This is a genomic window from Faecalispora jeddahensis (assembly GCF_000577335.1).
GTDB classification, from domain to species: domain Bacteria; phylum Bacillota; class Clostridia; order Oscillospirales; family Acutalibacteraceae; genus Faecalispora; species Faecalispora jeddahensis.
This window is the reverse complement of the sequence record NZ_CBYL010000010.1, coordinates 1-57,671: the sequence shown is the minus strand read 5'-3', so window position 1 is coordinate 57,671 and position 57,671 is coordinate 1. Positions and strand designations below refer to the sequence as shown.

The following is a 57,671-nucleotide window of genomic DNA, read 5'->3' as shown; positions in this document are numbered from 1 at the left end:
TTTCACATACTGAAAAGCGGAGCGCGCCTGCCCGACCGCTCGGCCGGCGGCAGGGCACACCCGGTTTTGATGCTTATACATGATCATCCAGCGTTTGGAGCATTTCGCCGCTGTACTTCGGCTTCTTTTTCTTCTTTTCGGGCCGGACTTTCTTGCCTTTCAGCGCTTTGGCCTTGGCGTACACCTTGGAAAGATCCTCGCTGAAGTTTTTGCTCAGGTTCTCAAGCGCCTGCTGGTCGTTGATCCCGTTGAGCAGAACAATGGTAATGATCGAACGAACGTCCATATCGCCGTTCTTGTACATATCATTGAGAACATTGCACAGCTTTTTAAAAGGCTCGCTGTCCGGATGGGCTTTGGCGAGCTGCTCTACGCGGCCTACCACATGCTCGCGCGTAAAAGTAACGCTGCGCACGGCTTCGTAGGTTCCCTTCTCCTGCGCAAGCTCGGCGCGCAGCTCCGGGAAAATACCGGCCAGACGGTTGAAGAGGAACTGAGGATCAGTCGCCGCGTCCTCGTCCTTTTTCTTTTTCTTTTTCTGCTGGCGTACCAGCGCCTTGCGGTCGCTGCCGCCCAGTGTTTCCGCAAAATCCTCCGCAATGCTCGACGCATAGGCCGCACTGTCGGATTCGGGGTCAAACGCCCATGTGGAAAGCTTCTTCCACTGGTTGTCCGGCTTGCCGTCGGCTACCCCACAGGTGCGCAGATGAAACAGCCCTGCTTTGCGCTCATACAGCACACTGTATGCTGCATCCTCACCGAGATATATCGCAGCTTGTCCCTGTTCCTCCCGCACGTCCCCCTTTCTTTCGAATCCTTGCTCCAAAAGAACGGAACGCACCTTTTCGGCAATCAGGTCAAATGCTTTTTGTTCCAACTATCATCACTCCTGCTTATGATTCGCCCGGGCGCAGCCCGTGGATGGTTCTGCTTTGAAAATACATAGTTTAGTATACACTACTTTTCACAGATTGTCACTAGGGCATGTCTGTAAATTTCAGCGGGGATGCCAAACGCCGTTTTATCCGGGCGGATAGACGGAGCAGACCATACGTGATATGATAAATGATAATAAAACAGGAAATACCGCAGCACCGAAAACAGCCCGGAAGCCGCGCTGTAAAATGTGCGGTTCTGAAGGCCTGTGTTAGTTCCACATAACAAGCATCTGCAGAAAGTGAGGAAACTACATGAAAGAGCATATTTATTATCATTGGAAAAAAATATTGGGTGATGTTCTGATCGCCCTGCTGCTACTGCTGGCCACTAAAATACCGGATTTGGTGTTTGACCGGATGTTTTCTTACCCCAGCAGCGATATGGCCGTGATTTTTGCGGCCCAATATTTTTTAATCTGCCTCAGCTGGTTTGCTTTGCTCGCCTTTACCGCGTCGCGCATCCCCAAAATTCTGAGCGGCGAATACCGGGAATAAGCCGCTCCCGAATCCCGCGAATTTCGCATTGCGCCCGCACCCCACTTGTGCTATGATATATATTTGAAATATTGTATCTTACCGCAGTGCATGAACCGCGCTTCCGCCGGCGTATCATAATACCATACGCACCTATTCGGAGCGCCACGCGATTTTGCAAGGATACGGAGGGAATATCATGTCAAAAACAACTGTCGCCGTTCTGTTTGGCGGCTGCTCTACCGAGCATGAGGTCTCGCGTGTTTCGGCGGCCTCTGTGATTCAAAATATCCCGCAGGACAAATATGACGTCGTTCCAGTCGGAATTACCAGGGAAGGCCGATGGCTGCTGTTTTCCGGCGAGACTGCCGAGCTGCCCGACGGAAGCTGGGAACAAAATCCCGCAAACCGCCCCGCTTTCATTTCGCCCGACCGCACGGTTCACGGCATTCTGGCCCAGACCGAAACCGGCCTTGAAACCATCCCCGTGGATGTGGTGTTCCCGGTGCTGCACGGCAAAAACGGCGAGGATGGCACGCTGCAGGGTCTGCTGCAGATGGCGGGCATTCCGTTTGTCGGCTGCTCGTCGCTCGTTTCTGCGGTATGCATGGATAAGGCGATCACCAACAGCCTGCTTGAAACCGCCGGAATCCCCCAGGCGCATTACCTGTGGTTCTTTACCGATAACTACCTCACCGGCGCGGAGAAGATCCGGGGGAAGATCGAAGCGCGTCTTGGTTACCCCGTATTCGTAAAGCCCGCGAACTCCGGTTCTTCCGTTGGTGTCAGCAAGGTCACCCGCCCCGAAGATCTGGACGCCGCCATTCAGCGCGCGGCCCGCGAGGATATCAAGGTCGTCGTGGAGGAGGCCATCGTCGGGCAGGAGGTGGAGTGCGCCGTTCTGGGCCTTTCGCGGCCCGAAGCCTCGATCGTGGGTGAAATCGCCTCCGGCGCGGAATTCTATGATTATGACGACAAATATAAAAACGGTGCGGCAAAGCTGTTCATCCCAGCCCACATTCCGGAGGAAACCGCCGAAGAGGTGCGAGAAAACGCGCTGCGGGCTTACCGCATGCTCGGCTGCAGCGGTCTTGCGCGCGTAGACTTTTTCGTTCGCAAGAGTGACGGCGCCGTTCTGCTCAACGAGCTGAACACCCTGCCGGGCTTCACCAGCATCAGCATGTACCCGAAGCTCTGGGAGGCCTCCGGCCTTTCTTACCCCGAGCTGCTGGACCGCCTGATTCAGCTGGCGTTTGAGAAAGTGTATTTCTAACCGCGGTACTTCCGGTTTGCCGGAGGATACCGGAAGGAGAGGACGTTCCATGAGGGAAAATTATTGGATTAATATCGTCGGCCGGCAGAAGATTGACGATGACGTGGGTGAAGTAACGCTCACAACGCTCGGCTCTTACGTGACCAAGGGCGATACCCGCTTTATCGTCTATAAGGAATACGACCCGGACCGCAACAATGCGGCCACCACCTCTGTGCTGAAGGTAGACGGCGGCAATACCGTTACCCTGATGCGCGGCGGCGGAAACACCCGGCTGATCCTCGAAAAGGGGAAGCGCCACCAGTGTCAGTACGATACCGGCTTTGGCGCGCTGCTGGTCGGTGTGTTCACCAGCGAAGTGGATTCCCGCCTTCATGACAAGGGCGGCGAGCTGGCCGTGAATTATACGCTGGACATCAATGCGGATTTGTCCAGCATCAATGAAATCCTGATAACCATCAAGGAGGCAGAACAGAAAGATGTCGAAACTAGTACAGCAAGCCACTGATGAGCTGAGAGAAGCCATTCTGAACGCCGTGGGGCGCGCGGTTGCCGCAGAAGAACTGCCCGCAGAACCGATGCCCGCCTTTACGCTCGAAATCCCGGCCGACCGCGCCCACGGGGACTGGTCCGCCAACGCCGCGCTGGTCTCGGCCCGCGCGTTCCGTCTGCCCCCGCGCAAAATTGCCGAGCTGATCACAAAGCACCTGGTGCTTGACGGCACCTATTTCGACCGCTTTGAAATCGCCGGCCCGGGCTTTCTGAATTTCTTCTTCTCTTCCCGCTTTTATGTGGATGTGCTGAAGGACGTTACCGCGCTGGGCAGCGACTACGGCCGCAGCGATTACGGCAAGCGCAAGCGTGTGATGGTGGAATTTGTTTCCGCCAACCCCACCGGCCCCATGCACATGGGCAACGCCCGCGGCGGCGCGCTCGGCGACTGCCTTGCCGCTGTTCTGGACATGGCGGGCTTTGAGGTATGGCGCGAGTTCTACGTCAACGACGCCGGCAATCAGATTGAAAAATTCGGTTCCTCTCTTTCCGCACGGTACCAGCAGCTCTTTTTGGGCGAGGATGCCGTGGAATTCCCCGAAGACGGCTATCAGGGCGAGGATATTAAGGATAACGCGAAGTTATACGCAGATGCGTTCGGCGACAAGCTGATGCAGTGCGATGAAGAAACCCGCCGCAGCGAGCTGGTGGAATATGTACTGCCCCGCAACATTCAGAAGATGCAGGATGACCTGAAAAAATACCGGATCGAATATGACCAGTGGTTTTTGGAAAGCACGCTGCACAACAATGGCGAGCTGAAGGAAGCGCTCGATCTGCTGACCCAGCGCGGCTTCACGTATGAAAAGGATGGCGCACTGTGGTACCGCGCCACCGATTTCGGCGCGGAGAAGGATGAGGTGCTCGTCCGTCAGAACGGCAACCCCACCTATTTTGCGGCGGACATCGCGTACCACCGCAACAAGATTGAAAAGCGCGGCTACGACCTGTGCATCGACGTATGGGGCGCCGACCATCACGGTCATGTGGCCCGTTTGAAAGGTGCTCTCGACGCCATCGGCCTTTCGGGCAAGCAGCTCGACGTTGTGCTGATGCAGCTCGTCAAGCTCACCCGCGACGGTCAGGTCGTTCGCATGAGCAAGCGCACCGGCAAGGCGATTCAGCTGGCCGACCTGCTCGACGAGGTACCCGTAGACGCGGCGCGCTTCCTGTTTAATATGCGCGAGCCGAATTCGCAGATGGAATTCGATCTCGATCTGGCCGTGCAGCAGGATTCCCAGAATCCCGTATACTATGTGCAGTACGCCAACGCCAGAATCTGCAGCATCCTGCGGAATCTGGAGGGCGACGGCATCGCCCCGCGCGCCTGCACCGACAGCGAGCTGGCCCTGCTGACCGCACCCGAGGAGCTGGAGCTGATCCGGCATCTGTCGTCGTTCACGGAAGAGATCGTGCAGGCGGCCAAGGATTACGATCCGGCGCGCATCAACCGCTATGTGATCACACTGGCGACGCTGTTCCACAAATTCTACAACACCTGCCGCGTGCGCGGCGAGGAGGAAAGCCTGACGGCAGCACGTCTGGCTCTCTGCACGGCGGTTTCCACCGTGATTCGCAATGTGCTTTCCATGTTCAAAATTTCAGCGCCTGAATCGATGTAACGCTGAAAAACAAATATCTATTTTAAATTTTATTTTTATGGTGCGCTTTTTACCATAAAAGTTCGGATCAATTTCAGGAGGATGTCATCATGAATGTTCCTTGGAGGCTGCCCTTCCTTTTGGGCGGCCCTGCCGCGGAAGATTTTCACGTTTCTTCCGCCGGCGACGATCTGAGTGCAGAGCAATGGCTGCTTCAGAACGGTGAGCTTCTGCGGAAAAAGCAGGAGGAGTGGCTTGCTGCCGGAATCGGCGGTCTGTGTGCTCCCACCGCCTTTTCTCACGCCTTTTGCCCCGACCACCGCGAAGCTTTGCGCGAGCAGGTGCGCCTGCTGAACGCGGGGCTTCTGGAGATCACCCGCAGCGCCGCACAGCGTTTCGGGGTTCCGGTAGGCGCCCGGGTCGGCAGCAGCGGGCTGTTTGTGCCCCCTTATGGGCAGGCGGACTTTGATGACATTTACAACGGCTACCGCGATCAGATCCGCGTGTTGGAGCAAAGCGGCGCGGAGTTTGTGCTGATCGAGAACCAGTCCTCCATGGCAGATATGCGGGCGGCGGTACTCGCTTCGCGCACCTCCGATTTCCCGGTCTTTGTCACGCTTTCGGTGGACGAAAGCGGCAAAACGCTCACCGGCGGCTCACTTTTACCCGCCGTGATCACCCTGCAGGCCATGGGTGTGGAGGCCATCGGTCTCGGTGGCTCGATGTCTCCGCTCGAGATGCTCCCGCTGCTGAAGGAGGTAATGCCTCACGCATCGGTTCCGCTGTGCGCGATTCCCTCTTCCGACGGTCTCTCGCCAGAGGAGTTTGCAGACCAGGCACGGGCCCTACTGCGCGCCGGCGTTCCGGTGCTTGGCATCGGCGGTGACCAGACCCCCGAACATTGGCGCGCGCTGCACCAATGCGCGCAGGAGCCGTTTTCTTTTGAATCGGATTACGCCGACGCGGACTGCTACGCGTCTGCAACGGAGACCGAAGCCTTTTTCCTTGGCAGTGACATCACCCTGAGCGAACCGATCGAATGCTCCATCGCTCTGGAGGAGGATTTGATCGATCTGGACGACGAGCAGGTGAACGCCGCACTAATCGAACTGAACACGCTGGACGACGTGATGCTGCTCTCTCAATTCGGCTCTGTCACCCGCCTGCCACTGGCCGTGCACACAGACAGCCGCACAATTTTGGAGGCGGCTTTGCGCTACGTACAGGGGCGGCTGATCGTAGACACCAACTGTCAGATCGACCTGGAGCTGATTGAACGCACCGCCGCCAAATACGGCGCAATTGTATATTGATCAAAAGAGGCCGCGAAGAAAATCTTCGCGGCCTCTATCATTTGAAAAGGATGAACTTGTTCTTTGCTTTCTCAGGCGAACCGTACCGGATTCGGCCGGTTCTGATCCGTCATCGAACCTTTGGCGAAAATCAGCCGATGAACTCCTGAGTCCAATAGCTGCCATCAGAAACGTAGCCCACACCGATCTCGGTATAAGAGCTGTTCAGAATGTTGGCTTTGTGTCCGGGAGAATTCATCCAGCCTTCCATGACGGCTTCAGGAGTACGGTAGCCCATGGCGATGTTCTCGCCCGCGGTGCGGTAGGTAATCCCGAACTGCTTCATCATGTCAAACGGAGAACCGTAGGTGGGGCTGGTGTGTGAGAAGTAGTTTTTATCGTGCATATCCTGAGATTTTGCTCTTGCAACCTCAGACAGTTTCAGGTTCATGGTCAGGGGCTTCAGGCCTACCTTGGCACGCTCCTGATTGACCAGCTCAACAACGCGCTCCTCATAGGTCAGCGTGTCGGAGGGCTTTGCGGAAGAAACCGCGCTGGAGCTCGACTGGCTGGAGGAAGGTGTACTAGAGGCAGGTGTGCTGGAAGAGGGCTTGCTGGAAGCCGGAGTGCTCGAAGAAGGCGTGCTGGATGTGGACTGGCTGCTGGAAGAATCAGCAGGCTTGCTGGAGGACGGCTTGCTGCTGGAAGAAGAGCCGGAGTTGCCGCAGTTCTTCTGAGAAGTCAGGCTGTCGGGCACCGAAACACCGCAGCGCTCCAGCAGCTGACGGAAGCAGTTGGGCACGTTGACCGTGCTGCCGGCAGTAGTGGTTTTTGCAGCTTCTGCCTGCTTGCAGGAGACCTTATCCAAAACAGCGGAGAGATCCGGAATCGTGGAGGATGTCGGGCAGGTGCTGGTGGTCTGTGCCTTCACCGCAGTGTTGCTGCAGTTAGAGGAACCGGAGGAAGCCTTGGCCGCTGCGGTAGTCTTGGCGGCTGCGGTGCTTACTGTGGTCTGCGGGCAGGATGTGCTCTTTCCGGCAGATGCGAGCGCCTGGCTGACCGCCTTTTCTACTGCACTGGAAGGTGTGCTTGTATTCTTTGTAACCGTGCTGGTGGGGCAGGATTTTACTCCACCCGAGGTCGGTACGGCTTGCTGCTGGTAAGCAACCGCGGATACTGTAGCGGTGGAACCAATTGCAACCGCTAATACGGCGACGTATAACTTACGTAGTTTCATACTATGTACCTCCTTGAAAAAGCTTGTAATAAGTTGTCATAATTGTAACACTTTTGTAACTCATTGCAAGCTGTAAATTCTTCCAGCTTTCTTTCCGGAATTGCGCAGGCCCAAAAACAGCGCCCAAAAAGCGGCGTCAGGTGACCTGTATTTTACGGAATTTTATTTTGAAAAAACTGCCTGAAAGTGCCCCCAGAGCCAGCGAACCGGTGTTTTGGCTTGTAAATAATGTTAAAAGCTGTATCTTCTGGCATTTCGCTTTTCTCGGCCGTTTCTTTCCGCTATAATGAAAGAATCAACCGTAGGAGGGACTTTCGTTCATGCAGGAACCTTATTTTATATTTGATCTGGATTCAACCGTCACTCAGGAAGAACTGCTGCCGCTATTGGCACGGCAGATCGGAATGGAAGAAAAATCGACTGAGATTACCGAGCAGGCCAGACGCGGCCTGCTCCCCTTTGAAGAAAGCTTTCGGCTGCAGGTTGAACTGCTGCGCCAAATCCCTGTGGAGGACGCCCAAAAGATCGCCGGAGAGCTCGCTCTGAATGATCGCCTGGTGGCCTGGATCCGCTCTCATCGCGAACGCTGCTTTCTGGCAACAGAAAACCCTGACGTATGGACACAAACGCTGCTGCAGCGTCTTCAAATGGAAGGCCGCTGCTTTTCTTCCAAAACCATCACGAGAAACGGATACATAGACCGGATTTCCTATTATCTGAACAAAAAAGAGATTGTCGGCCATTTCCCCACTCCTCTTGTGGCCGTCGGCGACGGCGCCAGCGACGCCGAAATGCTGCATCTGGCCAGCGTAGGGATTGGCTTTGGCGGATCGCGTCCGATTGCGCCCGCCGCGCGCGACAACGCCGATTACTGTGTTTTTGACGAACAGCAGCTCTGCGCTCTGCTCGATCATTTGGCCTGCCCGCAGCCGATTGCGTCCGCAGCGGCTCCATCTTTTCTGCGGCCTTAAAAATTACGTGCGTTTTTGAAGTAAAATAAAAGAGTAGTAAGAAAACAGAGCCGTGTAGAAGAGGTAATTCTACACGGCTCTGTCCATTTTTTATGGTATCAACAGACCGACGGCCGTTATAGTCCGCACTGATAGATCCTTGCGCTTTCTCCCCAAGGATGGTACCCCTGCGCAATGTACTCAAACCCGTAATGCTCATAGTAGCCTACATGATCGGTGCAAAGATATAAATGCTTGTACCCCAATTCTGCGGCATCCGTTTTGATTTGCTCAATCAGCAAAGAGCCATAGGAATGACCGCGGTACTCTTCCTCAATATACAAGGCACATAACCATGGATACAGATCCATCCTGCTGATAAAATCATTTGGAATCATTCCCGCACAGCCAATCAGCTTTTCCCCATCATAGAGCAAATACCATTGTGGTAAGGGGGATTCTGAATTGAGACAGTTCAGAATGCAATCTTCATATACCATTTTGCTCTCTTCGCTTGCCCAATTCTTTTGAAAATAGGCGATGGCTGTCTGCGCATAATTCGACTCTTTTCTCACCGAAAGAATCGTCATATTGTTCTCCTTAAAATGCTTTTCGTTCTGGTTTTATTCGCTCTGTTCCTGCCCGGCCTTGGCTTTGTCCTGCTGCTCCTGCAGCTGGCGGCGGATTGCCTCGCGCTCGCGGGTCAGCTCGTGCAAAAGCTCCCCAAACGCCCAGGTGCGGTTTGTTTCGGTGACCACCGCCTTCATCGCCTGATTCCGCGGGTCGACCGAATGCAGGCGGTTGAGCACCTGATCCAGCCGGTTAGAGGTAAAGCCCGAAAACACCATCGCGCTGCGCTCGGGAACCTCTCCATCGTAGCTTTTCCCCTCAGGCGACGCAGACGCAAGTGCGCCGACGGTCTCGCCCAGCTGCTCCTGCGCCACATGCCGACAGGGAATCCCTGCCCGGGAAAATGCCTCAATCGCACTTTTCCCCAACTCTGTATCTTCTGTCAGGCGGTACAGTAAGACCACCTCTTGTGCTACTCTTGCTTTCATACTTCCTGTTTCGGCGCGGCAGGCGCGCCACTCCTTTCAGCCTGATTCGATTTCGGCCCCTGCTTTCTCTTCTGCAAATGATAAGAGATCCGGAGCAGGAGCGCATCCGGTATCGCCCGCACCAATACCTTCGCAGCTTTCATTGTACTGCCGGGTATGATCACCGGCTGGCGGGAGAACATCTGCTGAATCGCGATCATCGCCACGCGCTGGCTCGACATGCTGCGAACGCTGAAGTGCACATCCGCTACCTGGTCAAACTCCGTGTTCACCGGGCCGGGGCAGAGCGCCCCGATATACACATGGCTTCCCCGGCGGCGCAGCTCTTCCCCTATGGCCTGCGTCAGCCGCAGCACATACGCTTTGGACGCGTAATAGGAGGAAAGCAGCGGACCGGGCAAAAACGCCGCAGTCGACGCCACATTGAGGATATATCCCGAATCCCGATCGAGAAAATCGCGCAGGAACAGCTTTGTCAGGATATGCACCGCGCGAACATTGACATCCAGCAGTTCCAGCTCTCGATGCAGATCTGTTTCTACAAAGGAGCCAAAAAGGCCAAAGCCGGCATTGTTGATCAGAATATCAATATTCTCCCCTTTGGTCTGCTCGTACAGATCAAAGCAGGCTTGTTCCTGTCCCAAATCGGCACAGATGATCTTTACCTGTGAAGGAAGCTGATGCTGCAGCTCCTCCAACCGCTCTCTGCGGCGGGCTACCAGAATCAGATCATACCCCCGGCGGCTCAGAATTCTGGCCATATCGCGGCCGATTCCCGAGCTGGCGCCTGTAATCAACGCTTTCATCATTTCCACTCCTTCCGTCTTGGCGGGCGAATTGAATCATTTTCATTATATCATAAATTTGGAGCTAACTTCATAAAACACCACTCAAATAACCGGAATCACAAAGCGGATGATTTAATGTTCTCTCAGCCGCCCGGAGCTTCGCTTCGGCTTTGCGGTGTGATTTATTATATCATAAAATATAAAACATACTGATAATAATTCCACCCAGGTGCTCGGTACCAGCAAAACGATGATTCCACACTCTCTCAGCCGCTCAAAATTTTGTTTTCGGCCTGTGGTGTGAAATTATTATATCATAAATCATCAAGCAATCCTGCGAAACTTCTATCTAAATTCTTGCAGTCACTTAGCCAATGGTTCCGTGCCCCATTTGGCATAGAAAACCTTGCTTTTGCTTATATTATAAAGACACCATTATGAAAACGCTTTCCTTCGCGACAGGAAAGCTGTTTTCGCTATCGGCCGTCCCCGCAAAGCACATACAGGCTCAGCCTGCTGAGGTTATTATATAGCATATTTTTGCGTGCGCCAACCATTTTTATTGGAATACTTTTTTTAAAATCTTTTCACGGTTTTTTATTCCTTTCCAGCCTAAGGAGAAAAGAAAGAATTCAATTCCGAAAGAGATAAAATCAAAACCACGCGACCACGCGTTGAACGCGTGGTTTGCACAAGCCCTGAAAGGGCATAGTACTGGCACGCGTCTCAAGACGCACCGAAATACTGTCAATCGCATTACACGCCCTACGGCCCGTGAACGGGTAATATTCGTAAGCCTTAGGTTCTACGACAGTAAATGGAATTGTCAGTTTCTCCGCTTCGCTCCGAAAGAACGAAAACCGCTATAAGCGTTTCATTCCACCAGCAGAGCTGGTGGTTTTATGCGCTGAAGCTACAAAAAGAGCCGGATTTCAAATGAAATCCGGCTCTTTGATTCTATTGTACTAAAACGAATCCTGCTTAATTCTTTTTAACAAACGCATGCTGAATCGCCTTGATGATTTCCACTGCTACCAGCGGTACAAAGGCCAAACCGATCACGATCGACCACGCCTGCATATGCATAAAGTCTACATTGAAAACGTCGTTGAGGGACGGTACCAGCAGAACCACCAGCATCAAAGCCAGAGACGCCAGGAACGCACCATTCATGTACTTGTTGGTAAAGAAACCAACCTTGAACAGAGAATGGCTGGAACGGATGTTGAACGCGTGGATCAGCTGAGAGATTGCCAGTACGGCAAACGCCATGCTCTCGCCCAGTACGATATCGATTCCCTGTGCGTTCGGGGTGATCGGGGTGATAACGCGGCTGCCGAGATAGTATGCAACCAGCGTGATCGTACCGATAATCAAGCCCTGAACGATCGCCATAGCGCCTACACCGTGGGCAAAAATGCTCTCGGACTTGGAGCGCGGCTTACGGTTCATAACGTCGAACTCAACAGGCTCCATGCCCAGCGCAAGCGCCGGCAGGCTATCTGTTACGAGGTTGATCCACAGCAGCTGAACGGGCATCAGCGGGGATTCCTTCCACAGCAGCATCGCGACAAATACGGTCACGACCTCGCCAAGGTTACACGACAGCAGGAAGTGAACCGCTTTGCGGATATTGTCATAAATACCGCGGCCTTCTTTGACGGCCGTAACGATCGTAGAGAAGTTATCGTCAGTCAGGGTCATGGCGGCAGCGCCCTTCGCTACGTCGGTGCCGGTAATACCCATTGCGCAGCCGATATCCGCCGCTTTCAGGGCAGGGGCATCGTTTACGCCGTCGCCGGTCATGGCAACAACCTGGTCTTCATTCTGCCACGCCTTTACGATGCGGATCTTATCCGACGGAGTAACGCGGGCGTAGACCTTGTAATGCTTGATATTCTCGGACAGCTCTTCGTCGCTCATCGCCTGCAGCTGTGCGCCGGTGATGGCCTGATCGCCCTCGCGCAGGATTCCCAGATCCTTCGCAATCGCGGAAGCCGTCGCTACATGGTCGCCGGTGATCATGATTGTCTGGATGCCGGCGTCGTAGCACTCGGCGATGGAGGACTTTACTTCCTGTCTGGGCGGATCGATCATACCGACCAGGCCGACGAGGGACAAATCCTTTTCCAACTCTTCGGCAGTGTACTGCCGGGGCTCTTCATCGATCACCTTGCTGCCGATTGCCAGAACGCGCAGCGCTCCCTGTGCCATCTGTTCGTTGGCGTGGGTCGCCGCCTCAATATCGCCGGAGGTGCAGCGGCCGAACAGAATATCCGGAGCGCCCTTGACGATAACAATGATCTTGCCGTCGGTTTTTACGACGGTCGTCATCAGTTTACGGTCAGAGTCAAACGGAACCTCGCCGATTCTGGGTGCAGAGCAATCCAGTTCTGCGCGGTGAATATCGTTGCGCATGGCGCAGGCTACGATAGCGGTTTCGGTCGGGTCGCCCAGATGTTTCTCCGTGCCATCCTCCTCAATGCGCACAATACCATCTGTGCACAGAGTACCAAGGCGCAGCAGAGAAAGGGTCTCTTCAGAAAGATCGCCGTCCAGCGGAACAACGCCCTGCTTTTCGGTATACGCCTTCACCAGAGTCATACGGTTCTGGGTCAGGGTACCTGTTTTATCGGAGCAAATGACCGAGGTGCAGCCCAGGGTTTCAACCGCGGGCAGCTGACGGACAATCGCGTTTTTCTCAACCATGCGCTGCACGCCGAGAGCGAGCACGATGGTAACGATCGCCGGCAGACCTTCAGGGATTGCCGCAACGGCCAGCGAAACAGCCGTCATAAACATTTCAAGAATTCCGGCTACCGCATCTTCGCCGTCCAGCGGGCCGACAACGTCAACCAGACCGACAACGAATACGATCGCACAGATCACCAGAGTGAGGATACCAAGGTATTTACCAAGCTGTGCCAGCTTCTGCTGCAGCGGGGTCATGCCTTTCTCTTCTTCGTCCAGCAGAGCGGCGATCTTGCCCATTTCGGTTTCCATACCGGTGCCGATGACAAGCGCCTTCGCCGTACCATAAGAAACCGCGCAGCCGGAATGTACCATATTAAAGCGGTCGCCCAGAGGAGCGTCCTCTTTTATGTCGTCTGTCGCTGCTTTATCTGCGGGAACAGATTCACCGGTAAGAGCTGCTTCATCACACTTGAGGCTGGAGCTGCGGATCAAACGGCAGTCAGCGGGAACAAAGTCACCTGCCTCCAGTTCGATCACGTCGCCGGGAACCAGATGAGCAGAAGGAATGGACTGCATCTTACCATCACGGAGCACCTTAGCATTGGGGGCCGTCATGTTTTTCAGCGCTTCCAGAGCAGCTTCCGCCTTACTCTCCTGAACGACACCCATCACGCCGTTGAGCACGACGATCAGTACGATAACGATAGGCTCGATCCACTCAGCCTCGTGGCCGTTCATTGTGTTGTAAATACTCAAAACAACAGAGATGAGCGCCGCGATCATCAGGATGATAATCATAACATCCTTCATCTGATCCATAAAACGCTGGAAGAAAGTACGGGGCGGCTTTTCGTTCAGCTTATTTAGACCATATTTCTGCAGGCGGGAATCCGCTTCCGCAGTGGTCAGACCAAGCTTGAAGTCCGTTTTCAGGGTTTCCTGAATTTTTTCTAGAGCTTCAGCGTGCCAATTCATTCCTAGATGTCAACCTCCAATAATTTTGATTTTGACCGCAGTCAATCAGGTCAGCCGGTTCGTGCCTTCCCGGTAATTGCAGGACAGCATTACCCTTCCGTCAAAAAAAGCGGCCGTCTTTGTTTGAAAAATAACAGCGTTCTTCCCCCCGAAAAAAGTGTCAAATCAAACAAAAAGACGGGAGCGCCAGGCAGCAATCCCGAAAAAAAATGTGGCTGGAGCCCATATTGCACAGTCATTCCCCACAATATGAATCCAATTCCTGTTACAAAATCTATTATCTCTCATTAGACATTATTTGTCCAGTGCTTTTTTAAAAATTTCGTTCCATTTTTGAATTTTTTTCCCCTGCGTCCCGCATTTTTGAATCTTTCACCGTCTTTAAAGCATAAAAAGACGCACCGCAGATCGAAAAGAGGGGCTTTTCCGGTGCTTTTCCGAGGTAAACCGACACAAAAAAGAGATTTATTAGCAATACTTTGTTTAAAAAAAGACGTTCTAATGTTACTATTATAGTAGAGAAATTCGTTTCTGTCTAGAATTTTTATGCAAATACCAATTGGACATGTGTTTTTTTAATGTTCTTTTATCCAATCATTCACAAATCAACCGTTCATTTCACAAGGTCAGCTTCTCCTCTTTTCGCCTGCGCTGTGATTCCCCAAAAGAAAATGGAGAAAATTTCCGGGTGGGAAAATCCGATTCTTGCAAAGCGTCTTTTATCCCTATATAATAAGCGAAAGCAAAGCTTCGGACGTCTGAAAGAGCATGAAATCATCCGTCCGATTGATTCCGAAATCCGGCTGGAATTTTCATAAATTTGTCGGATCATTTATGATATAATAACCTCACACCGCAAAGCCGAAGCGAAACTTCGGGCGGCTGAGAGCGCATTGAATCATCAGCTTAGTACTTATGAGAGCTTAGACAGCATTTTCAGAAGCTTGTCTTATCATTTATGATATAATAACCTCACGGCATTAGCGAAAGCAAAGCTTTCGATGCCTGAGAGAGCATTGAATCATCAGTTTGGTGGTTTCAGAATCTGCGGTTTACGTGTTTGTCAGCTTGCTTGATGTTTCATGATATAATGAAAATACGATTTCTTTCAAAGCAGCCATCCTTTCCCGGCTAAGCCCGGGAAAACGAAACACCGTTTATTGTTAAGCGGCTTACAACAGCCTTGCGCAGAAAGGAACTTAACTATGCGCCAATGGAATATTGGAATTCTCGGTACCGGCGGCATCGCTGAAAAAATGGCCCTGACCCTGAGCCGTATGCCGGAGGTCCGCCTGCTCGCGGCGGCGGCGCGGGACGAGGAACGGGCCCGCGCGTTTGCACAGCGGCACGGCGTGCCGAAAGCCTACGGCTCTTATCTTGCTCTGGCCCAGGACCCGGACATCGACCTGATCTACATCGCCACCCCGAACAACTGCCACCGGGAACACGCCCTGCTTTGTCTGGAACACGGGAAGCATGTGCTGTGCGAAAAGCCCTTCACCATCAATGAGAGCGAAGCTCTGGAGGTATTCGCCAAGGCGACGGAGAAGAAACTCCTTGTCACCGAGGCGCTCTGGACGCGGTATATGCCGCTTTCCCTACAGCTTTGCGAATTGCTCCGGGACGGCGCCATCGGCGAGCCGTTTTTAATGCAGGCCAGCATGAGCGCGCTGGCACCCCTCCCCCGGCTGAAAGACCCTGCCCTTGGCGGCGGCGCGCTGCTCGACATCGGCGTATATCTGCTCACGATGGACGCGCTGGTATTCGGCACCGAGGTGGAAAGCGTTTCGACCAGCGTCATCCGTTCTGCCGACGGGATCGACATTCAAAACTGCCTGTCCCTGATTCATCCCGGGCAGAAGCTCGCGGTACTCAGCGGCACCATGCTGGCCGTCAGCGACCGCAGGGCGTATGTATACGGCAGCAAGGGCTTTCTGATCATCGACAACCTGAACAACCCCGAGCAGATCGAGGTGTTTGACGAAAAGCGCTGCTCTGTCGGCATTTACCGCCGCCCCGAGCAGATCAGCGGTATGGAATATGAAGTGCGCTCGTGCCTAAACGCCATTGAGCACGGACAGACTGAGTGCCCTGAAATGCCCCACGCGGAAACGCTCCGCATTTTGCGCCTGATGGATTCCATCCGGGCCGACTGGGGAATTTGCTACCCCTGCGAGCGGTAAAGCCGATCCACACCGTATTTTCTCATGTCTTTTTCCGCTTTTTTTCTTGACATCCTGCTGATGAGAGGGGTATAATAGCCGTATTCTAAATGCAAGTGAATTTCATTTGCGATTGATTTCAGCAGGAGGTACTTCATGAAAAAAAGGATGCTGGGGTTCGTAAGCGCAGCGCTTTGCGCCGCGCTGCTGGCTGGTTGTGCCAGCGGTACGGGCTCTGTAAGCTCTGCGGTTGAAAGCGCACCCGGTGCGGAAGAAGGCCAAAAGCTTTCGGTCTACACCAGCTTTTACACCATGCAGGATTTCGCCGAAAAAATCGGCGGAGATAAAGTGACAGTGACAAATCTGGTTCCCCCGGGGACGGAGCCGCACGACTGGGAGCCCCAGCCAAACGACATTGTCGGACTGGAAAATGCAAATATTTTTATTTATAACGGTGCGGGAATGGAGCATTGGGCGGACAGCGTGCTGGACTCCCTGCAGAATGACAAGCTTGTTGCGGTAGAGGCTTCTTCCGGGATTTCTCTGCTTGAGGGAGCGAGCGAGCATGAGGACGAGGAAAGTCCTGCCGGCGAAAGCGCCGAAGAGGAGGAATCCTCCACCGACCCGCACGTATGGCTCAGCCCGCTGAACGCAAAGAAAGAGATGGAGAACATCAAAAATGCGTTCGTGCAGGCCGACCCCGCCAATCAGGAAACCTACGAGGCGAACTACAGTAAATATTCGGCACAAGCTGATGAGCTGGACAGCCAGTTCCGCAAAATGACGGGTGAGCTGAAAAATAAGGATCTGATCGTTGCTCACCAGGCTTTCGGCTACCTTTGCAAGGAATACGGTCTGAATCAGGTCGCGATCGAAGGGCTTTCCGCCGATTCCGAGCCGGATGCCGCCAGAATGGCGGAGATCATCGAGTTCGCCAAGGAACACAAAATCACCACCATCTTTTTTGAAGAGCTGGTAAACCCGAAGGTGGCGCAGACCATCGCAAAAGCGACCGGCGCCAAAACCGCCGTGCTGGACCCCGTAGAGGGGCTCAGCGATGAAAACAAGGCCAAGGGGCTGGATTATTTCTCGATCATGGAGAAAAACCTCGAGGCGATCCGCGAGGCAAACGGCGGCTGATTTACCGCCGGGTCCGGCAGGAAGCCAATAGAAAAGAGCGAACAGAATGGACACGATTCTTGAAGTCAAACATCTCAGCTTTGCCTACGGCTCGCAGCCGATTCTATCCGATGTCAGCTTTTCATTGAAGCGCGGCGATTTCGCGGCGATCATCGGCGTAAACGGCGCGGGCAAGAGCACGCTGATGAAGCTGCTGTTAGCCGAGCTTTCTCCCCAGCAGGGGGAAATCACGCTGTTCGGACAGGCGCTTTCGCACTTCCGCGACTGGCCGAAGATCGGCTATGTACCGCAGAACGGTGCGGCGGCCAGCGAGAATTTCCCCGCCACCGCGGAGGAAATCGTGCGCGCGAACCTGTATTCCCAAACCGGGTTTCTGCGCCTTGGCGGAAAGCGCCAGCGCGAGCAGACCCGCCAGGCGCTGGAATCGGTGAATATGCTGCCGTACGCAAAGCGGATGCTCAGCGAGCTTTCGGGCGGGCAGCAACAACGGGTAATGCTGGCCAGAGTGCTGGCGGCAAGCCCGCGGATGATGCTTCTGGATGAGCCGACCACCGGGGTGGATGCCCAGACCGTGCAGTCTCTGTATGAGCTGCTGGGGAGTCTGAACCGCGAAACCGGCCTGACCATTATTATGATTACGCACGACATTGCCGGAGCGATGGATACCGTCAGCCGGGTGCTCTGCCTGGAGGACGGCTCTTTGGTCGAACTGAATCACGCCCAGCTGCTGGACGAGATGAAGCATCGGCACAAGCACCCCATTCCCCCAAAACAAACCAATCGAACGTATTCTGTTTAAGCGGCAACATGCCGCTCTTCCCGCTCTGGCCAGCTTGTCCGGTCAGGGCGGGCATCCTGCGTTTTTGAGACTTCCCCACTGAAAGGAATGGTTTTGGTGTCCATTTTGGACTATGAGTTTATGCAGCGGGCCTTTCTGGTCGGCATCCTGCTGGCGGCCACTGTCCCCTGCATCGGCATTGTTGTGGTGTTAAAGCGTCTTTCAATGATGGGCGACGCGCTGTCCCATACCAGCCTCGCTGGTGTTGCAGCCGGTCTGGTGCTGGGGATCAACCCGATCCTGGGCGCGGTTGCGGCGTGCATCGCCGCCGCGCTGAGCATTGAGGCCATCCGCAAAAAAATCCCCAAATACTCCGAGCTTTCCATCGCCATCATCCTGTCGGCCGGGGTCGGGCTGGCCGGTGTTTTATCGAGCTTTGTCAAAAGCGCCGCAAACTTCAACAGCTTTTTGTTCGGCAGCATCGTCGCCATCAGCGACTTTGAGCTGATCCTCGTCTGCTGCATCAGCGCGGCGGTGCTGGTATGCTTTCTGGTGCTGTACCGGGAGCTGTTTTTGATCACCCTGGATGAGCGCACCGCACGGCTGGCCGGTGTTCCGGTAAAGACCGTCAACTTTATTTTTACAATTCTGACCGCCGTTACCGTCTCGGTAGCGGCCCGCACTGTCGGTGCGCTGATCATCTCTTCCCTCATGGTAATCCCCGTCACCTGCGCGATGCAGATCGCCAGAAGCTACCGCAAAACGGTGCTTTGGTCGATCGTGTTTGCACTGCTGTTCACCGTTTCGGGCTTGTTTCTGTCGTACTATGCCCGGCTGCGGCCCGGCGCGACGATCGTTCTGATCGGCGTTGTCGTGCTGGTGGTCATTCTGCTCGCAAAAAGTCTGTTTGGAGCCAGGGGGCGCGCCGGCGCGTGACCCCACATAAGGAGAATCCAATGAAAACTGACATTTACATCATTTCCGGCTTTTTGGGTGCCGGAAAAACCACACTGATCGACCGTTTGCTGCGGGAGGTATTCGACCCGCGGGAAACCGTGGTGATTGAGAACGACTTTGGCGAGGTCAGCCTCGACACCTCGCTGATCCGCTCCGGCGGCTTTGCCGTCAAGGAGCTGAGCGCCGGGTGCATCTGCTGCAGCCTGACCGGCGATTTTCAGGCGGCGATTCTGGAGGTGCTGCGGGAATTTTCCCCAAAGCAGATTCTCATTGAGCCGTCCGGCGTCGGGAAGCTATCCGACATTGAGAGCGCCTGCCGCTCCGCAAAAATCGCGGATATGGCACAGATACGGCGCAAGATCACCGTGGCGGACGTTGTGCGCTGCCGCATGTACTTAGACAATTTTGGGGAATTTTATGAGGATCAGATCCGGCATGCGGACGCGATCCTGCTCAGCCGCACCGAACAGAACCCCGATAAGGTCAGCCGCGCCAAAACGCTTTTGACTGCTATGGCCCCCAAGGCGCAGCTTTTCGCCGGAGCCTGGAAATCCCTTGACCTCTCCGCGCTGCTTGGCGGCTCTGCCGCACACGCAGCGGATTGCCATGAAGAAGACTGCCACCACGACCATCCTCACGAGCATCACCACCACGACGGGGAATGCGACCATGACCATTCGGCCCATGAGGCCTTCGATACCGTTACGCTTTCTCTCTCCCGCACGGTCACCCGGCAGGAGCTGGAGGCGGCATTCCGCGCCGCCGAAGCAGACAGACCGGGCAGTATCCTGCGCGCCAAGGGCGTTGTCAGCACGCCGAAGGGCCCTGCCACGGTACAGTACCTGCCCGGCGAACTGAATCTGACTCCGTGTACTTTGCAGCCCGGCTCCCTGTGTCTGATCGGCAGCAACCTGCACGAACAGGAGCTCAAAAGGATCTTCGGGAAGGAGTGATCGCGTGGCAATTCCCGTTTATGTACTTACAGGCTTTCTGGAGTCCGGTAAAACGACCCTACTGAATCATCTCTTCCAGCAGGAACCGAAAATGCGCCGCCTGATCGTTCAGTTTGAGTCGGGGGTCGAGGAAATCTCGAACAAGACCGGCTGCGACGTGATGATCGTGCCCAAGCGCGTGCTGGAGGACTCCCCGGAAAAGGCCGCCATGAGCATCGGCCATTACGTAGCGGAAACCCCACCGGAGGAAATCTGGGTGGAATGGAACGGCGTAACGCCGCTTACGGAGCTGTACGCGCTGTTTTCGCATCCGAAGCTTTCCGGCTGCCGGATCCAACGAATGATCCATCTGGCAGACGCGCAAACACTCGACCAGCTATTGGGCCGAACCGGCTCCGCTTTGCCCGAACAGATTGCCGCGTGCGATTTTGCAGTGCTGCGGGGCGCTTTTACAGATGCCGAATTCCGCAAGGCGCGGCGGCTCCTGCGCGAGATCAACCCCGGCGTGCGCGTTGTAGACGACGATTCCCGTGAAGAAATTCTGGCGCGGGCTACCCGCAGAAAAACAAACCCCGCCGCGGTGTTTGCAATGTCGATTCTCGTCTTTGCCACACTGTATCTTTGCGCGGAGGCGATGTTCCAGCTGTCGCAGACCCGTGTCAACACGGTGATCAACATCTTTCTCGGCATCATGCTGCAGGCCATCCCCTTTCTGCTGATCGGCGTGCTGATTTCTTCGGCAATTCAAGTGCTGATCCCGCAGCAGGCCATTGAACGGCTCTTCCCGAAAAATCTGGCGGGCGGGATGCTGGTCGCCATTCTGGCGGGCTTCTGCCTGCCGGTGTGCGACTGCGCTTCCATCCCGATCTTCCGCAGTCTGGTGCGAAAGGGCGTACCGCTGCCCGCGGCAGTGACCTTTATGACCGCCACCCCGGTGATCAACCCCGTGGTAATGCTCTCGACCTATGCGGCCTTTAACGGAAACCTTTCGGTCATGCTGGGCCGGGTGGGCATGGGGATTCTCTCGGCGGTGCTGATCGGCTGCTGGTTCGCGCTGCGCCCCGGCAAGCTGCCCGCCCTTTCCGCCGGATACGACCGCATCATGTGCTCGTGCGGCTGCTACGGCGGGGCCGGGGACGCCTCCACCGCGGGAGAGAAGGTTTCGCTCTTGCTGCGGCATTCGCAGGCCGAGTTCTTCAGCGTGGCAAAATACCTGACCGTCGGCGCGTTTCTCGCCGCGATCTTCCAGGTGGCGGTAACGAATTCGCTGCTGCTGCAGACCCCTACGGATTTTGCCCTCTCTCTGCTGCTGATGATGGCACTGGCGTTTTTGCTGTCGCTCTGCTCTTCCTCCGACGCCGTTGTCGCGAAGAGCTTTGCGGCCCGCTTCCCGCTGGCGCCGGTGATGGGCTTTCTCGTATTCGGCCCGATGATGGATATCAAGAACGTTCTGATGCTGTCCGGCGGATTCTCCCGCCGTTTCGTGGCAAAACTGCTTTTTGTCTGCTTTGCCGTCTGCTTTGTGGTCGTATACACCACCGCACGCTTTTTTGTAGGAGGCTGATTGGCTATGGAAAAAAGAACACACAGCCCGCAGGCCCTGCTGGAGGCCGCCTGCTGCTTATCATTTGCCGCCATGATTCTCTACCTGGCAGTCACCGGCGGCTACTTGCAGTACGTCACGCCCAAGACGCTGCCGTACCTGTATTTTACCGTTGGCGTGATGGCAATATGGGGCATCTTTGGCCTGCTGCGCCGTACCCGCTCCGTGCAGAAAATGCGTGCGGCGCACTGTCTGACCCTTGCCATCCCGATTCTGCTTCTGCTGCTCCCGCACAGCGCGGTGACTTCCTCGTCGCTTCCCTCCGGCTATGTGGGGGCGACCAATCCCGGAACCACCACCCAGCAGGCACAGCAGCTCCCGAGCCAGTCGGAGGAGCCTGCCTACGGCGCCTTGACGGGACTGGACGAAGCGAACAAGACCATCACGGTGAGCGACAGCGAATTTTACCTGTGGATTTCCGCGCTGTATGAAAACCCGGACAAATATGACGGCTATCACATTCGCATGACCGGCTTTGTCTTCCGCGATTCCACGCAGATGAAGGACAACGAATTTGTTCCGGCCCGGCTGATGATGACCTGCTGTGTCGCGGATTTGACGCCGGTCGGCCTGTTGTGCCAGTACGATCAAACCGGCGAGCTGAAAGCCGACAGCTGGGTCACGGCGGAGGGAACCCTCCATTATGAGGATTACCAGGGCTCACCGGAGCCGCAGATCACCGTTACCGCAATTACACCGGCAAAAGAAGTGGCGGGGTATTTGTACCCCATGTAAGAAACCGGCGGACAAATTGGTTTGCTGATTGCAAAAATAAAAAAGAGCTGCTGCGAAACTTTCGTTTCGCAGCAGCTCTTTTTTTCATCGGGATAAATCTCATTTTGAGGGAACAGTTTCATCAGCCCACGATAATGCGGGCCTCCGGCATCACACAGCCCGGCTTGCCCATATGGCGGACAGAAACAGAAAGCCCGAACGACACCAGCCCCACACGGCCGATGAACATCGCTATGGAAAGTGCGATCAGAGAAGGATCGTCCAAAAGCGGAGTCAGGCTGGGACTGATACCGATGGTACTGCACGCTGCAACGGCCTCCTGCAAGGCGACCATCGCGCCGACATGCTTTTCGGAATTGCACAGAAGCACCACGCCGGCCGTGACCAGCACCGTCACCACGTTGCCGATAAAAATCGTCAGCGCACGGTATACCGCTGTGTGACTGATCATATGGTGGCGGATGACCGTTTCCTCGCGTCCGCGCAGCACACTGATCACCGTCGCGCCCAGCACAACCAAAGTGGTGGTACGGATACCGCCGCCGGTAGAGCAGGGCGCGGTTCCAATAAAGCTCAGCACCAGCGAGAACAGTGTGGTCACGTCCCGCTGCTGTGTCACATCTACCGCCGTAAAACCGGCAGTGCGCACGGTATTCGACTGAAACCACGCGGTAATGATTTTATCTCCCCAGTTCATGCCGCGCAGCGTATTGTCATATTCCAAAGACAAAAAGGCCAGCATGCCCAGGGCGAGCAGAACCAGCTCGCTGATCAGCACTACCGCGGAGTGAAAGCTCAGCGGCGAGGGCTTCTGCCCCTTGATGCGGCGGTATATTTTGTTGTAGTACACGTCGCTGATCACGACAAAACCGAGGCCGCCCACCAGCATCAGCGCATAGGTCGGAACCATCACAAGAGGATCGCCCGCGTATGGTATCAGGCTTCCATAAGGCTGCAGAAAGCCCATAATATCGAACCCGGCGTTGCAGTAAGCCGAAACGGCATGAAACACCGCCAGCCAAAGGCCGTAAGGCCCGAACTGCGGCACAAAGCGCAGCGCCATCAAAAGAGCGCCCGCGCCCTCCGCCACAAATGTGACGGTAAGAATCATGCGCAGCAACTGGGAAACATTCAGATTCTCCCCCTGCAGATTTTCACGCGCAGCAAGAGAAAGCTCACGCAGCCCCAGCTTCTGACGGAACAGAAGCGTAAAGCCCGTGGTAAAGGTGATGATCCCAAGCCCGCCAAGCTGAATCAGAAGCAAGATCACTACCTGGCCGAACGCACTCCAGTGCACCCAGGTATCAAACTTGCTCAGGCCCGTAACACACACCGCAGACACGGATGTGAACAGGGCATCCGGCAGACGCGTGCCCTGCCCGCTGCGGGAACAAATCGGCAGCGCTAAAACCAGCCCGCCGATTAAAATCAGAATCAAAAAGCTGATCACTACAAACCGAACCGGCGGGGTGGTTCTCATTTTTTTGCTCAGAACTGTGCCAAGGCCCATGGATTCCCTTACTCCCTCAAAATTTCAATCAGTATCCCGACTGGCCGAACATCTTCTGTGCCGTTCCGGATTTTTCAAGAATCGCCGCCAGTGGCAGCCCCAGTACCGCAAGCACAACCAGCTCGCCCGCGCCGACGGAAACCGCCGCCGCAAAAAATCCGGCCATTGTAAAGCCGGACGGCAAAAAGAAGGCCAGCTCTGCGCCGACAACCAGCGCGTTGCAGAGAATGGGTGACAAAGCGGACAAAACCGGAAGGCCGTGAAGGCGGAAGCGGCGCAGCTGATAAGAAACGGCCGCCGCCAGCAAAGTGGCGCCGGTGCCGCACACAATGTCCACCACGCCATACGGGCTGCCCAGATTCGAAAGCAGGCACCCGATCGCAAGACCGGGAATCGCCGCCGGCGTGAACACCGGCAGAATCGTGAGCGCTTCAGAAAGACGGAACTGAACCGGCCCGTAGGCAAGCCCCATGGCCGACGACAGGAACGTCAGCACCACATAAAGGGCGGCGATCATGGCGCCCTGCACTAAAAATGCGGTGCGCCGGGATACAGATGTTTTCATTTTTTTCATTCCTCCGTAGTTTTATTTTAAGTCAGGATCTTGCGACTGACTATGCCCTTTGGGCATGGAATATAGAATACTCCTTTTCTTCGAAAAATGCAATTCACTTTCCCTATTTTTATACTCGGATAACAGCGCTTTAAAATTGCTGAAAATGCAGGCCACCGAAAACTGCAAAGCGGCAAACGCCGCAAATGAAAAAGCATACGCATTCTATATAACTGAAATCCGCAGGTGAAGTCCCCCTGCAGGCACACAGCAGCGCAGCAACAAATTGGGAAGAAAGTTTTGCGATCGCGTGATGCTTCGCAGGCCTGAAGCGATATAGCTCTGTCAGTGAATCCGTTCGCCGAGGATATGGAGCAGTTTTTTCTGATTTTTATTTTCGCACACCGCGACCACCTGATCCCCCGCGTGGAGGACCGATCGGCCGTTGGGGATGATCATCTGCCCGCCGCGCATAACGGAAACGATCAGCGTGTTTTCCGGCAGCGAAACATCCATCAGGCGCACCCCGTGCAAAGAGGTATCGTCCGGCAGCACCATGCTGCAGATGCCCGCGCGGCCCTTGTTCAGGGTTGCCAGCAGATGCATTTCAGACAGGTCGACCTCCTGCTCGATCATATTGGTGATGATCTCTGTGCTGGACACGGCGATATCCGGCCCCATCGTCCGCAGAACCTCCAGATTGCGGGGATTGTTCGCGCGCACGATCACCTTTTTGGCCCCAAACTCCATTTTGGCGAGCTGGGCCGCCACCAGATTATCCTGGTCGCTGCCGGTCACCGCGATAAAGGCGTCCGCGTCCTTTGTGGAGGCATTTTCCAGAATGGAGAGCTCAGTGCCGTCACCGCAGGTTACCTCAACGCCCAGATCATTCGCAATCTTGACGCACTTGGCGTATTCCCTTTCAATCAGATGCACCTGATATTTGCGGTCGAGCATATTGCGGGCCACGTTATACCCGAGCTTGCCGCCCCCCATGATTACTATCTTCATTGTATTTCTCCCTTTATACCGATCTTCCATTTCATACCGTGCAGGAAACTGGTTCTCTCTCCCTCGTTCTTGGCATGGGAGCGAGAACTCTTTTTTCGTTTTGAATCATTGATTCAGTATTAATCGCTGACGTGCGCCTGCATCAGCTTTTCACCCGCCCGCAGCACAATATCGTTGCGGTAGTCGTATAGTTCGGATTCAAAATTGGAATGAATCACGCCGAACGGTACCCAGCCGTCTTCCATCGGAACGGCAGAAATGCTTTTTCCAATATATTGTTCGTCCACCTCTTTGACGCGAAAGGTGACCGAAGCCGTTTCAAACGTCATCTGCACCGGCTCCCAGGGCGAAGTGAGCACCGTGTTCATGGCGTCCGCCGCCAGGTTCGTCGGGCAGACGGTACGCAGCCCGAACCGGTGGAACACGCTTTCCCGCCGCGGATCTGAAATCCGGGCCACCACATTCCCTACCCCAAAAAAATTCTTGACGATCTGCGCGACCGTTATGTTCAGATTATCGTCCGGGGTGACGACCGCAACCGCATCGCAGTTTTCGACCCCCGCCGCCTGCAGCACACTCTGATCCATGGGCATGCCGGTCACCTTGACGCCGCTGAAGGTTTCGGACAAACGCAGCAGGTTTTCCTCCTGCCCGTCCACCACGGCTACGTCGTGGCCCTCCTTGTCAAGCTGTTCGGCCAGTGCGGAGCCAAGACGCCCGCAGCCCACCACCAAAATATTCAATGACTTTCCCTCCGGTTCTTTCGAATCAACAATCAACCAAAACAAATAACCGCCCCAAAGCAATACGCAAAACTGCGCCGCGCCCGGGGCTTTCCGCCTGATAACAGCACCATCATATCATCTTTGTCGTATTCTGTCCAGCATCTGTGGAGTTTTGTTTTTTTGCTGATTCGACGGGGCATTCCAGACCCGGAATAATTGCATTTTTCCCTTTCTTATTGTAATATATATGGTATGATTTGGTTTAAATTTGGCGAACACAGAAGAAGCGGAGGTCTTTTTCATGCAAGAAGAAAACCAGGCGGGTCTGCCGGCCACGGATTCCGGAGAGAAAATCCCGCCGGAAAACTATGTGTTTGCGCTGGATATCGGCACCCGCAGCGTCATCGGCATTGTGGGCCTGCCCCGGGGCGAGCGGCTTGAGGTTTGTGCCGTGGAAATCGCGGAGCACGAAAAGCGCGCGATGATCGACGGGCAGATCGAAGATATTGAGCAGGTGAGCCGTGTGGCAGGGCTGGTCAAAAGCCGGCTTGAGGCCCGGGTGGGCTACCCGTTAAAGCGGGTCTGTGTGGCGGCGGCCGGCCGCGCACTGCGCACCTGCGAGGTGCATTTTGAGCTGGATCTGCAAAGCCCGCAGGTGATCACTCCCGAAATCCTGTGCCGGCTTGAGGCCGGAGCAGTACAACAGGCGGAGCAGGAATTTTCGCCCCCTTTCGAAGAGGACAGCCGCTCCGTGTTTTATCTGGTGGGGTATTCCGTGTCGCGCTACCTGCTGGACAACTACCCCCTGGCAAGTCTGCTCGACCACCGCGGCCAGCAGCTTGCGGCGGACGTGATCGCGACATTCCTGCCGCGCGAGGTGGTGGACAGCCTGTACTCCGCCATGCAGAAGTGCGGCCTTGAGGTTGCAAGCCTGACACTGGAGCCGATCGCCGCCATGAACGCGGCGATTCCGCAGAGCCTTCGCCTTTTAAACCTCGCTTTGGTCGATATCGGCGCGGGAACCTCGGATATTGCCGTGTCAAAAGACGGCGGCGTGGTGGGCTACACGATGGCTACCATCGCGGGCGACGAGATCACCGAAGCGCTGATGCGGGAATACCTGGTGGATTTCCCCACTGCGGAGAAAATCAAGATGAAGCTGGGGCAGGAGGAAGACGTTTCGTTTCAGGATATTCTGGGTCTGGAACAGCAGGTTTCAATGGCGGAGCTGAAAGAAAAGGTTGCCCCCGTGCTGCGGCGTTTGGCGGAAGAAATCAGCCAGCAGATTCTGAAAGCGAACGGCGAAGCGCCAAGCGCCGTATTCCTGGTGGGCGGCGGCAGTAAGCTGCCGGGCCTGTGCGCCTGCGTGGCGGAGCTTTTGGAGCTTCCTCCTGCCCGCGTCGCGCTGGGCGGACGGAATTTTTCCACTTACCTGACCAAGGCCGATCCGTCGCTGACGACCCCCGAGTTTGCAACGCCGCTGGGGATCGCTGTTTCCTCCGCGCTGAATCTGATCAGCGACAGCTTTACGATCCTTCTCAACGGCGCAAGGGCCAAGCTGTTCCGCAGCAACAGCCTTTCAGTGCTGGACGTTCTTCTCATGAACGGCTGGCGGCACGATCAGATGATGGGGCGCTCCGGTAAAAGCCTGGTATTTGAGCTCGACGGAGAAAACAAAGTAATCTACGGCGGACACCCTACGCTGGCCAAAATACAGCTCAACGGAAAGGATGCGTCCCTCTCCGACACAGTGCGGGCGGGAGATTCCATTCTTTTTGAACCGGCGCAGAACGGCAGGGATGCCGCGCTCACGCTGGGCGAGGTGATCGACCTGCACTCTCCCGGAACGGTTTTTCTGGGCGGTGAAGAGATCGCCCTCGGTCTGCGCGCCATGGTCAACGGCCAGCCCGGCACGCCGGAGCAGGCCATCCACGCCCGCGACCGGGTGCGTACCCGGCCTGTCAGCACACTGGAGCAGTTGTTATCCTTTGCCGGTGTGCCGGAGGGAACGCCTTTCCTGGTGAACGGAGATGCGGTTCCCCCGCACACGCCGCTGCGGTCCGGCGACCGGATCGAACCCATAAAGTGGGAGAAATCCGAAACATCCTTACCGGAAGAAACGGAATCTCTGCCCGAGGAGCCGCAGTCCGTTTTTGCTCCTGCCGAGCCGGTGAAGCCGCAGACAACCGCAATGCAGCCGGATCTGGCGGATCTGCTCGCACAGGAGGCCATGCGCCTTGCGCAGAAAAAGGCGCCGGAACCACAGGTACCGAGTACTGTCGGGCTGTTGCCAGAACCGCCGCAGACCCATTCCGCCGAACACGCCGCGGAAGAAAACCCTGCCCCGCCGCAGGAGCAAGCGCCGCAGCCGACTACACCGCCCGTCCTTGTGATTCTAAATGGGCGTGCCGTTCGGCTGGACGGAAAAACAGACCGCTCCCCCTATTGCCTGATCGACACGCTGAATCTGGTGGATGTCGACCTTACTACGCCGCAGGGATCGATTGTTCTGCGCGTCAATGGGCACGAAGCCGGTTATCTGGAGCCGCTCAAAGACGGAGACGAGGTAGAAATCTATTGGGACGGTCAGATCAGGAATTCCTGAATACGCTGCTTTCCCGCCGCATGTTGCTGCGGCGGGAATTTTTGCGCCGATTCTTTCCGCACTTCAATTCACCAAGCTCAAAAGTGCCACATACCTATAAAAGAAGCGCTTATTTTTCGCGCTTCGATACATCTATCATTTTTCTCTATGATCTCTTATGATTTTTTATATTTCACCAAAAGCAATTTTCTATTGTAGTCCCCGGCGAATTCCGCTATAATAACCTCACGTCGCAAACCGAAGCAAAGCTTCGGGCGACTGAGAGAACATTGAATCATCAGCTTGGTGGTTTCTAAAACAAGCGGAACTGCTAAACGCTTGTTTCTGATTGGATGATATCATCATCTCACGCCGCGAACCGGAGCGAAACTTTCACATTGAATATTTCAGGCAGTTTTGGGGCCTGCATCGATATTTATGCTATAATCTGAATCATATGGCCAAGGGCCTATGCGGAACAGCCAAAAGGAGCGAATGACATGGATGACTTACTGCTGCAAATTATCGTTGTGTGTACCTGCACGTTTCTGGGGGGATTTATTGATTCCATCTCCGGCGGTGGCGGGCTGATCACACTTCCTGCATATCTTGCCATTGGCCTGCCCCCTCACCTTGCGATGGGAACAAACAAGCTGTCTTCCACAGCCGGTACACTCACGGCGACCATCCGCTACCTTCGGGGTGGAAAAATCCACCTGCGCACTGCAGGGATCGCGGGCGTGATGGCACTGTTCGGCGCGGTGCTTGGGGCGCGGCTGAACATGGTGCTGAACGAAGAATATCTGCGCTACCTGCTGCTTGGCGTCCTGCCTGTCATCGCCTTTATTACATTGAAAAAGAAGAAAAAAAATCACGGTGAAACAGATGAACACACTTTGCTCAATCCCTCGCTGCTGACGGCGCTGTCCATGGGCATCGGCTTTGTGATCGGTACCTACGACGGATTTTTCGGCCCCGGCACCGGTACGTTTTTGATCTTTCTGTTCACCGGGCTGACCCGTTTTGATTCCACCACAGCCTCTGGAAATGCGAAGGTGGTCAACCTGATGTCCAACATCTCTTCACTGTTAACCTTTGCGCTGGCCGGTAAGGTACTATTTGTTCTGGGTCTGCCGGGCGCGCTGTTCGGCATTCTGGGTAATTACATCGGCTCCGGATTGGCTCTGCGCTATAACACCAAGGTGATTCGACCAATGCTGATCGTTTCTTTGGTTCTTCTGTTCTGCAAGGTGGCATACGACATCGTTCTGCCCTCATAATTCTCCAAAGTAAGATCAATTGTATCCAAATAGGATAACTTTCTATAAAATATACAGAACGTAACACAAATAATACTTTTTAAGAAATTTATAGACTTACCAATACAAAAAACAGATACTGCCGGATGGCGGAGAAACCCGTGTACTCTGAGTCTTTTCTGAATACAGCCTGCGGGTTTCTTTGTTTTTCGCCCCGGCTCTGCAAAACCGGACAATCCATGTTACTGATCGGATAATTCCCGACGAAATATACATATTGTATTTCATATTTATCAAAATCAGCAGCTTCCCATCCTTTTACCTCATATTTTTCCGCTGCGTGTGGTTTCTTCGAACGATTTCGACCGAAAGCAGGCAGAGTCACACTCCCAAAGTAGGTGTTTTTTACGCTTTCCGCGCCGGAGCCACTCCGGTACGGTTCGCTGAATTTCAGCATAAGCCTTCAAAAAAGAGACGGAATTTATTACAGGAGGGAAAAACATGTCAAAAAAATACCATTTGTATCAGGTTGATGCCTTCACCGAACAGCGGTTTCGGGGGAATCCCGCCGGTGTTGTGCTGGACGCGGATGGTCTGACGGAATTTCAAATGCAGGAGATCGCAAGGGAGCTGAACAATTCGGAAACGGCCTTTGTTTTTTCCTCTGACTCCCCGGAGTATGACGTAGAGGTGCGCTTCTTCACACCGGTACGCGAGGTACCCATGTGCGGCCACGCCACGGTTGCGGCCCACTATGTGCGCGCGCTGGAACAGAACCTGCCGTCCGGGCGGATCATGCAGAAAATCGGCGCGGGAATCCTGCCCGTTGATATTATGCGCGAGAGCGACTCCATCCGTATTTCGATGACACAGGGGCTTTTCCGCCTGGGGCTTCCGTTTGATGAGGCGCAAAAGCAGGAGCTTTGTGCCGCGCTTCGCCTTTCCCCCGAGCAGCTGCGCGAGCGCTGGCCAATTCAGGAGGTTTCTACTGGGTTCGGCAAAATCATAGTTCCGATTCTGGATGAGGAGGTTCTCGACAATCTGGAGCCGGATTGGGACGCGCTCTGCCGCCTGAGCGAAAAAATCGGCTGCAACGGCTATTATGTATTCGCACCGGCGCCGCAAAACGCCGACTACCTGTACTGCGGCAGAATGTTTGCACCCATCAGCGGCGTGCGCGAGGACCCCGTTACCGGCAACGCAAACGGACCGCTGGGCGGGTATCTGGCCCACTACGGATTCCAGCAGCCGACAGACGGGCAGCTGCGTTTTTCCGTATTGCAGGGCAAGGCCATCGGCCGGGCCGGAATCATTACGGTAGAAGTCGACCTGCAAAACAAGGAGCCGGTGGAAATCCGGATTTCGGGAAGCGCCGTGATCGTGTTCCGCGCAGAACTGGAATTATAAGTAAGGGGAATCCGCCTGCGGCGGATTCCCCTTTTTCTTTGCTCTGACAGATAGAAAAATCAAAAACAGGCAAAAGCCAGAAAAATAGGCTATTTCTAATTGGTAAGTATTTCCACTTTACAGATAGAGGAAGCCCCAGTTTCGCTTTCCCTGTTGGTTTTTACCGTTTGACCCAGTAAAACTGCCGGAACCCCTTCTCTCCACAAGGGATTTGCTTTACATCAAATCGCCCCCTCTATTCAGACGAAAAGTGTTTTTCCCTGAAAAACGGAACAAAAAGGCGCCTCCGGAACCAGCCGGAGGCGTTTTCATTAATAGTATTTATTACGATAGTATTTATCGTTGAGCAGACGCTTTTTCTTCGTTGGGAACGGATGGCGGCGATAACGCTTGCGGCCCGGCCCACCCGGAGGCGGTCTGCGAAGAGTGCTGAGCAATACGATCACAACGATCAGAATCCCAAGGCCGATCAGTGCCCAGGAGAGAACCCCCCACCAGTTCATGGTTTTCGGCGTTTGAACCTCCACGCCTGAGGCGATCAGATTATCCACCTCGCTGACTGAACCGGCCGGCGGCAGAGAAATGCCAGAAGAAGAAACCTCTGAAACGCCCCAGAACTCCCCGATCTCACTGCTGGAAATCTCAGAGGAAGAAGCCTGCGACGACACGACCTTTTTCTTTGTCGTCGATTTGGAGGAAGTACTGCGGGACGACGTCGTCTTGGAGGACGCCGGAGAGGAAGACGAGCTTGCCGGTTTGCTGCTTACAGCGGAAGAAGATTCCTGAGCTGGCGGCGCGCTGCTGGCCGGAGCCGAAGAGCTTTGCTGCCCCGGCGTGCTGCCCGGTACGGAGCCCGTGTCACCCGGGTTTGTCTGAGACTGGCCTTGTCCACTTGTGGCCGGCTCCGTTGAGGTCGCCAGAACCGGTGTACAAATGAGGGAAAAGCCCAGTATCAGCGTCAGCATAGACACCATTACCTGTTTTCTTCTGAACATGCGCGATTCCTCCATCGATTATTCCTACACTGGTCCTGTATTCCAAAGCCTGCTGTCTTTTTTACACGAATCAGTATAGCAAAAATCGTCGTAAAAAGCAATCTTTGAACTTATTTGTAAGCTTTTTGTAACGGAATCTGTTCCAGGAGCTTCTGACCCTCTTCCACAGCCGTTACCACCACGTTTTCCGCGTTCTGAACCCATTGATCCAGCGCGGTAATATCCCATTCTCCGCCCGCTCCCAGAACATGGATGCTCAGGCTGGTTTTCTCTTCGCTCACCAGTACCTGAATCAGCGGCTGGCTCTGCCCAAAGCCGACCCGCGCGGTCTGGTAATCTACGGTAATAATTCCGCACACCAACATGATCAGGCAGAGCGTTGTAAAAAATGACGCCCAAAAGCAGCGCCTTTCTTTCACATCCTTCACGATTGCTTCTCCTTTTGATTTGAAATACCACTTGAAAAGACGTCATTTCTTCCCCTGCCGAAGAAGAGGAAGAAATGACCGGTTATACAATATAAGACAGAGGATTTACTTCAGCCCCAAAAGCGTTTTGGCAAGGGCCGCGCCGAACAGCTCGCCGGAATAAACCGCTTCGTCCAGCGTGTTGACCTCGGTACCGACTTCGACCAGCAAAGACCCCTTTGTCATATTCAGATTGTATTGACGCGGACAGAAATTGAGGGGCCGCGCCAATCCTGGGTACAAATCCGACAGCTGCTTCTGAACCCGCACGCCCAGGCGCAGATTATATTCCCAGTCCGGGAACCCGAGGGTACCGTCGTCGTCGCAGCCCGATAAAATCATGACCTGCGCCGCTTTTTTTCCGTTGATCACTGCCGTGGGCTTATACCGTGTTCCGTTCGAGGTCGTCATAGAATCGCGGTGAATATCCAGAGTGACCTGAATGCTGGGATACTGCTTCAAATTTTTGGCCATGGTCTGCTTCGAACGGTTGTAGGAGCCATTGTATGCCGGGGAATCGTGGATGGTCGTATCGTGCACCACGCCGATCCCCACCGCTTTCAGCTGTGCTGCGATCGCGTTGCCCACCATCACCACACTGCGGGTACCGTCTGTGCTTCTGCTTTCGGAACCGGCCGGAACCGAAGTGGCCTCCTGCAGCAAATAAGCCTCCGTCGTGTGCGTGTGATAAATCAGCACCTGCGGCTTGCTGTCTGTTTGTATTTTGACCGCAGGTTGTTTTTCTAATTCAGCTTTAATGTCAATTTTGTGATTTTGGTTGGTATTTTTTACAAAAATATTCCCATACTGTACGCCGGAGTTCTGAATCGCCAGCTCTTGAATCGGTGCGCCGGAGCCGCTGACCGCGGGCGCCTGGCTTTGTGCCGACGAGGTCTGCGAGCTGCTTTCCTGCGCTGAAGAAGAGGGAGAGGAGCTCTCAACCTCTGCCGGGTCGCGCACCGCTTCGGAGGATTCCTCCGGCTGGTTGTGCTCCGTTTCAGGATTTTGATCGATATCCTCTTCCGTAAGGCCTGTACGCAAAAGCGCCGTCGCGCCGTCGGGCATAATGAATCCGGCGGCAGCCAGCGCTGCCGCTTCTCTTTGGGCCAGCACCTGCGGCCCAAGGCGTGAGATAAAACAGGCGACGGAAATCACGGCAACCACCAGAGCCGCCGCATTGCGCAGCGGCGAGCTTCCGCCTCTTTTTTTCTTTTTGAAATTGATAATCTTCATATGCTTCTCCCCAAACAGACTCTATCTATTGGTATGCGTCAACGCTTGGGGATATACCTTTCGCTTACGGTGCGGTCAGCATTGTCAGATCCTCTACAGAAAGGCTTGGATTCAGCGCACGGTTGATTCCCATGGCCAGCATTTGGGCGGCTCTGGATACCAGCAGATCGATCTCTCTGGGCGTGACCACCATGCGCGCGCCGCGCGGCGTCAGCTTTTCTTCGCTCCGCTCTGTGCGGATGCGGTCGCCCCCAAACAAATCGAGCGCCAGTGTTTCCACATCCACCACGGTGGGAACACCGATGCCGATCACCGGCACGCCCATCGTGTGCTGGTCGATGCGCGGGCGCAGGTTTCCCACTCCCTCGCCGGGGGAAATACCGGTATCGCTCAGCTGCACGGTACAGCCAAGTCTGGCCAGACTGCGCGCGGCAAGTGCATCGATCACCACAACTGCGCTAGGATGCAGCTGCTTGCAGATTCCCTGCAAAAACTCCACCGTTTCAAGACCGGTATCGCCCAGCACGCCGGGAGTGATCACCGCTGCGCCGCGCAGGCCGGTCAGCCCTGTTACCCGCGCAAGTTCACCTTTAATATGCCGTGTGGCAAGCACCCGCGCCGTTGTCTGCGGGCCGAGCGCGTCCGGCGTAATCTGCCGGTTGCCAAGCCCCGCCACCAGCACAAGGCCCTCCTCCGGCAGCAGAGCCGAGATTTCCTTGCGCAAAAGCTCCTGACACTCATCCTCCAGATCTACCGTGTCTGAAATCGGGGGCATTTCAAGAGTAACATAATTTCCCATTTCCTTGTTCAGCTGCTTTGCTCCCTCTGGCCCCTCTACCCGGATGCGCGTAATTTTACAGCTGCCGTGCTGCTCCTCGGTCTGTGAAATATCCGGGAACGGATGCGTAATCGTTTCGGTGGCTTCAATCGCCAAATCCGTGCGAAAAATCATTGCATTTTCTCCTCTCTTGTGATATACTCATTAAGTTATTAAGGCTTTGCGAAAAGTAAGAAAAAATTCTTGCATTTTTTCTTTTTTTATGCTAAGATTTCTGTTACATGACAGATGCGACAAAGGAGGTGTGACTATGCCGAATATTAAATCAGCCAAGAAGCGCGTTAAGGTAATCGCGACTAAGACTCTTCAGAACAAAGCGATCAATTCTGCTTTGAAAACAGAGATTAAGAAGGCCAACCTTGCTCTTGAGGCTCAGGCTGAGGACAAGGCGGAGGCTGTTCGTATTGCGATAAAGAAGATTGACCAAGCTGCTGCTAAAGGAATCCTTCACAAAAAAACCGCCGCCAGAAGGAAGTCTGCCCTTGCCCGCAAGCTGAACACAACCAGTGCGTCCTGATGCAGGTTGTTTTCTAAATCTTTGTATTGAAAAGCAGAGCTTTGTGCTCTGCTTTTTTTACTTTCAGAATACCGTTTTTCACATTCGTCCGCTTCCCTTGTGATTCGAATCCATCACAAACCGTGAAGGATGATTGGATTTTTTCCTGCTTCGGCCGGGAAGAGAGTGGTATTTTTTACTTTTTCATTACAGATTGCGTGTGAATTGACTTTTGCGTGATTTTTGGGTATCATAAAGACAAACAGATGAATTGAATGAACACAGGGAAGCTTAATTTGTTTTTGGAGGCGTTTTGTAATGAGGAAAAACAATACGTTGGCACTGATCCTTGGAATTGTTTCCGCTGCCGTTGCGGTAGCTGCTATCGTCACGACCACGCTTCTGTTCCTTGAAAAGAAGAAAAAGGACGAAGAAGAGCTGGAGCATTATTTGGATTACTCCATCCAGTAAGTGAAAGCAAAAAATCGGGCAGGGTAACAGGAGCTTTTGTTCCCGTTCCTGCCCGTTTTGTTTTGTTACGACTTATCGCCCGGCTTTGCAATGAGCGCCGCAAGGTAACCGAAGAATACTGCGGCCGCGATTCCCGCAGCGCTGGAGGTAACGCCGCCCATCAGCGCGCCAAGCAGGCCATGCTCGCGCACCGCTTCTTCCGTCCCCTTGGCCATCGCGTAGCCAAACCCGGACAGCGGCACTGTGGCCCCGGCACCGGCGAACTGCACCAGCGGCTCGTACAAGCCAACCGCCGTTAAAATGACGCCGAGCGTGACAAACATCACCAAAATCCGGGCGGGGGTCAGCTTTGTTCTGTCGATCAATATCTGACCGACCACGCAGATCAGACCGCCTACCACAAAAGCCTTGATATATTCCATGGATTCAGATCCTTTCCGATTTTTCAAGGTCTATTGTTTCCGCCGCGCCCTGCAATTATGTATCGCGAAGCAGCCGAACAAGCCCTCTGCCGAAAGCAGCGTTTTCTTGCCGCCTTTTCTACGGAGAACAATCGATGCTGTTTTTCTGGCGGTATAATGATAACGGCGCGATAAAATTCACCGTAAGGAGTGATTCCACTGAAAAAAATGATTTTTTTTGACATAGACGGAACCCTGCTTGCCTCCGGCAAAGAGGGATATTTTGTGCCGGACGGAACACTGCAGGCCATTGAGCTTGCAAAGCAAAACGGGCACGGGGTGGCCATCTGCTCCGGTCGGCAGGAACCGTTCATCCGAAAGATGTTCGGGGACTTTTTTACAAGTTACATTGCGATGAACGGCACCCATGTGGTATACGAGGGAGAAACGATTCTGCAAAAATTCTTCCCACCCGAGCGCGTGCTTGAAATCATGGAGCATTTCGATTCATTCGGCGTTTCCTATAATTTTGTCGGCATGCGCCACGGCTGGGGCCGGAATTTAACCCCTGAAATGACCGCGCTTTTGAATCGGGTTTACAATCTGGGGGATTACATCGTCACCGACTGGGAACCGGAGCAGGTACAGGCCGGCGCTGTGGACTGCATCTTTACCGATCAGGGTCACTATGAGAGGTGCCGACCGGCGTTTACCGGTTCGATGGTGCTGAATCTGCACCCAGGCGGCCACTCGGGCGATCTGTCCTTCCCAAATCAAGACAAAGCCGAGGCCATCCGCTTTTTCTGCCAGCATACCGGAATTGAACTGAAAGATACGGTGGCCTTCGGCGACGGCACGAACGACGTGACCATGCTGAAAACCGTAGGGGTCGGCGTGGCCATGGAAAACGGTGTGCCCGAAGCCAAAGCCGTTGCCGATTATATAACGGATTCCATGCTCTGCGGCGGAATTGAAAAAGGCCTGCGGCATCTGGGCCTGATTTGACCAAAGTACGCGTCCCGCGAATCAAACGATTTTGCGGCTGCGCGGCTTTCCTGACGTCTGGGGAAGGAACACTGCTTTCAATTAACGCATAACATAGCGATCAGACGGATACGCCGCCTGCGCTGAGGGGGAAACGATATGCCAACCGCTCTTTTGCTTGTGTTTGAAGTCATCGGCACAGTGGCTTTCGCGATTTCGGGCGCCATTATTGCCATGCAGCACAAGCTGGATTATTTTGGGATTTTTTTGCTGTCCGTCACCACTTCGATCGGCGGCGGCGTTTTGCGCGATATCATTCTAGGGGTGTCTCCCCCCGTCGGACTGGTGAATCCCATTTACTTAATCGTTGCATCGATCACTACATTCCTTCTGCTGGCGCTCGGCCGCTTCCGCCGGTTTGTGAGCGGCGGAAGCCCCATTTACACCTGGAGCTACTATATCTCTGATGCCCTGGGCCTGGCGGTATTCACCGTAATCGGTGTGGACGCAGCGATTTCTGCCGGGTATGAAAAAGAAGCCTTCCTGTGCATCTTTGTCGCTATGCTCACCGGCGTGGGCGGCGGCATGATCCGCGACATACTGGTACAGCGGATTCCCGTGATCCTGCGGCGCGAAATTTATGCTCTGGCCTCTGTGGCGGGCGGACTGCTGTATTACTTAGCCCGGACACAGGTCCCGCAGTCTGTCGCCGTACTGCTCAGTGTACTCCTTACGGTGAGTATCCGGATGTTGAGCCTGTACTTCAATATACACATTCCTTCTATTGCGTCACAGGAAGACCAAGAGAAGCCGAACACATCCGAATAACATAAAAACAGCACCCTGAGCCGGTTCGTATCCCCGGCTCAGGGTGCTTTGTTCTGTATATGTTGTTATTTGCTCTGCAGGCGAACCTCAAGGCCGACGCTGCCGATCTCGGTATTGATCTTCGTGTTGGAATCCACCGGATAAGCACATACGCCCTCTTCGCTTTTAATGACCTTCGGCGGAAGAATATCGCAGGTGACATTCTTTTCCGACAAAGCGATCATTGCCTTGCCGCTGATGATATTGGAAATCTCACCGATCGCAGAGGTGACAAAGTCGTCTACCTCGTTCACTTCCATCCCACCGGTCATGATGCGCACCATTTCAAGCATCGTTTCTTTCGGGAACGTGTACAGAATATCCCCCGTTAAATCGCCGGTCACGCCGATGGAAATAGACAGGTTGCCGCAGGCATCCTCCCCGGGCGCAATGGCGCTTTCCGAAATCTTCTGCAGATCGAGCATCAGCTCGAACACCTCGCGGGTTGCTTCAAAAAAAGAAAGGTGCAGTGTGTTATTCATGAGCTTCCTGCTCCTTCCTTTTGGCAAAATTCGCGATCTTCTGATCCTCAGAGGCCACGTGGTTGATCAGCCAGGCCAACAGACGCCCCGCGAACTGCTGCATCAGCTGCTCCTGATAGCCATTTTCCTCATATTGGCGCGAAACGTCCAGCACATAGGCCACCATCTCCTGATGCAGCTTTCTGTGCGACGGCAGCTCAGGATACCCCAGCTCGCGCTGCAGGTTTTCCTCATCGCGAAAATGTGTAACCACATAATCCTTCATAAAATCCAAGGTCTGATTGACCCGTTCGGTCTTTTGCTCCCATGGAACCGGCTTTCTGACGATCTCAACAAAATCGGTCACACGCCGAAACAGCTCCTGATGCTGCTCGTCGATCAGCGGAACCCCAAGCATATATTTTTCTTTCCAGAGCATGGTAACTCCCCTTTCGCTCAACACATTCGCGGTAATTCGACTTTTTCCGCAGAATTTACTAGATTATACCATATTGTGTATCCAAAAGAAAACCCCGCCCGGGACGCCGAAACAATAAAATGTTCCGACATTCCGGGCGGGGAAGAGTTTATGCAAGAATTTTTTTCGACGCCATCTGTGCGGCCAGACTTGGAACGATCTTTTGCGGAGTCTTCTCTTCCGCTTTTTTCTGCGCCGGCGCTTTCATTGTGGGGTCCGGCAGAATCAAAGGCTTCTGCAAATCGCACGCATCGTTCCACTGCTGAACAGAAACAGAGGCTGCGGCCATGTACCACTTTTTCTGCGGCAGACGGTACGAGATCATCATGCGCAGCGTGTCGCCGTCCGCGTATACGGTGCTGCGGTACAGCCAGGTTTTATGCAGGATCACCGGGTTGTCGCTCGGGTAGAACGGCACACCCTTCGTAAAATGGATTCCGTCGGTGGATTTGGACAAGAACAGCGCGAAAGAATAATCCCTCTGCCGAATGCCTGTCTGGAGCAGATAATAAACGCTCTGATAGTGGATCATATCCTGATGCCACGGCAGGTATCCTTCCGGCAGCTCGATGGAGCATTGCTGCGGATCACTCCACGTCGCTCCGTCAACGCTTTCCGCATGCATCAGCCGTTTTTGAGCTGTGGTATACCAGAACTCATACTTTTTATCCTCATAGTTGACGGCAAGGCTGATCAGGCCCTTGTTGGATTTCTGCATCAACTGCGGCACGGACCAGTTCAGACCGTCTTTGCTGACGGTGCGGTAATAATAATCCGTGCTGGAGTCCGCACGATTCGTCTTTGGATTTCCTTTATTATAGCGGTACCACATCTCCATTTTATTGCCGCACATCACCAGGTGGGAATCGGAATAGTGCGCGCCGATCTTCACATCGGAGGGAACTCCTGTAATCGGGTTTTTCAGCCCGGCGGGCATTACCCAAGTTTTCCCGTCATTTGAGGTGACAATGCAGGGGTTTTCATAATCATCATTTCCAAAAGGGTACGGTGTAACAGACATCCAGTATTCATACCCGTTCCAGCGCTTGGGGAAATACAGAATTTTGGGATGCGTGGCCTGATTATATCCGTCATACGTGGGAACAGCGGCGAGATCGTACATTTTTTGAAGGGTCAAAAAAGACGTGCTGAAGCTTCCGCGATCCACCAGGGGCTTTTTTGCGGGCTTTGCGGCAAAGCGCTTCCCTATGCTTTGACCGGCCGGCTTTACCACGGTCTGCGGGGCTTCCTGCGCATTGGATACCTCGGTCACTCCCACTGATTTTTGATTCGGAGAACAGCCTGTCGTCATTGACACAAAAGTGCAAAATGCGACAAGTGTTACAGCCAAACAACGACGGATATTCGTCATATCTGAACACCTTCTTCCCGGTATTAACAAAGCTGCTTGTATAATATGACGATATATTACGGGAACAAAAATGAAAAGTCAATGAGAATAACGGAACTGTAATCATTCTGGCAAATCGCGGGTAAGCGACTGGAAAAGGATGGCGTTTCCCTATTTTATTCCAAAAAGCACATTTGGCGCCTTCACGTATCCTGCCCTTTTTGACGCGGATTTTTGGTTCTGCGCAAAGGAAAAAACAGGGCGCGTACCCTAAAAGCCGAAGCTTCTGAGGCACACACCCTGTTCGTTGATTTTACGGATGCGGAGTAATGCAAGAGTCACTGGCGCCGCAAAGGCGCTGCTGACCGCATTTTTTTATTTTTATTTCGCAGCGGCTCTCTTTTCCTTGATCGCAGCCTGAGCAGCAGCCAGGCGAGCGATCGGAACACGGAAGGGGGAGCAGGAAACATAGTCGAGACCGGTGCGGTGGCAGAATTCCACAGACGTGGGATCGCCGCCGTGCTCGCCGCAAATGCCGACATGCAGGTGCGGGTTTGCCGCGCGCCCTTTCTCGGTCGCCATTTCCACGAGCTTGCCAACGCCCTTCTGGTCGATATGGGCAAAGGGATCGGACTCGTAAATCTTATTCTCGTAGTAGTAATCGAGGAACTTACCGGCGTCATCACGGCTGAAGCCGAAGGTCATCTGGGTCAAATCGTTGGTACCGAAGCTGAAGAAGTCCGCTTCCTTCGCGATCTCGTCCGCGGTCAGAGCGGCACGGGGAATCTCGATCATGGTGCCGACCTCATACTTCATCGAAATGCCGGACTCCGCGATGAGCTTATCCGCGGTGGAGGTAACGACATCCTTTACGAACTTGAGCTCTTTGACCTCGCCGACGAGCGGGATCATGATCTCGGGAACGATGTTGATGTTCTTCTTGCGGGAAATATTGATCGCCGCGGTGATCACAGCGGTGGTCTGCATCTCTGCGATTTCCGGATAGGAAACCGTCAGGCGGCATCCGCGGTGGCCCATCATCGGGTTGAACTCGTGCAGGCTCGCGATAACCTCTTTGAGCTCTTCAACAGTCAGGCCAAGCTCCTCGGAAATCTCTTTGATATCCTCTTCCTTGGTGGGCAGGAACTCATGCAGAGGCGGGTCGATGAAGCGGATGACGACCGGCAGCTCTTCCATCACGTCGAAAATGCCCTCAAAGTCGCTCTGCTGGTAGGGCAGAAGCTTTGCCAGCGCCTTGCGGCGGGCATCCGTGGTTTTGGCAACGATCATCTCGCGCATCGCCTTGATGCGGTCGCCCTCAAAGAACATGTGCTCGGTACGGCACAGGCCGATGCCCTGCGCGCCGAACGCCTTGCCCTGAGCTGCGTCGTGGGGGGTATCGGCATTGGTGTAAACCTGCAGACGGCGTACCTGATCCGCCCAGTGCATATATTTGTCAAAGTCGCCGGAGATGGAGGCTTCCACGGTGGGCATCGCCTGGCCGTAGATGCTGCCGGTGCTGCCGTCGATGGAGATATAGTCGCCCTCGCGGATGGTCTGGCCGCCCAAGGTGAAGTATTTCTCTGCCTCGTGCATGGCGATCTCACCGCAGCCAGATACGCAGCAGGTTCCCATGCCGCGCGCAACAACCGCCGCGTGAGAGGTCATGCCGCCGCGAACGGTCAGAATGCCCTGTGCAACTGCCATACCCTCAATATCCTCAGGGGAGGTTTCCAGACGAACGAGAACAACTTTTTCGCCCTTGTCGCTCCACGCCTTGGCGTCTTCGGCGCTGAACACCACACGGCCGCAGGCCGCTCCGGGGGATGCTGCCAGGCCCTTGCCGATCGCCTGAGCCTTCTTCAGCTCGGCGGGATCAAACTGGGGATGCAGCAGCGAATCGAGCTGCTTGGGCTCTACGCGCAAAACCGCTTCTTCGGTGCTGATCTTGCCCTCTTCCACCAGGTCTACGGCGATTTTCAGAGCAGCGGCCGCGGTGCGCTTGCCGTTTCTGGTCTGCAGCATATACAGCTTGCCGTTTTCAATGGTGAACTCCATGTCCTGCATGTCGGTGTAGTGGTCTTCCAGACGCTGAGCAGTCTCTGCGAACTGGGTGTAAACCTCGGGCAGAGTGTCCTTCAGGTGGTCGATCGGCTCGGGAGTGCGGATACCGGCCACAACGTCTTCGCCCTGTGCGTTGATCAGGTACTCACCGAACAGCTTGCGCTCGCCGGTAGCAGGGTTGCGGGTGAACGCAACGCCGGTGCCGGAGGTATTGCCCATGTTGCCGAACACCATGGACTGCACGTTGACCGCGGTGCCCCAGTCATACGGAATTTCGTTGATGCGGCGGTATACGTTCGCACGGGGGTTGTCCCAGGAACGGAACACGGCCTTTACAGCTTCCATCAGCTGTACGCGGGGCTCAGTGGGGAAATCGGTTCCCTTTCTCTCGCGGTACAAAGCCTTAAAGCGAACGACCAGGTCCTTCATGTCCTCGGTGTCGAGCTCGGTGTCCTGCTTGACACCCTTCTCTTCCTTCTTCGCGTCGATCACGCGCTCAAAGTCGCTCTTTGGGATCTCCATCACAACGTCGGAGAACATCTGGATGAATCGGCGGTAGGAGTCGTAAGCAAAGCGGGGATTGCTGGTCAGTGCGGCCAGACCCTCCACCACGGTATCATTGAGACCCAGGTTGAGAATGGTATCCATCATGCCGGGCATGGAAGCACGGGCGCCGGAACGCACGGAAACCAACAGCGGGTTTTTGACATCGCCGAATTTTTTGCCGCAGATTTCTTCCATCTTGGCCAAATATTCAGAAATCTGCCCCTGAATTTCCTCATTGATCTGTCTTCCGTCATTATAATACTGGGTGCAGGCTTCCGTTGTAATCGTAAAACCCTGCGGTACGGGCATTCCCAGTACCGTCATTTCTGCCAGGTTGGCTCCTTTGCCGCCCAGCAGGTTTTTCATGCTGCCGTTTCCTTCCGAAAACAGGTACACATACTTATGACTCATTCTTCTACCTCCTATAATTTTAAGGAATCTATTGAACCAGTTATCCTTTGTTAGGATAAACGATTGGACATCTATTGTGGATTATATCAAAATCATCATTAAAAATCCATCCTATTTTACATATAATATAATAATTTTTTATGAAGATTCTTCCTTGTTTGATCGCTGGAAAAGCCCGAAATCATGGGATTAGTAATTCTTTCACAAATATTTCGTCACAGAATTATCAATAATTACAAGTTCCCCTCCATTACGCACTGTGCGGTCACACTTTTTCTGTAGGTTTCTCATTAAATGAGAAAAAAGTGATCGAATCTATTGCAGGTGAACAGAATGGTATGGTATAATTTGGAAACTAAATACCCAGATAAAGCTCGGTACAAGAACAAGAAAGAGCATTCCCCGCTCTTTCTGTAGTAATACGGGGCCACCGTCTTCATCCACAACGGATTCGGAAACCGTACAGTGAAATTCTGCAACCGGTCCCCACTTTTCGTGCCCCTGTTGGAGTACCGATTGCAGCAATATTTGCTTACAGTTGTTTTTCAAGACGCTTGTGACGTGAAAAAATTTTCGTTTCACTGCGTCCTTTTTTTATTTTCAGCGGGCAGAAAACACCCGACCCGCTGACCTACCTATCACAGAAGCAATTCATTCGCTGCAAATTGATTTTTATGAAAGGAGGCTCGCACAGCGGTATCTTACATACGGCGGCCTTTCAAATCTCTTTGATTCGCTGAACAGCAGCCTGTACGCCGCAAAAATTCCGGCAGATGGATTGTACTGAAATAAACAATAGAAAAATAAGAGGTGGAATCTACATGAAAAAAAGAATTTTAACAGCATTTTTAGCAACTGCCATGGCGGTAAGCGTTTCTACAACCGCATTCGCAGCAACGGCTGTACCGGGTTATGTCGGTGGATTTTTGGGTACGGACAGCGTCAAACAGACCAATTATGAATACGGTACTTTTTCAGCCTCTTCCGTAACCGCTCAGAAAACGGAGACTTTGCCGTTTGTGGAAGCGGTTCCTCAAATGACCGGTGAAGGCGACCTCATCTTTGTTGATGTTGTCAAGCAGAAGGAAATCTCTTACGCCGTCGTTCCTGTTGGAGCCGTTCTTTCGGTTGCTCCTGCTGCCGGATATCAGTTTGCAGGGTCTACCCACACAACCGTGAATTATTTCGCCAAGAACAGCGGCGGCGCTTTTGCAGAGGAACAGGATTATATTTCCCTGCAGAACGGCGGAACCTCTTACACGATTCCCGCCGCATCCGCCGGAAAACTAATCGCTATTCAGACCAGCGTGGTAAACTCTACGGGTGAAAACCCCGAAACCTTCTACGCTTATTTCTATGTAGATTCCTCCGCTCCCGTTTCGTCCTCTCAGGTGACCGGCACAACCCAGCCCACCACCACACCGGTTGTGGCCCCTGCTGCGACTGGTACCTACAAGAGCGATACCGGCAAGCACCTGAACATAAAAGCCAACGGCGTTTACCAGTTCAAGATTACTTCTCTCAACGGCAAGCAGCCCACCTTTAACGTGGCGGGCAGCTCTTTTAAAGTCACTTTTAACGGCAAGCGCGGCAACGACTATCTGTACCTGGTAAAGGCGGTCGGAAAAGCCGGCCAGTATGGCGGCGTATACATCAACGGCGAAAAGACTGCCAGCACCACCATTTCCATCGTAAAATAATGGTACTGTCAAAATGAAATATTAGAGGAATTTCATCTGCCCGAAACAGCGGAATTCCTCTCTGTGAAATCTGCACTTTGCTTTAAAAGAAGTAAAGTGCAGATTTTCTCTAAAAAGAGAATAGAAATCGTCTTTTTTCTAACGCAATAGAAACAATCTTTTAACAAAACAACAAAATAGGTCTTGAAAAATTTTGATGATATGCGATAATAATACCGTATGATTATTTGCGAAACTGACGGAGGATTCACTATGGAAAACTGTGCCATTATCCTTGCGGCGGGTGAGGGAAAGCGGATGAAGTCCCAAGGGCCCAAGGTATTGTGTCAGGTTTTGTTCAAGCCCATGCTCGAGTGGGTGATCGACGCTGTGGAAGGCGCCGGAGTTTCAAACGTATGCGTCGTAACCGGGCACCTGCACAGCGAAGTGGAATCCTTTTTGGATGGCTTAGCCAAAACAAAGCAGCGTACCGCTCCTTTTGAGCATGTGTTTCAGGCGGAGCAGAAAGGCACCGCGCACGCCGTTATGATGGCGGAGCAGTTCCTGCGCAGCCACAGCGGCGCAAACGTACTGATATTGAGCGGCGACGCGCCGTTTCTTGACCCCGAAACCATCCGCTCTGCTCTGGCGGAGCATATGGAAAAAGGACAGGCCGTTACGGTGATTTCCGCAGAGCCGACCGACCCGTTCGGGTACGGACGCATCGTGCGCGACAGCAAAACGGGTGCTTTACGTGCCATTGTAGAAGAAAAAGAAGCCGACGCGCCGACAAAGCGGATTCGGGAGATCAACTCGGGGGCTTACTGGTTCCGGGTAGACAGTCTGCTTTCGGTGCTGCACGATATCCAAAATAAGAACAGCACGGGCGAGTATTATCTGCCCGATGCGATACGGCTGCTCCTTTCGCGTGACCAGCGCGCCGGCGCATTTTTAACCGGTGACAGCAATGTCGTGCTGGGCGCGAATGACCGAAAACAGCTTTCTGAACTGAACTCGATCGCCAAACAGAATGTTTTACTGCGTTTGATGGCTGATGGAGTCGATATTCCCTGCCCGGACGGCATTCTCATCGGGCCCGACGTAACCGTGGGACCCGATACCAAAATTCTGCCCGGCAGCATTTTGACCGGCCGCACCTGCATCGGCGCGGGCTGCATCGTCGGCCCCAACGCTCTGCTGGAGGACACCACCGCCGGAGACCGCTGCGTGCTGCAAAATGTGCAGTGCCGCGGCATTACCCTGAAAGACGAACAAACGCCTGACCCATTCACCACTCTGCGCGCCTAAAGCGCGTACTGATACACTAACGTCTATAAACCGCCGCCGTTTGGCGGCCAAACTGTTTAGGGGGATTTTTTCAATGAATTTTCATGGTAAGGATATCAAGATTTTCGCGGCGAACGCAAGCCCGCAAGTCGCCCGGCAAATTGCAGATTGCCTTAGCCTGCCCATGGGGAAATCAGAGGTTTCTACCTTTAGCGACGGGGAAATTGCCATGTCGTTGTTTGAATCTGTTCGCGGCTCGGACTGTTTTATTGTGCAGTCGACCTGCGCGCCGGTAAACAACAACATCATGGAGCTGCTCATCATGATCGACGCGATGAAGCGTGCTTCGGCCGCCCGTATCACCGCGGTTATTCCGTACTTCGGCTATGCCCGCCAGGACCGTAAGGCCAAGGCCCGCGACCCGATTTCCGCAAAGCTGGTGGCTGATCTGATCACCACCGCCGGAGCCGACCGGATCCTTACCATGGATCTGCACGCACCTCAGATTCAGGGCTTCTTCAACATTCCCGTGGATCACCTGCTGGGCGCTCCGATTCTCTCTTCTTTCCTGAAAGACAGAGTGGGCAACAACAGCGATGATTATGTCGTGGTTTCCCCCGACCTCGGCTCTGTTACCCGTGCCCGCAATTTTGCCGCCCGCATCGGCAGCCCGCTGGCGATTATCGACAAGCGCCGCCAGAAAGCCAATGTGTCCGAAGTCATGAACATCATCGGCGACGTTCGCGGCAAAAAAGTCATTCTGGTAGACGACATGATCGATACTGCCGGCACTCTGTGCAACGCCGCCACCGCTCTGGTGGAAGTCGGCGGAGCGATCGAAGTGACCGCCTGCGCAACACACGGCGTGCTTTCCGGCCCTGCGGTGGAGCGCATCAAGAACAGCTGTATTTCGGAGCTGATCCTGCTGGATACCGTTCCGGTACCGGAAGAGAAGCGTCTGCCGAACTTTACGATTCTGCCGGTGGCTCCCCTGTTTGCAGAAGCCATCGAGCGCATTTACGAAGACAAGCCGGTTTCCCCCATGTTTGTGTGATTCTGCACAAACGGAATGCCGGATGCGGGGCAGGGGTACCTCTGCCCCATTTTTGATACAAAGCTGATTCAGGGCGGGACGGAATTTTTTCCGTCCCGCCGAGCCTGAATCTGCAGGCCGCTGAAACTGTAAGGCGGTAAACACGGCAGAGGCAGAAACATCCTTGTTTGGACGCGACTGACCTTTGCGGAGCGAAAACCGCCCTGCGGGCATACAGCGGCGCAGAAAGCAAAATGGTTTGATTATATTACGGTTGCACTACTTTTCGGCGGTCTGGCGGGGCGGAATCTTTCCGTCCCGCCATAAGCCTTTTCCAGAATTTCTTCCAGCAGAGGTGTCATCATGCTTAAATCGATCTTTTCCCGGCCCGCGGTCATTCCCGGCCCCGTACAGGCAATCATTGTCGGCCTTGGCAACCCCGGGCGGCAGTACGAGCAGACCCGGCATAACACCGGCTTTATGGTGCTGGATCGCCTGGCCGAAACGCTGGGCGTGAAAATCGACCGCCTGAAATTCAAAGGCCTGTGCGCAGAAGCGACGTTCGGCGGAAAAAAGGTGCTGCTTTTGAAGCCCTCCACCTTTATGAACCTGAGCGGACAAAGCGTGATCGAGGCCATGCGCTTTTATAAGCTTCCCCCTGAGCAGGTGATCATCGTATTCGACGATATTTCGCTCGCGCCGGGCCACCTGCGCATTCGCCGCAAGGGCAGCGACGGCGGGCAGAACGGAATGAAGAATATCATCTACCTTTCGGGCAGCGACGCGTTCCCGCGCGTGAAAATCGGCATCGGCGCCAAGCCGAACCCCGAGTGGAACTTGGCAGACTGGGTGCTTTCCACCTTTTCTGCGCAGGAGGCGAAAAACCTGAGCGAGGCTATTGACCACGCGATTCAGGCACTCGAACTGATGGTGCAGGGAAAAACCGATGAGGCCATGAACCGGTTTAATTCCTGAAACCGTTCGCTCCGCCGCAAAATCCGACCGACTTTTCCTGTTTGGTTTCGTATTCTGAATAAGGAAGCGAATCCGGATGATCTTTTTCCGTAATGCAAGGAGCTTTCCATGAAATTTCTCACCACCGCCGTCAGCGCGCTGAAGGAATTCTCCGCGCTGGATCAGGCTGTAAAATCCAAGTCGCTCCCGGCAGCCGTCACAGGGCTTTCGGGGATCCACAAGGCCAATATCATCTATTCGCTCTGCGCCCTGAACGGACGCAGAGCCTTTGTTGCTGCCTCCGAAGAATCGGAAGCGCAGCGCCTTTTCGACGACCTGACCGCCATGGGCATGCGCCCCGCACTGTATCCCCTGCGCGATTTCAACTTCCGCGATACACAGGGCAGCTCGCACGAATACGAGCATCAGCGCCTGCACGCCCTCTCGTGCTACCTGACCGGCGGCTGTGACTGCGTGATCTTCTGCATGGATGCCGCCCTCCAGTATACACTGCCGCCCGAAGAGCTGCGGCGGCGCACCGTTACGCTGCGCACCGCCCAGCAGATCACGCCGGATGCGGTCGTGAGCATTCTGGTCTCGTGCGGATATGAGCGCGCCGACCAGATCGAGGGTACCGGTCAGTTTGCGCTGCGCGGCGGCATTCTCGACTTTTTCACGCCCGACGCGGAGCATCCCGTGCGCGTGGAATTCTGGGGTGACGAGATCGACACGCTGTCGTTCTTTGACCGTGAAACGCAGCGCCGCACCTCCTCCATTGACGAGATCACGATCGCCCCTTCGGTAGAAGCACTGATCGAACATCCGGCCATACTGGCGGAAAAAATCCGACGCCACGCCGCGACCCTGCGCGGCAAAACAGCGGCCGCCGCCCGCGAGATTCTGGAGGCCGAGGCCGACAAGCTCTCTGCCGGGGCCATGCTGGGCTGCGCGGATAAATTTATTCCCTTTCTTTATGACAAGCCTGCCACCGTATTTGATTATGCGGACGAAAACACCCTGCTGTTTGTTTCAGAGCCGGTCAAAAACAAGGAAAAGGTCCGCACTTCGCTATGGCAGTGGGGCGAGGATCTAAAGGACTACCTTTCCCACGGCATTTTGTGCCGCGGGCTCGACACCTACAGCGAAGACTGGCAGTACGCGCTGGAGCAATTTATTTCTCTCGGCGCGATCTATCTGGATGCTTTTGCGCGCGGCAGCTACGAAACCCCGGTACGCGTGCTGGAAAATATGAACGTGCGCCAGAATTCGGTATGGAGCGGCAGCATGCAGCTTTTGACCGAGGACGTGCAGGCGATGCTACACAACCACTGGTGCTGCGTGGTTCTGGCCGGAAGTGAACGCGCGGCGCAGAACACCGCCGCCGACCTGCAGAATCAGGGCGTGAATGCCGTGTATCTTGCCGACCCGCAGCAGCTTTCGCCCGGGCAGGTCATCGTGACGGAAGGGGGCCTTTCCGCCGGTATGGAATACCCCGGCGCTCATTTTGGGCTCATCACCCACGGGCGTCTGCTCTCTCAGCGCAAACAGAGCCGCAGCAAGCGCTCGAAAAACAGCCAGGAGATCTACAGCCTTTCCGACCTGAATCCCGGCGACTATGTGGTGCATTCCGCACACGGTATCGGCGTGTTCGAGGGCATCCACAAAATCAGCATGCAGGGCATCGTCAAGGACTACCTCAAGCTGCGCTACGCCAAAAACGACACGCTGTATGTGCCGGTAACGCAGCTCGATCTGGTATCGAAATACATCGGCCCGCGGGAGGACGCACAGGTGCGCCTGCACCGTTTGGGCGGCTCCGACTGGCAGAAGACCAAGGCGCGTGTCCGCTCCGCCGTAAAAGACATGGCCAAGGAGCTGATCAAGCTCTACGCACAGCGTATGAACGCCAGGGGCCACGCATTCGCCGCGGATACGGAATGGCAGCACGACTTTGAATCCCACTTTGAATTTGAGGAGACAGAGGATCAGCTGCGCTGTATTGAAGAAATCAAGGTCGACATGGAACGGGAATCCCCCATGGACCGCCTGCTGTGCGGCGACGTGGGCTTCGGCAAAACGGAGGTGGCCCTGCGCGCCGCGTTCAAGTGCGTCAGCGACTCCAAACAGTGCGCCATGCTGGTACCCACTACAATCCTTGCGTGGCAGCATTACCAAACGATCATCAAGAGGATGGAGGGTTTCCCCGTACGGGTGGAGCTTCTGTCCCGCTTCCGCTCGCCCAAACAGCAAGAGGAAATTTTAAGCCGTCTCAAACGCGGCGAGGTGGATTTTGTGGTGGGCACACACCGGCTGGTTTCGAAGGATGTGCGCTTCCGCGATCTGGGGCTGGTCATCATCGACGAGGAGCAGCGCTTCGGCGTGGCCCAGAAAGAAAAGCTCAAAGAGCTTTGCAAGAACGTGGATGTGCTGACGCTCTCCGCGACTCCCATCCCCCGCACGCTGAATATGGCGCTTTCGGGCATCCGCGATATGTCTGTGATTGAGGAGGCCCCGCATGACCGCCACCCGGTGCAGACGTATGTGCTCGAGCACGACAACGGCATTCTGGCGGACGCCATCCGCCGTGAGCTGCGGCGCGGCGGCCAGGTGTATTACCTGCATAACGACATCGGCACCATCGACCGTGTCAGCGCCACACTGCAGGCCCTGATCCCCGAAGCGCGCATCGGCATCGGCCACGGCAAAATGAGCGAGAACGAGCTCTCCGAGGTCTGGCGCCGTCTGGTCGATCAGGAAATCGACGTACTGGTCTGCACCACGATCATTGAAACCGGCGTGGATGTGCCGAACGCGAACACACTCATTATCGACAATGCCGACCGCATGGGCCTTTCGCAACTGCACCAGCTGCGCGGGCGTGTGGGGCGTTCGTCGCGCCGCGCCTACGCTTACCTGACTTTTACCCGGAATAAGGTACTTTCTGAAATTGCACAGAAGCGCCTTTCGGCCATCCGCGAGTTCACCGAGTTCGGTTCCGGCTTTAAAATCGCAATGCGCGATCTTGAGATCCGCGGCGCGGGCAACATCCTCGGCGGTGAGCAGCACGGCCATATGGAAGCCGTCGGCTACGACCTGTATTTAAAGCTGCTCGGGGAAGCCGTGAGCCAGGAAAAGGGCGAAGCGCCGCCTCCGGGAGAATGTTTGGTGGATTTGCAGATCGAGGCGCATATTCCGGAGGAATATATCGAAAACTTAAACCAAAGGCTGGAAATCTACCGCCGCATCGCGGATATTCGCGGCGACGACGACGCAAGCGACGTGCTCGACGAGCTGATCGACCGTTTTGGCGAGCCGCCGATCTCTGTTCGCGGGTTGATCGATGTAGCGCTGCTGCGCAACACGGCGGCCTCTCTGGGCGTGTACGAGATCAAGCAGCAGGGCCCAACGCTGTTGCTGTTTGTGGAGCATGTGGATATGAAGCGCATTTCCTCCATGATCAGCGCACTGCGCTCGCGCGTGATGCTCAGTGCGGGCTCGAAGCCATATATCAGCGTCCGCGAGACCAAGGGAGCGTCTCCGCTCGAAACCCTGCGGGAAGCTCTTCGCGCCATGCAGGACACAAAGGACTGATGCTCCAGCTGGATGAGATTTCCATCAATGACTGGACAAAGGCTTTTTCTGCGTGTATAGTTTATAGTAATATCACTTTAAGATGCCCTAAAATGGAAGATTTTTCTTCTTTTCCCTGCTCGCAGCGGAGAAGGAAATCGCTTTTAAAGTGTTATTGATTACAGCCATGAATTTCAAGAAATCGGAGTGTGACGTATGAATTTTCTGAAAAGACTGACGGCATCTCTTCTTTGCGTTGCGATGCTGACAGGCATGACGGCCTGCTCGGGACCGGACAAGACCTGGGCAGCCAAAACAAATGAGAAAACCCTCCCCATCGGCGTATATATCTATTATGAATATCTGGCCTACCAGAACGCTTCCACCAAGGTGGAGGATTCCACAAAGCCGGTTCTGGAGCAGAAGATCGAAGATACCGACGCAACCCAGTGGATCAAGAAGAAAGCGCTGGATTACACCAAGCTGCTGTTCGTCATTGATAATAAGATGAAAGAGCTGAAGCTTTCGCTGACCGACGCGGAGACCAAAGAGATTGACAGCACGGCGACCAGCCAGTGGTCCTCTTACAAAGACACGCTGGAGGGCTACGGCATCTCGAAGGAATCCTTCTCGATGGCCACTGCGGAATTCAACACAAAATCTTCCAAGGTATTCGAGGCGATCTATGGAGCGAAAGGCTCCAAGGCTGTCAGCGATGCCGACCTGAAGACGTATTTTGAAAAGAATTATACCGATTTTTCCTATGTGATGATCCCGCTGTACAACCCCACCACGTATGCCGCGCTGGATGAAAAGACCGAGAAGGAGTACAAGCAGTTCCTCGACGATCAGGCCGCGGCTCTGAACAAGGGCAGCACCACCTTCGACGCGGTTTCCACCGCGGTGCAGAAGAAGCTGAGCCTCGACTACGCTCCCTCCCAGAACGTAACAACGCTGCTCAACGAGGAATCCGGCTATCCCACCGATCTGATTTCCCTGATTAACGGCATGAAGGCCGGCGAAGCCAAGACCATTACGCTTTCCACCGTGAGCGCCGCGTTGCTCGTCGTGAAAAACGACGTGACGAAAAAGACTGCAACACAGATTTCGAACGCGAGCACCCGTTCCGAAGTCCTGGGCAACATGAAGCATCAGGAATTCGAGGATGAGATGACGAAGCTTGCCGAGGAATCCAAGGATATCACTGTCAACGACAAGGCAATTGATTCGTACCAGCCCACCATGTTCGTTCAGAAAGACACCGGCAGCTCTTCCACCGCCGGCTGATTGATCGAAATAATAAAAACAGCAAAAGGCTTCCCTCCAATGAGGGAAGCCTTTTTTGAAAGCTTTTATCGGAATCGCATCTGCGGGGGACGCTAAAAGCACAAACTGCTTTTAAAAAAATCTGGGCATTAAAAAACTCCAGTAATTCAGAAGGGCTGTGACGGAATCGTCACAGCCCTCTTATGGCAAACTATAAAAATTCTACTTCGCTTTGCACCGCTACGATTTCAAACGCATTGGTCCGAATCTTATCACACCAACAAATACGTCGTACTGCAATACCTTCAGTTCTATTGGGAATCACTTTCCGTTAACTACATGCCCTGTAACAATTATTTCTGGAATAAAACCCTTTAAAGAAAGGTACCCTAAGGGAACATTGGAAACACATTACCCACTACTGAAAGGTTTTTCGGGAGCCAAATATGGAACACGGGAGCACTTCCACGTGATTCCCAGGGGCCATCCCGCCGGATCGGTTCCAAGCACTTGATAACCGAATTCGCGGTGACTGACGTTACCTGATATTTAGGACTCAACCCTTTCTGTTTGAATGATGCGCACGAACTTTGCATCCCAGGCAGTCTAAGCCCAACAGACCGACCGGCTGGTGCTGCGTTTCTTCTTGTACCATTGGACTCACCCCTTTCAAACGAATGTTGATCCCAGGCGTCACTTCCGTAAAGCCCCTTATGCAGCCATTTTTGTGGCGGCACCTGAAGCTTTTTATCAGAACAAAACCGCCGAAGCTGTTTTTTCTGATCCGCCTGCTACCAATATCCTTTCCCTTTGCAACTATATTATACCATTGATTCAGTAAATGTCAATAGTTTTTTCTATTTTTTCGTATAAATTATGTTGTTTTTATTTCAAAGAAATTTTTTATTGACTTCGCCATGGAACAACGGTACAATAATGATACCTTTTAACAGAATAAGGAGATGACAATATGAACGAAGAATTCGGCCCAGATGTTCTGACTCTGGTGGATGACGAAGGAAACGAGCATGAATTTGAAGTGCTGGACGTAATCGACAACGAAGACGGCTGCTTCTATGCTCTGCTACCCACCTTTGAAAACCCGCAGGACAGCGTGGAATCTGAAGGCACTTACTATATTTTCGAAGCAATCGAACAAGACGGCGAGCAGCAGCTGGCCGAAGTGGAGGACGAGGAACTGTTGGATAAGCTGGCAGAGCTCTTTGAAAGCCGCTTCGACGAACTGTATGACGAAGAGGAAGATATTTCTGACGAAAGCGACGAATAATTTCTTTAACAGAATTATTTTTCGTGATTTTCTGTTATACTAATGCTTGCAGGAACAAGAAAGTGTTCTTCCTGCCTGGTGCGTGGACCGATGCAAATTAACCCTACAATGTTTGAATCGGGAGCCCGGCTCCGGCGGCGGATTGCAGACCTCCCGGCCTTTGGTCGGAAGAAGGGAGCATGAAAGCGTTGGGAGGGCACCCACCTGCTGTTAAGTAGCAGGTTTTTTTCGCTCGTTACGGCCAGGCGGGCCATTTATAACAAGAATCAGCCCTTGCAGCATTTTTGCTGCAGGGGCGTTTTTGTTTTAGATACCGGATTCTGCGTGTTTTTCACTCCTTTTGGGACAGAATAAGCCGCAAAGGAGTGTCGGTATGAAACGAACCTTTCGCGTGCTGGGCGGCTTTCTGGCGGGCGTGGCAAACGGCCTTCTGGGTGCGGGCGGCGGCATGGTGATCGTGCCCATGCTGAGAAAATCGGGTCTGCCTGTCGTAAAAAGCCACGCAACCTCCGTAGCGGTGATTTTGCCGATCTGCGTGCTGAGCGCCGGGCTGTACTTATTTCGCGGCAGCGTGACGATCGGGCAGTCTCTGCCGTATCTGCCCTGGATGCTGGCCGGCTCTGTCATCGGCTCGTGGGCGCTGCCCCGGCTGAACAGAATGCTGCTGCGCCGCCTGTTCGGCGCGCTGATGCTGTGGGCCGCATGGAGGATGCTGTTCTGATGGAATGGATATGGATGGCCTTGGCCGGATTGATTTCGGGCATTCTGGGCTCTATGGGAATGGGCGGCGGCGGCGTGCTCATTATTTATTTGACACTAATTGCCGGACTGGATCAGCGTGCCGCACAGGGAATCAATCTGATTCTGTTTATCCCCTGCGCCGTGCTGGCCCTGTTTTCTTATGTGCGCAAGGGGCTGATCGATTTCCGCACCGCACTGTCGGCAGCGGCGGCGGGCCTTGTCGGCGCGCTGGGCGGCGTTTTTCTTTCGGGCTGGCTGGACGTTGTCTGGCTGCGGCGGATTTTCGGTGTGATGCTGCTTTTCATCGGCGTGCGGGAGTTGTTTGCAAAAAAGCCCCCGCCCAGGGAAGAAAAAGGAGAAGAAGAGAAAGAGAAATGCGGCAATCAAAGTGCTGAAAAATAGTCTCTCTTTTTTGTTGTCTCTATTGAATCATATTCAGCCGGAACCCCGGTTATGAAAAATCCCTCCCAGACTTGCTCCGGGAGGGATTTTACTGTTTTGGTTACAGGGCGTTCCGCACAGACATAATTGCCGTTCCGGGCGGAACGCCTTTTATGTTCATCCGCTTATCCGTTTTGAAACAAATCCTCCATCCCGACAAAGGCTTCGGCCGCCATGGTGAGCCCCAGCCGATAGCCATAAACCAGATTGCCGACTGCCGTGAGCTTGTTCAGTTCTTTCTGGGTCCCTATATAATTTTCAAACAGTCTTTTGTCCTCTTCGTTTAGCCTTGCAAGAAGGTGTTCCTCATTCAGGGACAGTACCCGCATGACCTCTTCGTATTCGGAATCGTACCGGAAAGAGCGTACCTCCGGCGATAGGTTGCCGTAGGCGAATTCTTCTAAAATGCTGGTCATACAATTCATCCTTTCCTTATCGTTTCCAACAGATCCCTTGAAAGGACTGACTGCGCATGTTATACTATTTACGCCGCATGTGCTTTCGGGCATCTGTTGGTTTGGGGGAAGTGGCGTCTTGCTTTGTCGGGTGAAGCGCCGCTTCCTTTCATTTTTGTTCAGGATTACTCAGTTTCGCATATACAACATCAATGCCTTCTCGGATAATCTCTGAACGTGACTTCCCGCTAACCTTACAACAATAGTCAAGCCTTTCCAGTTCTGCTGTTGTCATTTTTGTTTCCACTCGCATTTGTCTGGGGTTATCGGAATGGGGTCTGCCTGTTTTCGGACTCAATTGATCACCTCACTTTTTATCCGTATGTAAATTATATTATCGTACGGATAAAAAGTCAATAGGGTTATGATAATTTCTATATGGATCGTTTTCAACAGTGCCTTGAAAGGAATGACAGCGCATGTTATACTATTTACGCCGCATGTGCTTTCGGGCATCTGTTGCTTTGGGGGAAGTGGCGTCTTGCTTTGTCGAGTTGAGCGCCGCTTCCTTTCATTTTTTATTGAGAGCATCAATACCGTCACGTAATCCTTGTGGACGCGAAACGCCTTTTTGTTTGCAATACTCATCGAGTAAACGCAATTCTGCTTCGGTCAGGCGTACATCAACACGTAAGGTCTTGGGATTATCTGAAACCGGTCGCCCTCTTGCTTTTTTTGGCATGCCAGCCTCCTTTCTTTGCCAATAATATCCTCACAATTAAGTGCCGCCAAAAAGTCAAGTGTTAAATTTCCACCAATAAATATATTCAACGATCTGCGGTACGTCATTGTAAGCAGTTCTTCTAAAATGCTGGTCATACATCATCATGGTCTCTAACAGTGCCTTGAAAAGACTGACTGCGCATGTTATACTATTTACGCCACATGTGCTTTCGGGCATCTGTTGGCTGGAGGAAGTGGCGTAAATCCTTACCGACGGAGCGCCGCTTCCTTTCTATTTTTCTTTGAGCGATTTGATCCCGTCCCGAATGGCCTCAGGCCGTTTCTTTCCTGTTCGCTTGCAATAATCATCCAGTATTTTAGCATCATTTTCACTAATACGAATGTCCAGGCGAATTGGCTTTGGTTCATCGGTGGGCCGCCCCATTTTTTTAGTCGGCACACACCCCCTCCTTTCTACCGACAAAAGTATTGTATATTTTTTACCGACAAAAGTCAAGACTGTTTGAAAGCGAATGAAAACTTTTTAGCGGAATTTCTCCCGCATATAGATTCTGCTTATGCAGGCCTGCCCCTCGTGCCGGGGCGGGCACTTACTTTCGTGAAAGGACGAAAGTAAGCAAAGGCTCGCCAAAGGACACCTTTGGAATCCGTTTTGGGGAACAAGTTCTGGAATGCAACGCCAAAAGCTACTGAAAAGGCGCTCCAATGAAAATGCCCACTCTCCTATCAACAGCAAATCAAAAGTTTAGTTCTTTCGTCCGTCGGCGGTCATTTTCAGAGCGCTCTCGTTGGCTCGCAGTTTTGGGAATGCGGCTTCGCTGCATTTTTTTGTTGGCTCGAGAGCGCTTTTCATATCATTTGCAGACGTGAAAGCTTCCCTTACGCACTTGCTTCACGCGCAGGCTATGCCTGTGCGTGAAACAGAACCAGAGCGGGAGCTTCTCCCTGTTTCCAAAGGCAGCGCCTTTGGTCGTTGAGAGGGGGTTCCAAGGGGGAGAGGG

Annotated in this window: 53 protein-coding genes and 1 other RNA gene; 30 read left to right on the top strand and 24 right to left on the bottom strand. The window is 53.9% G+C overall.

Translation table 11 applies throughout. The features are described 5' to 3' along the window. Window positions 1–73 precede the first annotated feature (73 nt). Window positions 74–877: a DUF7674 family protein gene (locus tag TY09_RS05800; RefSeq protein WP_042431891.1), complete on the bottom strand. Its 804-nt coding sequence runs from the start codon at window positions 875–877 to the stop codon at window positions 74–76. Window positions 878–1,190: 313 nt separating this feature from the next. Here TY09_RS05800 and TY09_RS05795 point away from each other — a divergent pair, with 313 nt between their 5' ends. The 5 genes from TY09_RS05795 (at window position 1,191) to TY09_RS05775 (ending at window position 6,151) form a co-directional block, all read left to right on the top strand. Beyond that, entirely contained in the window at window positions 1,191–1,433 is a 243-nt protein-coding gene (locus TY09_RS05795; protein ID WP_042431889.1) for a hypothetical protein, read from the top strand. Window positions 1,434–1,611: 178 nt separating this feature from the next. Further along, a complete protein-coding gene (locus TY09_RS05790; RefSeq protein WP_009060659.1) occupies window positions 1,612–2,685 on the top strand; it encodes a D-alanine--D-alanine ligase family protein in 1,074 nt (357 codons plus the stop codon). Window positions 2,686–2,734: 49 nt separating this feature from the next. Continuing rightward, complete coding sequence (locus TY09_RS05785) at window positions 2,735–3,193, top strand: YwiB family protein (protein ID WP_009060598.1); 459 nt, start codon at window positions 2,735–2,737, stop codon at window positions 3,191–3,193. Continuing rightward, a complete protein-coding gene (argS, locus tag TY09_RS05780; RefSeq protein ID WP_042431887.1) occupies window positions 3,165–4,859 on the top strand; it encodes an arginine--tRNA ligase in 1,695 nt (564 codons plus the stop codon). Before TY09_RS05785 ends, argS begins: the two co-directional genes overlap by 29 nt. Window positions 4,860–4,948: 89 nt before the next feature. Next, complete coding sequence (locus TY09_RS05775) at window positions 4,949–6,151, top strand: homocysteine S-methyltransferase family protein (protein ID WP_042431885.1); 1,203 nt, start codon at window positions 4,949–4,951, stop codon at window positions 6,149–6,151. A gap of 130 nt (window positions 6,152–6,281) precedes the next feature. On the opposite strand, the gene TY09_RS05770 is transcribed toward TY09_RS05775, so the two are convergent. Continuing rightward, window positions 6,282–7,367, bottom strand: a complete 1,086-nt coding sequence (locus tag TY09_RS05770; RefSeq protein ID WP_042431883.1) for a CAP domain-containing protein — start codon at window positions 7,365–7,367, stop codon at window positions 6,282–6,284. Window positions 7,368–7,687: 320 nt separating this feature from the next. On the opposite strand from TY09_RS05770, the gene TY09_RS05765 reads away from it, so the two are divergent. Then, window positions 7,688–8,338 carry an HAD-IB family phosphatase gene (locus TY09_RS05765; RefSeq protein WP_042431881.1) on the top strand — a complete coding sequence of 217 codons (651 nt, stop codon included), beginning with the start codon at window positions 7,688–7,690 and terminating at the stop codon, window positions 8,336–8,338. A gap of 116 nt (window positions 8,339–8,454) precedes the next feature. Here the strand turns inward: TY09_RS05765 and TY09_RS05760 are convergent, their stop codons facing one another. From TY09_RS05760 to TY09_RS05745, 4 genes are all read right to left on the bottom strand, one after another. After that, the gene (locus TY09_RS05760) at window positions 8,455–8,907 is read right to left on the bottom strand and encodes a GNAT family N-acetyltransferase (RefSeq protein ID WP_042431879.1); all 453 of its coding nucleotides are present in this window, start codon (window positions 8,905–8,907) and stop codon (window positions 8,455–8,457) included. 33 nt (window positions 8,908–8,940) lie between these two features. Next, entirely contained in the window at window positions 8,941–9,375 is a 435-nt protein-coding gene (locus TY09_RS05755; RefSeq protein ID WP_035316418.1) for a DUF3783 domain-containing protein, read from the bottom strand. Continuing rightward, window positions 9,372–10,181: an SDR family NAD(P)-dependent oxidoreductase gene (locus tag TY09_RS05750; protein ID WP_042431878.1), complete on the bottom strand. Its 810-nt coding sequence runs from the start codon at window positions 10,179–10,181 to the stop codon at window positions 9,372–9,374. Before TY09_RS05750 ends, TY09_RS05755 begins: the two co-directional genes overlap by 4 nt. A gap of 963 nt (window positions 10,182–11,144) precedes the next feature. Continuing rightward, window positions 11,145–13,832 (bottom strand): calcium-translocating P-type ATPase, PMCA-type, encoded by a 2,688-nt coding sequence (locus TY09_RS05745; protein ID WP_042431877.1) that lies wholly within the window; start codon window positions 13,830–13,832, stop codon window positions 11,145–11,147. A 1,205-nt stretch (window positions 13,833–15,037) separates the two neighbouring features. Between TY09_RS05745 and TY09_RS05735 the strand changes: the two genes are divergently transcribed. The 7 genes from TY09_RS05735 to TY09_RS05705 all read left to right on the top strand — a co-directional run bounded on the left by TY09_RS05735 (window position 15,038) and on the right by TY09_RS05705 (window position 22,160). Next, on the top strand, window positions 15,038–16,015 hold the full coding sequence (locus TY09_RS05735) for a Gfo/Idh/MocA family protein (protein ID WP_042431873.1): 978 nt from the start codon (window positions 15,038–15,040) through the stop codon (window positions 16,013–16,015). 135 nt (window positions 16,016–16,150) lie between these two features. Then, entirely contained in the window at window positions 16,151–17,134 is a 984-nt protein-coding gene (locus TY09_RS05730) for a metal ABC transporter substrate-binding protein (protein WP_042431871.1), read from the top strand. Window positions 17,135–17,180: 46 nt separating this feature from the next. Then, window positions 17,181–17,933 (top strand): metal ABC transporter ATP-binding protein, encoded by a 753-nt coding sequence (locus TY09_RS05725; protein ID WP_042431869.1) that lies wholly within the window; start codon window positions 17,181–17,183, stop codon window positions 17,931–17,933. Between the two features lie 87 nt (window positions 17,934–18,020). Next, window positions 18,021–18,848 carry a metal ABC transporter permease gene (locus TY09_RS05720; protein WP_042431867.1) on the top strand — a complete coding sequence of 276 codons (828 nt, stop codon included), beginning with the start codon at window positions 18,021–18,023 and terminating at the stop codon, window positions 18,846–18,848. Window positions 18,849–18,868: 20 nt separating this feature from the next. Next, window positions 18,869–19,822, top strand: a complete 954-nt coding sequence (locus TY09_RS05715) for a CobW family GTP-binding protein (RefSeq protein WP_009060730.1) — start codon at window positions 18,869–18,871, stop codon at window positions 19,820–19,822. 4 nt (window positions 19,823–19,826) lie between these two features. Continuing rightward, on the top strand, window positions 19,827–21,386 hold the full coding sequence (locus TY09_RS05710) for a permease (protein WP_042431865.1): 1,560 nt from the start codon (window positions 19,827–19,829) through the stop codon (window positions 21,384–21,386). Window positions 21,387–21,392: 6 nt separating this feature from the next. Continuing rightward, window positions 21,393–22,160 (top strand): TIGR03943 family putative permease subunit, encoded by a 768-nt coding sequence (locus TY09_RS05705; RefSeq protein WP_009060735.1) that lies wholly within the window; start codon window positions 21,393–21,395, stop codon window positions 22,158–22,160. Window positions 22,161–22,281: 121 nt separating this feature from the next. On the opposite strand, the gene TY09_RS05700 is transcribed toward TY09_RS05705, so the two are convergent. The 4 genes from TY09_RS05700 to TY09_RS05685 form a co-directional block, all read right to left on the bottom strand. Then, complete coding sequence (locus TY09_RS05700; protein WP_009060559.1) at window positions 22,282–23,670, bottom strand: TrkH family potassium uptake protein; 1,389 nt, start codon at window positions 23,668–23,670, stop codon at window positions 22,282–22,284. A gap of 28 nt (window positions 23,671–23,698) precedes the next feature. Further along, a complete protein-coding gene (locus TY09_RS05695; protein WP_009060732.1) occupies window positions 23,699–24,235 on the bottom strand; it encodes a QueT transporter family protein in 537 nt (178 codons plus the stop codon). 333 nt (window positions 24,236–24,568) lie between these two features. Then, on the bottom strand, window positions 24,569–25,234 hold the full coding sequence (locus tag TY09_RS05690) for a potassium channel family protein (protein WP_035316409.1): 666 nt from the start codon (window positions 25,232–25,234) through the stop codon (window positions 24,569–24,571). A gap of 119 nt (window positions 25,235–25,353) precedes the next feature. After that, entirely contained in the window at window positions 25,354–25,977 is a 624-nt protein-coding gene (locus TY09_RS05685) for a potassium channel family protein (RefSeq protein WP_009060661.1), read from the bottom strand. 283 nt (window positions 25,978–26,260) lie between these two features. Here TY09_RS05685 and TY09_RS05680 point away from each other — a divergent pair, with 283 nt between their 5' ends. Next, window positions 26,261–28,564 carry a cell division FtsA domain-containing protein gene (locus tag TY09_RS05680; protein WP_042431863.1) on the top strand — a complete coding sequence of 768 codons (2,304 nt, stop codon included), beginning with the start codon at window positions 26,261–26,263 and terminating at the stop codon, window positions 28,562–28,564. Window positions 28,565–29,043: 479 nt separating this feature from the next. Further along, complete coding sequence (locus tag TY09_RS05675) at window positions 29,044–29,823, top strand: sulfite exporter TauE/SafE family protein (protein ID WP_042431861.1); 780 nt, start codon at window positions 29,044–29,046, stop codon at window positions 29,821–29,823. An 88-nt stretch (window positions 29,824–29,911) separates the two neighbouring features. Here the strand turns inward: TY09_RS05675 and TY09_RS05670 are convergent, their stop codons facing one another. After that, complete coding sequence (locus TY09_RS05670; protein ID WP_042431859.1) at window positions 29,912–30,259, bottom strand: hypothetical protein; 348 nt, start codon at window positions 30,257–30,259, stop codon at window positions 29,912–29,914. 44 nt (window positions 30,260–30,303) lie between these two features. On the opposite strand from TY09_RS05670, the gene TY09_RS05665 reads away from it, so the two are divergent. Beyond that, window positions 30,304–31,209 carry a PhzF family isomerase gene (locus TY09_RS05665; RefSeq protein WP_042431857.1) on the top strand — a complete coding sequence of 302 codons (906 nt, stop codon included), beginning with the start codon at window positions 30,304–30,306 and terminating at the stop codon, window positions 31,207–31,209. A 311-nt stretch (window positions 31,210–31,520) separates the two neighbouring features. Here the strand turns inward: TY09_RS05665 and TY09_RS05660 are convergent, their stop codons facing one another. The 4 genes from TY09_RS05660 to gpr form a co-directional block, all read right to left on the bottom strand. After that, window positions 31,521–32,204, bottom strand: coding sequence for a hypothetical protein (locus TY09_RS05660; protein WP_042431855.1), 684 nt, complete (start codon window positions 32,202–32,204; stop codon window positions 31,521–31,523). Window positions 32,205–32,314: 110 nt separating this feature from the next. After that, window positions 32,315–32,632 carry a hypothetical protein gene (locus TY09_RS05655; protein WP_042431853.1) on the bottom strand — a complete coding sequence of 106 codons (318 nt, stop codon included), beginning with the start codon at window positions 32,630–32,632 and terminating at the stop codon, window positions 32,315–32,317. A gap of 105 nt (window positions 32,633–32,737) precedes the next feature. Next, a complete protein-coding gene (gene spoIIP, locus TY09_RS05650; RefSeq protein ID WP_042431851.1) occupies window positions 32,738–33,904 on the bottom strand; it encodes a stage II sporulation protein P in 1,167 nt (388 codons plus the stop codon). A 64-nt stretch (window positions 33,905–33,968) separates the two neighbouring features. After that, window positions 33,969–34,856 carry a GPR endopeptidase gene (gene gpr, locus TY09_RS05645; protein ID WP_042431849.1) on the bottom strand — a complete coding sequence of 296 codons (888 nt, stop codon included), beginning with the start codon at window positions 34,854–34,856 and terminating at the stop codon, window positions 33,969–33,971. 136 nt (window positions 34,857–34,992) lie between these two features. Here gpr and rpsT point away from each other — a divergent pair, with 136 nt between their 5' ends. Together rpsT and TY09_RS18575 are read left to right on the top strand one after the other, a co-directional pair. Further along, on the top strand, window positions 34,993–35,259 hold the full coding sequence (gene rpsT / locus TY09_RS05640; RefSeq protein WP_020074269.1) for a 30S ribosomal protein S20: 267 nt from the start codon (window positions 34,993–34,995) through the stop codon (window positions 35,257–35,259). A gap of 297 nt (window positions 35,260–35,556) precedes the next feature. Beyond that, entirely contained in the window at window positions 35,557–35,709 is a 153-nt protein-coding gene (locus TY09_RS18575; RefSeq protein WP_009060536.1) for a hypothetical protein, read from the top strand. 65 nt (window positions 35,710–35,774) lie between these two features. On the opposite strand, the gene spoVAE is transcribed toward TY09_RS18575, so the two are convergent. Next, window positions 35,775–36,131 (bottom strand): stage V sporulation protein AE, encoded by a 357-nt coding sequence (gene spoVAE / locus TY09_RS05635; RefSeq protein WP_009060624.1) that lies wholly within the window; start codon window positions 36,129–36,131, stop codon window positions 35,775–35,777. Window positions 36,132–36,338: 207 nt separating this feature from the next. Here spoVAE and TY09_RS05630 point away from each other — a divergent pair, with 207 nt between their 5' ends. Further along, window positions 36,339–37,115 carry an HAD family hydrolase gene (locus tag TY09_RS05630; RefSeq protein WP_042431846.1) on the top strand — a complete coding sequence of 259 codons (777 nt, stop codon included), beginning with the start codon at window positions 36,339–36,341 and terminating at the stop codon, window positions 37,113–37,115. 138 nt (window positions 37,116–37,253) lie between these two features. Beyond that, window positions 37,254–37,922, top strand: coding sequence for a trimeric intracellular cation channel family protein (locus tag TY09_RS05625; RefSeq protein WP_042431844.1), 669 nt, complete (start codon window positions 37,254–37,256; stop codon window positions 37,920–37,922). A gap of 65 nt (window positions 37,923–37,987) precedes the next feature. On the opposite strand, the gene TY09_RS05620 is transcribed toward TY09_RS05625, so the two are convergent. From TY09_RS05620 to ppdK, 4 genes are all read right to left on the bottom strand, one after another. Beyond that, complete coding sequence (locus tag TY09_RS05620; RefSeq protein WP_042431842.1) at window positions 37,988–38,443, bottom strand: chemotaxis protein CheX; 456 nt, start codon at window positions 38,441–38,443, stop codon at window positions 37,988–37,990. Beyond that, complete coding sequence (locus tag TY09_RS05615) at window positions 38,436–38,861, bottom strand: bacteriohemerythrin (protein WP_042431840.1); 426 nt, start codon at window positions 38,859–38,861, stop codon at window positions 38,436–38,438. The genes TY09_RS05620 and TY09_RS05615 overlap by 8 nt, the downstream gene beginning before the upstream one ends. A gap of 148 nt (window positions 38,862–39,009) precedes the next feature. Continuing rightward, window positions 39,010–40,272, bottom strand: coding sequence for a hypothetical protein (locus TY09_RS05610; protein WP_207739191.1), 1,263 nt, complete (start codon window positions 40,270–40,272; stop codon window positions 39,010–39,012). Window positions 40,273–40,632: 360 nt separating this feature from the next. Further along, a complete protein-coding gene (ppdK, locus tag TY09_RS05605) occupies window positions 40,633–43,272 on the bottom strand; it encodes a pyruvate, phosphate dikinase (protein WP_042431834.1) in 2,640 nt (879 codons plus the stop codon). An 821-nt stretch (window positions 43,273–44,093) separates the two neighbouring features. Here ppdK and TY09_RS05600 point away from each other — a divergent pair. The 10 genes from TY09_RS05600 to TY09_RS05560 all read left to right on the top strand — a co-directional run bounded on the left by TY09_RS05600 (window position 44,094) and on the right by TY09_RS05560 (window position 55,492). Next, entirely contained in the window at window positions 44,094–44,972 is an 879-nt protein-coding gene (locus TY09_RS05600) for a hypothetical protein (protein ID WP_042431832.1), read from the top strand. Window positions 44,973–45,224: 252 nt separating this feature from the next. Next, window positions 45,225–46,259: a sugar phosphate nucleotidyltransferase gene (locus tag TY09_RS05595; protein WP_042431830.1), complete on the top strand. Its 1,035-nt coding sequence runs from the start codon at window positions 45,225–45,227 to the stop codon at window positions 46,257–46,259. Between the two features lie 73 nt (window positions 46,260–46,332). Next, window positions 46,333–47,292 carry a ribose-phosphate diphosphokinase gene (locus tag TY09_RS05590; protein ID WP_009060614.1) on the top strand — a complete coding sequence of 320 codons (960 nt, stop codon included), beginning with the start codon at window positions 46,333–46,335 and terminating at the stop codon, window positions 47,290–47,292. Between the two features lie 342 nt (window positions 47,293–47,634). Further along, on the top strand, window positions 47,635–48,246 hold the full coding sequence (pth, locus tag TY09_RS05585; protein ID WP_042431828.1) for an aminoacyl-tRNA hydrolase: 612 nt from the start codon (window positions 47,635–47,637) through the stop codon (window positions 48,244–48,246). A gap of 108 nt (window positions 48,247–48,354) precedes the next feature. After that, complete coding sequence (gene mfd / locus TY09_RS05580) at window positions 48,355–51,816, top strand: transcription-repair coupling factor (protein ID WP_042431826.1); 3,462 nt, start codon at window positions 48,355–48,357, stop codon at window positions 51,814–51,816. 195 nt (window positions 51,817–52,011) lie between these two features. Further along, on the top strand, window positions 52,012–53,082 hold the full coding sequence (locus TY09_RS05575) for a hypothetical protein (protein WP_009060593.1): 1,071 nt from the start codon (window positions 52,012–52,014) through the stop codon (window positions 53,080–53,082). A 949-nt stretch (window positions 53,083–54,031) separates the two neighbouring features. Further along, a complete protein-coding gene (locus TY09_RS05570) occupies window positions 54,032–54,349 on the top strand; it encodes a DUF1292 domain-containing protein (protein ID WP_009060691.1) in 318 nt (105 codons plus the stop codon). 65 nt (window positions 54,350–54,414) lie between these two features. Then, a non-coding RNA gene (gene ssrS, locus TY09_RS17855) (6S RNA) lies at window positions 54,415–54,605 on the top strand. An 84-nt stretch (window positions 54,606–54,689) separates the two neighbouring features. Further along, complete coding sequence (locus TY09_RS05565; protein WP_275051700.1) at window positions 54,690–55,070, top strand: TSUP family transporter; 381 nt, start codon at window positions 54,690–54,692, stop codon at window positions 55,068–55,070. Continuing rightward, window positions 55,070–55,492: a sulfite exporter TauE/SafE family protein gene (locus TY09_RS05560; RefSeq protein WP_042431825.1), complete on the top strand. Its 423-nt coding sequence runs from the start codon at window positions 55,070–55,072 to the stop codon at window positions 55,490–55,492. The genes TY09_RS05565 and TY09_RS05560 overlap by 1 nt, the downstream gene beginning before the upstream one ends. 164 nt (window positions 55,493–55,656) lie before the next feature. Here the strand turns inward: TY09_RS05560 and TY09_RS05555 are convergent, their stop codons facing one another. The 4 genes from TY09_RS05555 to TY09_RS18565 all read right to left on the bottom strand — a co-directional run bounded on the left by TY09_RS05555 (window position 55,657) and on the right by TY09_RS18565 (window position 57,109). Then, a complete protein-coding gene (locus TY09_RS05555) occupies window positions 55,657–55,947 on the bottom strand; it encodes a DUF6809 family protein (RefSeq protein ID WP_042431824.1) in 291 nt (96 codons plus the stop codon). A gap of 148 nt (window positions 55,948–56,095) precedes the next feature. After that, window positions 56,096–56,221 carry a ribbon-helix-helix protein, CopG family gene (locus TY09_RS18790; protein WP_242824544.1) on the bottom strand — a complete coding sequence of 42 codons (126 nt, stop codon included), beginning with the start codon at window positions 56,219–56,221 and terminating at the stop codon, window positions 56,096–56,098. A 276-nt stretch (window positions 56,222–56,497) separates the two neighbouring features. Next, on the bottom strand, window positions 56,498–56,668 hold the full coding sequence (locus TY09_RS18570) for a hypothetical protein (RefSeq protein WP_187119582.1): 171 nt from the start codon (window positions 56,666–56,668) through the stop codon (window positions 56,498–56,500). Window positions 56,669–56,941: 273 nt separating this feature from the next. Next, on the bottom strand, window positions 56,942–57,109 hold the full coding sequence (locus TY09_RS18565; RefSeq protein ID WP_009060616.1) for a ribbon-helix-helix domain-containing protein: 168 nt from the start codon (window positions 57,107–57,109) through the stop codon (window positions 56,942–56,944). Between the last annotated feature and the right edge of the window lie 562 nt (window positions 57,110–57,671).

Excerpts from the sequence above, each read along its gene's own strand:
- TY09_RS05795 (WP_042431889.1), top strand. The coding sequence starts at position 1,191 with ATGAAAGAGCATATTTATTATCATTGGAAAAAAATATTGGGTGATGTT.
- TY09_RS05790 (WP_009060659.1), top strand. The coding sequence starts at position 1,612 with ATGTCAAAAACAACTGTCGCCGTTCTGTTTGGCGGCTGCTCTACCGAG.
- TY09_RS05785 (WP_009060598.1), top strand. The coding sequence starts at position 2,735 with ATGAGGGAAAATTATTGGATTAATATCGTCGGCCGGCAGAAGATTGAC.
- argS (WP_042431887.1), top strand. The coding sequence starts at position 3,165 with ATGTCGAAACTAGTACAGCAAGCCACTGATGAGCTGAGAGAAGCCATT.
- TY09_RS05775 (WP_042431885.1), top strand. The coding sequence starts at position 4,949 with ATGAATGTTCCTTGGAGGCTGCCCTTCCTTTTGGGCGGCCCTGCCGCG.
- TY09_RS05770 (WP_042431883.1), bottom strand. The coding sequence starts at position 7,367 with ATGAAACTACGTAAGTTATACGTCGCCGTATTAGCGGTTGCAATTGGT.
- TY09_RS05765 (WP_042431881.1), top strand. The coding sequence starts at position 7,688 with ATGCAGGAACCTTATTTTATATTTGATCTGGATTCAACCGTCACTCAG.
- TY09_RS05760 (WP_042431879.1), bottom strand. The coding sequence starts at position 8,907 with ATGACGATTCTTTCGGTGAGAAAAGAGTCGAATTATGCGCAGACAGCC.
- TY09_RS05755 (WP_035316418.1), bottom strand. The coding sequence starts at position 9,375 with ATGAAAGCAAGAGTAGCACAAGAGGTGGTCTTACTGTACCGCCTGACA.
- TY09_RS05750 (WP_042431878.1), bottom strand. The coding sequence starts at position 10,181 with ATGAAAGCGTTGATTACAGGCGCCAGCTCGGGAATCGGCCGCGATATG.
- TY09_RS05745 (WP_042431877.1), bottom strand. The coding sequence starts at position 13,832 with ATGAATTGGCACGCTGAAGCTCTAGAAAAAATTCAGGAAACCCTGAAA.
- TY09_RS05735 (WP_042431873.1), top strand. The coding sequence starts at position 15,038 with ATGCGCCAATGGAATATTGGAATTCTCGGTACCGGCGGCATCGCTGAA.
- TY09_RS05730 (WP_042431871.1), top strand. The coding sequence starts at position 16,151 with ATGAAAAAAAGGATGCTGGGGTTCGTAAGCGCAGCGCTTTGCGCCGCG.
- TY09_RS05725 (WP_042431869.1), top strand. The coding sequence starts at position 17,181 with ATGGACACGATTCTTGAAGTCAAACATCTCAGCTTTGCCTACGGCTCG.
- TY09_RS05720 (WP_042431867.1), top strand. The coding sequence starts at position 18,021 with ATGGTTTTGGTGTCCATTTTGGACTATGAGTTTATGCAGCGGGCCTTT.
- TY09_RS05715 (WP_009060730.1), top strand. The coding sequence starts at position 18,869 with ATGAAAACTGACATTTACATCATTTCCGGCTTTTTGGGTGCCGGAAAA.
- TY09_RS05705 (WP_009060735.1), top strand. The coding sequence starts at position 21,393 with ATGGAAAAAAGAACACACAGCCCGCAGGCCCTGCTGGAGGCCGCCTGC.
- TY09_RS05700 (WP_009060559.1), bottom strand. The coding sequence starts at position 23,670 with ATGGGCCTTGGCACAGTTCTGAGCAAAAAAATGAGAACCACCCCGCCG.
- TY09_RS05695 (WP_009060732.1), bottom strand. The coding sequence starts at position 24,235 with ATGAAAACATCTGTATCCCGGCGCACCGCATTTTTAGTGCAGGGCGCC.
- TY09_RS05690 (WP_035316409.1), bottom strand. The coding sequence starts at position 25,234 with ATGAAGATAGTAATCATGGGGGGCGGCAAGCTCGGGTATAACGTGGCC.
- TY09_RS05680 (WP_042431863.1), top strand. The coding sequence starts at position 26,261 with ATGCAAGAAGAAAACCAGGCGGGTCTGCCGGCCACGGATTCCGGAGAG.
- TY09_RS05675 (WP_042431861.1), top strand. The coding sequence starts at position 29,044 with ATGGATGACTTACTGCTGCAAATTATCGTTGTGTGTACCTGCACGTTT.
- TY09_RS05670 (WP_042431859.1), bottom strand. The coding sequence starts at position 30,259 with ATGCTGAAATTCAGCGAACCGTACCGGAGTGGCTCCGGCGCGGAAAGC.
- TY09_RS05665 (WP_042431857.1), top strand. The coding sequence starts at position 30,304 with ATGTCAAAAAAATACCATTTGTATCAGGTTGATGCCTTCACCGAACAG.
- TY09_RS05660 (WP_042431855.1), bottom strand. The coding sequence starts at position 32,204 with ATGTTCAGAAGAAAACAGGTAATGGTGTCTATGCTGACGCTGATACTG.
- spoIIP (WP_042431851.1), bottom strand. The coding sequence starts at position 33,904 with ATGAAGATTATCAATTTCAAAAAGAAAAAAAGAGGCGGAAGCTCGCCG.
- gpr (WP_042431849.1), bottom strand. The coding sequence starts at position 34,856 with ATGATTTTTCGCACGGATTTGGCGATTGAAGCCACCGAAACGATTACG.
- rpsT (WP_020074269.1), top strand. The coding sequence starts at position 34,993 with ATGCCGAATATTAAATCAGCCAAGAAGCGCGTTAAGGTAATCGCGACT.
- TY09_RS18575 (WP_009060536.1), top strand. The coding sequence starts at position 35,557 with ATGAGGAAAAACAATACGTTGGCACTGATCCTTGGAATTGTTTCCGCT.
- spoVAE (WP_009060624.1), bottom strand. The coding sequence starts at position 36,131 with ATGGAATATATCAAGGCTTTTGTGGTAGGCGGTCTGATCTGCGTGGTC.
- TY09_RS05630 (WP_042431846.1), top strand. The coding sequence starts at position 36,339 with ATGATTTTTTTTGACATAGACGGAACCCTGCTTGCCTCCGGCAAAGAG.
- TY09_RS05625 (WP_042431844.1), top strand. The coding sequence starts at position 37,254 with ATGCCAACCGCTCTTTTGCTTGTGTTTGAAGTCATCGGCACAGTGGCT.
- TY09_RS05620 (WP_042431842.1), bottom strand. The coding sequence starts at position 38,443 with ATGAATAACACACTGCACCTTTCTTTTTTTGAAGCAACCCGCGAGGTG.
- TY09_RS05615 (WP_042431840.1), bottom strand. The coding sequence starts at position 38,861 with ATGCTCTGGAAAGAAAAATATATGCTTGGGGTTCCGCTGATCGACGAG.
- TY09_RS05610 (WP_207739191.1), bottom strand. The coding sequence starts at position 40,272 with ATGACGAATATCCGTCGTTGTTTGGCTGTAACACTTGTCGCATTTTGC.
- ppdK (WP_042431834.1), bottom strand. The coding sequence starts at position 43,272 with ATGAGTCATAAGTATGTGTACCTGTTTTCGGAAGGAAACGGCAGCATG.
- TY09_RS05600 (WP_042431832.1), top strand. The coding sequence starts at position 44,094 with ATGAAAAAAAGAATTTTAACAGCATTTTTAGCAACTGCCATGGCGGTA.
- TY09_RS05595 (WP_042431830.1), top strand. The coding sequence starts at position 45,225 with ATGGAAAACTGTGCCATTATCCTTGCGGCGGGTGAGGGAAAGCGGATG.
- TY09_RS05590 (WP_009060614.1), top strand. The coding sequence starts at position 46,333 with ATGAATTTTCATGGTAAGGATATCAAGATTTTCGCGGCGAACGCAAGC.
- pth (WP_042431828.1), top strand. The coding sequence starts at position 47,635 with ATGCTTAAATCGATCTTTTCCCGGCCCGCGGTCATTCCCGGCCCCGTA.
- mfd (WP_042431826.1), top strand. The coding sequence starts at position 48,355 with ATGAAATTTCTCACCACCGCCGTCAGCGCGCTGAAGGAATTCTCCGCG.
- TY09_RS05575 (WP_009060593.1), top strand. The coding sequence starts at position 52,012 with ATGAATTTTCTGAAAAGACTGACGGCATCTCTTCTTTGCGTTGCGATG.
- TY09_RS05570 (WP_009060691.1), top strand. The coding sequence starts at position 54,032 with ATGAACGAAGAATTCGGCCCAGATGTTCTGACTCTGGTGGATGACGAA.
- TY09_RS05560 (WP_042431825.1), top strand. The coding sequence starts at position 55,070 with ATGGAATGGATATGGATGGCCTTGGCCGGATTGATTTCGGGCATTCTG.
- TY09_RS05555 (WP_042431824.1), bottom strand. The coding sequence starts at position 55,947 with ATGACCAGCATTTTAGAAGAATTCGCCTACGGCAACCTATCGCCGGAG.
- TY09_RS18790 (WP_242824544.1), bottom strand. The coding sequence starts at position 56,221 with ATGACAACAGCAGAACTGGAAAGGCTTGACTATTGTTGTAAGGTTAGC.
- TY09_RS18570 (WP_187119582.1), bottom strand. The coding sequence starts at position 56,668 with ATGCCAAAAAAAGCAAGAGGGCGACCGGTTTCAGATAATCCCAAGACC.